General features: G+C 71.9%; 50 protein-coding genes. 20 read left to right on the forward strand and 30 right to left on the reverse strand.

Annotated elements, in window-relative coordinates; genetic code table 11:
- Nucleotides 1-134: 134 nt before the first annotated feature.
- Nucleotides 135-509 carry an NTP pyrophosphohydrolase gene (locus tag ACIBVL_RS39635; RefSeq protein WP_399105481.1) on the reverse strand — a complete coding sequence of 125 codons (375 nt, stop codon included), beginning with the start codon at nucleotides 507-509 and terminating at the stop codon, nucleotides 135-137.
- A 77-nt stretch (nucleotides 510-586) separates the two neighbouring features.
- Here ACIBVL_RS39635 and ACIBVL_RS39640 point away from each other — a divergent pair, with 77 nt between their 5' ends.
- The 3 genes from ACIBVL_RS39640 to ACIBVL_RS39650 all read left to right on the forward strand — a co-directional run bounded on the left by ACIBVL_RS39640 (nucleotide 587) and on the right by ACIBVL_RS39650 (nucleotide 3,925).
- On the forward strand, nucleotides 587-1,603 hold the full coding sequence (locus ACIBVL_RS39640) for a hypothetical protein (protein WP_399105483.1): 1,017 nt from the start codon (nucleotides 587-589) through the stop codon (nucleotides 1,601-1,603).
- A 190-nt stretch (nucleotides 1,604-1,793) separates the two neighbouring features.
- Complete coding sequence (locus tag ACIBVL_RS39645) at nucleotides 1,794-2,498, forward strand: peptidase inhibitor family I36 protein (RefSeq protein WP_399105485.1); 705 nt, start codon at nucleotides 1,794-1,796, stop codon at nucleotides 2,496-2,498.
- Nucleotides 2,492-3,925, forward strand: a complete 1,434-nt coding sequence (locus ACIBVL_RS39650) for a phosphodiester glycosidase family protein (RefSeq protein WP_399105487.1) — start codon at nucleotides 2,492-2,494, stop codon at nucleotides 3,923-3,925. Before ACIBVL_RS39645 ends, ACIBVL_RS39650 begins: the two co-directional genes overlap by 7 nt.
- Before the next feature lie 113 nt (nucleotides 3,926-4,038).
- Here the strand turns inward: ACIBVL_RS39650 and ACIBVL_RS39655 are convergent, their stop codons facing one another.
- From ACIBVL_RS39655 to ACIBVL_RS39670, 4 genes are all read right to left on the reverse strand, one after another.
- Nucleotides 4,039-6,168, reverse strand: a complete 2,130-nt coding sequence (locus ACIBVL_RS39655) for a 3-hydroxyacyl-CoA dehydrogenase NAD-binding domain-containing protein (protein ID WP_399105489.1) — start codon at nucleotides 6,166-6,168, stop codon at nucleotides 4,039-4,041.
- Complete coding sequence (locus ACIBVL_RS39660; RefSeq protein WP_399105491.1) at nucleotides 6,165-7,382, reverse strand: thiolase family protein; 1,218 nt, start codon at nucleotides 7,380-7,382, stop codon at nucleotides 6,165-6,167. Before ACIBVL_RS39660 ends, ACIBVL_RS39655 begins: the two co-directional genes overlap by 4 nt.
- Before the next feature lie 126 nt (nucleotides 7,383-7,508).
- Nucleotides 7,509-8,570, reverse strand: coding sequence for a LacI family DNA-binding transcriptional regulator (locus ACIBVL_RS39665; protein WP_399105493.1), 1,062 nt, complete (start codon nucleotides 8,568-8,570; stop codon nucleotides 7,509-7,511).
- The gene (locus ACIBVL_RS39670; protein WP_399105495.1) at nucleotides 8,567-10,939 is read right to left on the reverse strand and encodes a glycoside hydrolase family 2 protein; all 2,373 of its coding nucleotides are present in this window, start codon (nucleotides 10,937-10,939) and stop codon (nucleotides 8,567-8,569) included. Before ACIBVL_RS39670 ends, ACIBVL_RS39665 begins: the two co-directional genes overlap by 4 nt.
- Before the next feature lie 152 nt (nucleotides 10,940-11,091).
- Between ACIBVL_RS39670 and ACIBVL_RS39675 the strand changes: the two genes are divergently transcribed.
- From ACIBVL_RS39675 to ACIBVL_RS39685, 3 genes are read left to right on the forward strand one after another with little or no spacing between them, the layout of a single operon-like run.
- Nucleotides 11,092-12,405: an extracellular solute-binding protein gene (locus ACIBVL_RS39675; protein ID WP_399105497.1), complete on the forward strand. Its 1,314-nt coding sequence runs from the start codon at nucleotides 11,092-11,094 to the stop codon at nucleotides 12,403-12,405.
- On the forward strand, nucleotides 12,405-13,358 hold the full coding sequence (locus ACIBVL_RS39680; RefSeq protein WP_399105499.1) for a carbohydrate ABC transporter permease: 954 nt from the start codon (nucleotides 12,405-12,407) through the stop codon (nucleotides 13,356-13,358). The genes ACIBVL_RS39675 and ACIBVL_RS39680 overlap by 1 nt, the downstream gene beginning before the upstream one ends.
- Nucleotides 13,355-14,185, forward strand: coding sequence for a carbohydrate ABC transporter permease (locus ACIBVL_RS39685; protein WP_399105501.1), 831 nt, complete (start codon nucleotides 13,355-13,357; stop codon nucleotides 14,183-14,185). Before ACIBVL_RS39680 ends, ACIBVL_RS39685 begins: the two co-directional genes overlap by 4 nt.
- 8 nt (nucleotides 14,186-14,193) lie before the next feature.
- On the opposite strand, the gene ACIBVL_RS39690 is transcribed toward ACIBVL_RS39685, so the two are convergent.
- The 3 genes from ACIBVL_RS39690 to ACIBVL_RS39700 form a co-directional block, all read right to left on the reverse strand.
- Nucleotides 14,194-15,495, reverse strand: coding sequence for an HRDC domain-containing protein (locus ACIBVL_RS39690; RefSeq protein ID WP_399105503.1), 1,302 nt, complete (start codon nucleotides 15,493-15,495; stop codon nucleotides 14,194-14,196).
- 409 nt (nucleotides 15,496-15,904) lie between these two features.
- A complete protein-coding gene (locus ACIBVL_RS39695; RefSeq protein WP_332883095.1) occupies nucleotides 15,905-16,567 on the reverse strand; it encodes a response regulator transcription factor in 663 nt (220 codons plus the stop codon).
- 295 nt (nucleotides 16,568-16,862) lie between these two features.
- Entirely contained in the window at nucleotides 16,863-17,540 is a 678-nt protein-coding gene (locus tag ACIBVL_RS39700) for a DUF3000 domain-containing protein (protein WP_399105505.1), read from the reverse strand.
- Between the two features lie 175 nt (nucleotides 17,541-17,715).
- Here ACIBVL_RS39700 and hemE point away from each other — a divergent pair, with 175 nt between their 5' ends.
- Complete coding sequence (gene hemE / locus ACIBVL_RS39705; protein ID WP_399105507.1) at nucleotides 17,716-18,795, forward strand: uroporphyrinogen decarboxylase; 1,080 nt, start codon at nucleotides 17,716-17,718, stop codon at nucleotides 18,793-18,795.
- A 1-nt stretch (nucleotide 18,796) separates the two neighbouring features.
- Here the strand turns inward: hemE and ACIBVL_RS39710 are convergent, their stop codons facing one another.
- On the reverse strand, nucleotides 18,797-19,609 hold the full coding sequence (locus ACIBVL_RS39710; protein WP_399105509.1) for a rhomboid family intramembrane serine protease: 813 nt from the start codon (nucleotides 19,607-19,609) through the stop codon (nucleotides 18,797-18,799).
- Nucleotides 19,610-19,734: 125 nt separating this feature from the next.
- On the opposite strand from ACIBVL_RS39710, the gene ACIBVL_RS39715 reads away from it, so the two are divergent.
- On the forward strand, nucleotides 19,735-20,004 hold the full coding sequence (locus ACIBVL_RS39715; protein ID WP_399105511.1) for a hypothetical protein: 270 nt from the start codon (nucleotides 19,735-19,737) through the stop codon (nucleotides 20,002-20,004).
- A gap of 190 nt (nucleotides 20,005-20,194) precedes the next feature.
- Here ACIBVL_RS39715 and ACIBVL_RS39720 read toward each other — a convergent pair whose 3' ends face one another.
- Together ACIBVL_RS39720 and ACIBVL_RS39725 are read right to left on the reverse strand one after the other, a co-directional pair.
- Nucleotides 20,195-21,568: an FAD-dependent oxidoreductase gene (locus ACIBVL_RS39720; protein ID WP_399105513.1), complete on the reverse strand. Its 1,374-nt coding sequence runs from the start codon at nucleotides 21,566-21,568 to the stop codon at nucleotides 20,195-20,197.
- 47 nt (nucleotides 21,569-21,615) lie between these two features.
- Entirely contained in the window at nucleotides 21,616-22,536 is a 921-nt protein-coding gene (locus ACIBVL_RS39725; protein WP_399105576.1) for a DUF4349 domain-containing protein, read from the reverse strand.
- Nucleotides 22,537-22,698: 162 nt separating this feature from the next.
- Between ACIBVL_RS39725 and hemG the strand changes: the two genes are divergently transcribed.
- Together hemG and hemQ are read left to right on the forward strand one after the other, a co-directional pair.
- The gene (hemG, locus tag ACIBVL_RS39730) at nucleotides 22,699-24,156 is read left to right on the forward strand and encodes a protoporphyrinogen oxidase (protein WP_399105515.1); all 1,458 of its coding nucleotides are present in this window, start codon (nucleotides 22,699-22,701) and stop codon (nucleotides 24,154-24,156) included.
- Nucleotides 24,157-24,161: 5 nt separating this feature from the next.
- Entirely contained in the window at nucleotides 24,162-24,893 is a 732-nt protein-coding gene (gene hemQ, locus ACIBVL_RS39735; protein ID WP_399105517.1) for a hydrogen peroxide-dependent heme synthase, read from the forward strand.
- An 80-nt stretch (nucleotides 24,894-24,973) separates the two neighbouring features.
- Here hemQ and ACIBVL_RS39740 read toward each other — a convergent pair whose 3' ends face one another.
- The 12 genes from ACIBVL_RS39740 to zapE all read right to left on the reverse strand — a co-directional run bounded on the left by ACIBVL_RS39740 (nucleotide 24,974) and on the right by zapE (nucleotide 38,338).
- On the reverse strand, nucleotides 24,974-26,569 hold the full coding sequence (locus ACIBVL_RS39740) for an alpha/beta hydrolase (protein ID WP_399105519.1): 1,596 nt from the start codon (nucleotides 26,567-26,569) through the stop codon (nucleotides 24,974-24,976).
- A 135-nt stretch (nucleotides 26,570-26,704) separates the two neighbouring features.
- The gene (locus tag ACIBVL_RS39745) at nucleotides 26,705-27,499 is read right to left on the reverse strand and encodes a TIGR04222 domain-containing membrane protein (RefSeq protein ID WP_399105521.1); all 795 of its coding nucleotides are present in this window, start codon (nucleotides 27,497-27,499) and stop codon (nucleotides 26,705-26,707) included.
- 90 nt (nucleotides 27,500-27,589) lie between these two features.
- Nucleotides 27,590-28,342: a DUF4142 domain-containing protein gene (locus tag ACIBVL_RS39750; RefSeq protein WP_399105523.1), complete on the reverse strand. Its 753-nt coding sequence runs from the start codon at nucleotides 28,340-28,342 to the stop codon at nucleotides 27,590-27,592.
- Nucleotides 28,343-28,589: 247 nt separating this feature from the next.
- Nucleotides 28,590-30,011: a DUF692 domain-containing protein gene (locus ACIBVL_RS39755; RefSeq protein WP_399105525.1), complete on the reverse strand. Its 1,422-nt coding sequence runs from the start codon at nucleotides 30,009-30,011 to the stop codon at nucleotides 28,590-28,592.
- Between the two features lie 100 nt (nucleotides 30,012-30,111).
- Nucleotides 30,112-30,837: a peptidyl-tRNA hydrolase gene (locus ACIBVL_RS39760; protein ID WP_399105526.1), complete on the reverse strand. Its 726-nt coding sequence runs from the start codon at nucleotides 30,835-30,837 to the stop codon at nucleotides 30,112-30,114.
- A gap of 218 nt (nucleotides 30,838-31,055) precedes the next feature.
- The gene (locus ACIBVL_RS39765) at nucleotides 31,056-31,919 is read right to left on the reverse strand and encodes a polysaccharide deacetylase family protein (protein ID WP_399105528.1); all 864 of its coding nucleotides are present in this window, start codon (nucleotides 31,917-31,919) and stop codon (nucleotides 31,056-31,058) included.
- A gap of 78 nt (nucleotides 31,920-31,997) precedes the next feature.
- The gene (locus ACIBVL_RS39770; protein ID WP_399105530.1) at nucleotides 31,998-33,365 is read right to left on the reverse strand and encodes an alkaline phosphatase PhoX; all 1,368 of its coding nucleotides are present in this window, start codon (nucleotides 33,363-33,365) and stop codon (nucleotides 31,998-32,000) included.
- Between the two features lie 90 nt (nucleotides 33,366-33,455).
- Nucleotides 33,456-34,292 (reverse strand): slipin family protein, encoded by an 837-nt coding sequence (locus ACIBVL_RS39775; RefSeq protein ID WP_399105532.1) that lies wholly within the window; start codon nucleotides 34,290-34,292, stop codon nucleotides 33,456-33,458.
- A gap of 120 nt (nucleotides 34,293-34,412) precedes the next feature.
- A complete protein-coding gene (locus tag ACIBVL_RS39780) occupies nucleotides 34,413-35,915 on the reverse strand; it encodes a SulP family inorganic anion transporter (protein ID WP_399105534.1) in 1,503 nt (500 codons plus the stop codon).
- Nucleotides 35,916-35,923: 8 nt separating this feature from the next.
- Nucleotides 35,924-36,505, reverse strand: coding sequence for a carbonic anhydrase (locus ACIBVL_RS39785; protein WP_399105536.1), 582 nt, complete (start codon nucleotides 36,503-36,505; stop codon nucleotides 35,924-35,926).
- Between the two features lie 92 nt (nucleotides 36,506-36,597).
- Nucleotides 36,598-37,002 (reverse strand): hypothetical protein, encoded by a 405-nt coding sequence (locus ACIBVL_RS39790; protein ID WP_399105538.1) that lies wholly within the window; start codon nucleotides 37,000-37,002, stop codon nucleotides 36,598-36,600.
- 184 nt (nucleotides 37,003-37,186) lie between these two features.
- Complete coding sequence (gene zapE, locus ACIBVL_RS39795) at nucleotides 37,187-38,338, reverse strand: cell division protein ZapE (protein WP_399105540.1); 1,152 nt, start codon at nucleotides 38,336-38,338, stop codon at nucleotides 37,187-37,189.
- Here zapE and ACIBVL_RS39800 point away from each other — a divergent pair.
- From ACIBVL_RS39800 to msrB, 4 genes are all read left to right on the forward strand, one after another.
- Nucleotides 38,337-39,119, forward strand: a complete 783-nt coding sequence (locus ACIBVL_RS39800) for a pyrimidine reductase family protein (protein ID WP_399105542.1) — start codon at nucleotides 38,337-38,339, stop codon at nucleotides 39,117-39,119. The two genes, zapE and ACIBVL_RS39800, sit on opposite strands and share 2 nt — an antisense overlap.
- Nucleotides 39,120-39,251: 132 nt before the next feature.
- Nucleotides 39,252-39,725, forward strand: coding sequence for an indole-3-glycerol phosphate synthase (locus ACIBVL_RS39805; protein ID WP_399105544.1), 474 nt, complete (start codon nucleotides 39,252-39,254; stop codon nucleotides 39,723-39,725).
- A 150-nt stretch (nucleotides 39,726-39,875) separates the two neighbouring features.
- Complete coding sequence (gene murC, locus ACIBVL_RS39810; RefSeq protein WP_399105546.1) at nucleotides 39,876-41,261, forward strand: UDP-N-acetylmuramate--L-alanine ligase; 1,386 nt, start codon at nucleotides 39,876-39,878, stop codon at nucleotides 41,259-41,261.
- Nucleotides 41,262-41,274: 13 nt separating this feature from the next.
- Complete coding sequence (gene msrB / locus ACIBVL_RS39815; RefSeq protein WP_399105548.1) at nucleotides 41,275-41,682, forward strand: peptide-methionine (R)-S-oxide reductase MsrB; 408 nt, start codon at nucleotides 41,275-41,277, stop codon at nucleotides 41,680-41,682.
- A gap of 6 nt (nucleotides 41,683-41,688) precedes the next feature.
- Here the strand turns inward: msrB and ACIBVL_RS39820 are convergent, their stop codons facing one another.
- The 3 genes from ACIBVL_RS39820 to ACIBVL_RS39830 all read right to left on the reverse strand — a co-directional run bounded on the left by ACIBVL_RS39820 (nucleotide 41,689) and on the right by ACIBVL_RS39830 (nucleotide 45,048).
- On the reverse strand, nucleotides 41,689-42,699 hold the full coding sequence (locus ACIBVL_RS39820; protein WP_399105550.1) for a YbhN family protein: 1,011 nt from the start codon (nucleotides 42,697-42,699) through the stop codon (nucleotides 41,689-41,691).
- Nucleotides 42,700-42,907: 208 nt separating this feature from the next.
- On the reverse strand, nucleotides 42,908-44,359 hold the full coding sequence (locus ACIBVL_RS39825; RefSeq protein ID WP_399105552.1) for a sensor histidine kinase: 1,452 nt from the start codon (nucleotides 44,357-44,359) through the stop codon (nucleotides 42,908-42,910).
- On the reverse strand, nucleotides 44,356-45,048 hold the full coding sequence (locus ACIBVL_RS39830) for a response regulator transcription factor (RefSeq protein ID WP_399105554.1): 693 nt from the start codon (nucleotides 45,046-45,048) through the stop codon (nucleotides 44,356-44,358). Before ACIBVL_RS39830 ends, ACIBVL_RS39825 begins: the two co-directional genes overlap by 4 nt.
- A gap of 152 nt (nucleotides 45,049-45,200) precedes the next feature.
- On the opposite strand from ACIBVL_RS39830, the gene ACIBVL_RS39835 reads away from it, so the two are divergent.
- Genes ACIBVL_RS39835 through ACIBVL_RS39845 form a run of 3 tightly spaced genes read left to right on the forward strand, consistent with a single transcriptional unit; the run spans nucleotide 45,201 to nucleotide 47,986 of the window.
- A complete protein-coding gene (locus tag ACIBVL_RS39835) occupies nucleotides 45,201-46,538 on the forward strand; it encodes a ferric reductase-like transmembrane domain-containing protein (RefSeq protein WP_399105556.1) in 1,338 nt (445 codons plus the stop codon).
- A gap of 10 nt (nucleotides 46,539-46,548) precedes the next feature.
- Nucleotides 46,549-47,247, forward strand: coding sequence for an FMN-binding protein (locus ACIBVL_RS39840; RefSeq protein WP_399105558.1), 699 nt, complete (start codon nucleotides 46,549-46,551; stop codon nucleotides 47,245-47,247).
- Nucleotide 47,248: 1 nt separating this feature from the next.
- Entirely contained in the window at nucleotides 47,249-47,986 is a 738-nt protein-coding gene (locus tag ACIBVL_RS39845) for an FAD:protein FMN transferase (protein ID WP_399105560.1), read from the forward strand.
- On the opposite strand, the gene ACIBVL_RS39850 is transcribed toward ACIBVL_RS39845, so the two are convergent.
- The 4 genes from ACIBVL_RS39850 to ACIBVL_RS39865 all read right to left on the reverse strand — a co-directional run bounded on the left by ACIBVL_RS39850 (nucleotide 47,983) and on the right by ACIBVL_RS39865 (nucleotide 51,738).
- A complete protein-coding gene (locus tag ACIBVL_RS39850) occupies nucleotides 47,983-48,675 on the reverse strand; it encodes a hypothetical protein (RefSeq protein ID WP_399105562.1) in 693 nt (230 codons plus the stop codon). The genes ACIBVL_RS39845 and ACIBVL_RS39850 overlap by 4 nt on opposite strands.
- A gap of 59 nt (nucleotides 48,676-48,734) precedes the next feature.
- Complete coding sequence (locus ACIBVL_RS39855) at nucleotides 48,735-48,911, reverse strand: hypothetical protein (RefSeq protein WP_399105580.1); 177 nt, start codon at nucleotides 48,909-48,911, stop codon at nucleotides 48,735-48,737.
- A 275-nt stretch (nucleotides 48,912-49,186) separates the two neighbouring features.
- Nucleotides 49,187-51,304 carry an ArnT family glycosyltransferase gene (locus tag ACIBVL_RS39860; protein ID WP_399105564.1) on the reverse strand — a complete coding sequence of 706 codons (2,118 nt, stop codon included), beginning with the start codon at nucleotides 51,302-51,304 and terminating at the stop codon, nucleotides 49,187-49,189.
- On the reverse strand, nucleotides 51,301-51,738 hold the full coding sequence (locus ACIBVL_RS39865) for a hypothetical protein (RefSeq protein ID WP_399105566.1): 438 nt from the start codon (nucleotides 51,736-51,738) through the stop codon (nucleotides 51,301-51,303). The genes ACIBVL_RS39860 and ACIBVL_RS39865 overlap by 4 nt, the downstream gene beginning before the upstream one ends.
- Nucleotides 51,739-51,964: 226 nt before the next feature.
- On the opposite strand from ACIBVL_RS39865, the gene ACIBVL_RS39870 reads away from it, so the two are divergent.
- From ACIBVL_RS39870 to ACIBVL_RS39880, 3 genes are read left to right on the forward strand one after another with little or no spacing between them, the layout of a single operon-like run.
- Complete coding sequence (locus ACIBVL_RS39870; protein ID WP_399105568.1) at nucleotides 51,965-53,092, forward strand: ABC transporter ATP-binding protein; 1,128 nt, start codon at nucleotides 51,965-51,967, stop codon at nucleotides 53,090-53,092.
- Nucleotides 53,089-53,769, forward strand: a complete 681-nt coding sequence (locus ACIBVL_RS39875; RefSeq protein ID WP_399105570.1) for an ABC transporter permease — start codon at nucleotides 53,089-53,091, stop codon at nucleotides 53,767-53,769. Before ACIBVL_RS39870 ends, ACIBVL_RS39875 begins: the two co-directional genes overlap by 4 nt.
- A complete protein-coding gene (locus ACIBVL_RS39880; protein ID WP_399105572.1) occupies nucleotides 53,766-54,434 on the forward strand; it encodes an ABC transporter permease in 669 nt (222 codons plus the stop codon). Before ACIBVL_RS39875 ends, ACIBVL_RS39880 begins: the two co-directional genes overlap by 4 nt.
- Nucleotides 54,435-54,522 lie beyond the last annotated feature (88 nt).

Here is a 54,522-nt window from a genome sequence, read left to right on the forward strand (position 1 = left end):
GGGCCGGGGGGGCCGGGCCCCCCCCGCGGGGGGGTTGGGGGGGGCCGCCCCGATACATCCCGTATCGGGGCGACCCCCCGCCTTGCGATCGCACGCACCAGGCACCGCCGGGCCCGCCCTCCGGGCGGACGACGTTACTTTCCTCGTACCGTCCGTGGCCCCGTCACCTCCGCGCCCAGCTCCGTGACCCGACGGCGCAGTTCGCGGTCGGCGGTGACGACCAGGCGGGGGCGGCCGTCGGCCCGGGCGACCAGGTCGACGATGCGGTCGTCCCCGCTGCCGGGCGCCGACTCCACCCGTACGCCCGGCACCGGCTCCACCCCACGCGCCGCGCCCTCGACGACCAGCACGATGTCCGCGCACCCGGCATGCCCCGGCAGACCGTCCGCGGCCAGCCGGTCCCGCAGCCGCTCGGCGGCGCCCCGCCGGTCCCGCCACCAGCCGTCGGGCACCGACCCGACCACGTTCGCGGCGTCCACGATCACGAGGAGTGCGGCGCTGTCGTCCATGGGGCCAGGGTCCCACGGACGCCACGGGAACCGGCCCGCCGGGAGTGCGCGGGAGGCCCTCGACATAAAGTGAACGGGTGAACGGCGACTGGCTCATACGCGGCCGCGACGGGCGGCTCAGTGTCTACCTGACGTCCCAGGACGCCGTCCTGTGCCGCGCGGAACGCGCACCGGGCGGCTCCTGGGACGGCCCGCGCAGGGTCGGCGGCGACCAGAAGGTGCACCCGGTGCTAGCCGTCGGCCGGGGCGCCGACGGCTACGCCCATCTGGTGTCCTGGCGGCCCACCGTGAAGGCGGAGGCGGGCCTGGTGCACTCCACCCACTTCCGGCCCCTGCTCGCGCCCCTGGACTGGGTTCCCGTCGGCCACCCGGACAAGAAGGGCGCGCGCACCGGACCGCCCGCCGTCGCGGTGGACGCCCAGGGGCGGGCCCATGTCTTCGTGCGCGACAAGGCCACCGGGCTGCGCATGGTCGCCCAGAAGGAGAAGGGCGGCTGGGAGCCCTGGCGGGACCTGAAGGGCAAGGGAGTCGAGGGGCCGCCCGTCGCGGTGACGGGGGAGTCGGGCCGTATCGAGGTGTACGCGGCCGTGTCCGGCGGTGTCCTGCACTGGCGGCAGGAGGAACCGGGCGGGCAGCCGGTGCTGCAGGAGGCCCTGGAGGCGCCGGTCCGCCCCGGCACGCTGCGGGCGCTGGCCACCTCCCCGGAGCACACCACGCTCTTCTACACGGACGACTCCGGGGACCTGTGGGCCTGGCGCCCCGGCACCAAGCCGGCTGCCGTGCTCACCGCCGCGGGAGCCGGTCCGGTCGCCGCGATCCGCTGCGAACTCGACGGCCACGACTGCACCCTGCTGGCCCAGCGCTCGGCGAGCGGCCGGGTCGCCTTCGCCGCCTACCCCACCGAGCAGGAGTCGGCGGGCGCCTGGTGGACGGAGTCCGGCCCGCCGCTGCCGGCCGACGCCGAGGTGGCGCTCGCGGTGGACCACGAGGACCGGGTGGTCGCGGCCACCGTGTCCCCGTCGACCGGCCGTCTGCTGCTCAGCCGCCGCAAGGACGAGCCGGTGCTGGCGCTGACGGCGTGGCAGGAGGTATGAGGCCAAAGCCGCGCGGTGCAGGGAGGCAAGCAACGGGCGGGCCGTACGACCGTGTTGGTCCCCCGTGCCAGGCAACTCCCCGGATGTGCGCAGGGGACTTGTCATGGCAATGCGAACGCATAGTATTCGCCAGGTTCACAATGATCACGGGCTGAGCAAGCAGCCGGCTCGATCACGGGGGGAGTCGCTCTTGCGACCAACAGCAAGACGGGCGGGCGTGTGTGTGGCGTTCCTGGCCCTGGTGTTCTCAGCGCTCGTAGGCGCCACGGCCGGCGCCGCCGACTGGCAGGACTGCGCGGCGGAACGGTTCTGCATCTACGCGGACGCGGACGGGCAGGGCGCAGTGGCCGGCTTCGGGCCCGCCAACCCGGTCCAGGTCTACTCGGCCGAATGGGACGAGCGGGTCAGCTCCGTCCACAACAACACCGCCTACTGGGCCTGCGTGTACGAGGACGCCTACTACGGCGGCACGGTCCAGGCGATCCGGCCCGGCTTCCGGGGCAACCTCGCGGAGACGTCGACCCAGCTGGACGACAAGGTCAGCTCGCACAAGCTCGCCAAGTCCAAGGCCGGTTGCTTCACCGGCTTCGAGCGCTGCCGCACCGGCTACCTCTGCCTCTTCACCGAGCCCGCCGGCCGCGGCGCGATGACCGCCACCCAGCTCGACATCGCGCGCTACAGCACCCTGTGGAACGACAAGGTCGCCTCCGTCGCCAACCACACCGACCGCCACGCTTGCTTCTACGAAGGCGCCGACTATTCCGGCTCGTGGCCGGAGGCGGGGAAGACATACACCAAGTACGTCGTCCTCGCGTCGGACGCCACCGTGATCCCGCCGCCGTACGCGGCGACCTTCACCTCCCACAAGCTGGTCACCGGGACGAGCCAGTGCTGACACCGACCCCCCGCCCCATGCGGCGGGCCGCCGCCGCTCTCGCCCTGACCGCCTCCCTGCTGGCGATCCCCGCCGCCTCCGACGCCTCCGCCGCCGAGACCGGGCTCACGCTCGCCAAGCTGCAGATGAGCGCCGCCAAGACCGTCGACACCACCGTCCCCGGCGTCACCCGGACCACCTACACCGGCGGCACCGGCGGCCCCTGGATCGTCAACGTCGTCGTCATCGACCCCGACGAGGCGCCCCTCACCCTCAAGGGCAGCACCGGTACCGGCCTGGCCGTGGCCGAGACCACCTCGTCGATGCTCCAGGGCGTCTCCGTCAACCCGCTGCGCCGCCCCCGCGTCGGCGTCAACGGCGCGTTCTTCGACGGCCATGTCACCTATCCCGACACGAGCGGCTACGACGGCGACATCGGCGGCATCGCCGTCCAGGGCGGAAGGCTGATCAGCGAGGCGGCCCGGGGCAAGGGGAGCAAGCCGGTCGGTTCCGCCGCCGTGCTCCAGCACGGCCGCCTCTACATCACCGAACTCGCCACCACCCTGACCATCGCCCCCGCGGACGGCTCAACCGCCCCCCGGCAGCTCGACGGCATCAACCGCTTCCCGGGCCGCAACGCCCACTGCGAGGGTGCGGAACCCGGCGAGACGCTCGACGCCGAGGGCATCTGCCACGACCCGTCCGAGATCGTCTCCTTCACTCCGGAGTACGGCGCCCGCACGCCCTCGACCGCCGCCCTCGCCCGCAACACCGACCCCGACAACCCCACCGGAGAGACCGCCGTCAGCACCGACGAGGGCATCGAACTGCTCCTCGACGCCGACGCGAAGGTCACCGCCTGCTACGAACCCGCACCACCGGCCGGCAGCAGCTGCCGGACCGGTACGCGCGGCGGACGCACCGTTCCCTCCGGAGGCCGCGTCCTGCAGGGCATCGGCGAGGGCGCCGACTGGCTGCGCGCCCACGCCCCCGTGGGCACCGTCCTCGACCTGGCCGAGACCGTCACCGACACCCGCTTCGGCGACACCGTCACCCTCGACCCGTCGATGGACGTCACGGCCGGCGGCGACCTCCTCCTGCGCAACGGGGCCATCCAGTACGTCCAGCCGGCCACGTACACGAACGGCACTCCGTTCGTCCCCGACGCCGCGCCCCGCACCGCCCTCGCCACGGACGGCTTCGGCCGGACCCTGCTGGTGACCGTGGACGGCTACCACCCAGAGGTCAGCCTGGGCGCCACCCGCCTGGAACTCGCGACCCTGCTGCGCGACCTCGGCGCGGTGGACGCCCTCAACCTGGACGGCGGCGGCTCCACCACCCTGGTCTGGCAGAACACGGTGGTCAACCACCCCTCGGACGGCAACGAGCGGGAACGTCTCGTGGCCGACACGGTGTACGCGGGAGCGGGCGGCTATCCCCTGCCCTGAGAAAGCGGAGAACGACCGGACTCCTGGCCCGGCTCGCGACCGCCGAGAGGACCGAGTCATGACAGAGGGCCTCCGCCACATCGGCGGAGGCCCTCATCACAGCCGTACGACGGTTACGCCGGAACCGACGCCACGCCCGGAGCCAGGAACCGCTTCCCGTTCACGCGCTCGGAGACACCCTCGCGGTCCAGGTACGGCGTGATGCCGCCCAGGTGGAAGGGCCAGCCCGCGCCCGTGATCAGGCAGAGGTCGATGTCCTGGGCCTCGGCGACGACGCCCTCGTCGAGCATGAGCCCGATCTCCTGCGCCACCGCGTCCAGGACGCGTGCCCGCACCTGCTCCTCGGTGAGGACGGAGTCGCCCTGCTTGAGGAGCGCGGCGACCTCGGGGTCCAGCTCGGGCTTGCCGCTGTCGTAGACGTAGAAGCCGCGCTTGCCGGCCTCGACGACCGCCTTGAGGTTCGGGGAGACCGTGAAGCGGTCCGGGAAGGCCCGGTTGAGGGTCTCCGACACGTGCAGACCGATCGCGGGACCGACCAGCTCGAGGAGGACCAGCGGCGACATCGGCAGGCCCAGCGGCTCGACCGCCTTCTCCGCGACCTCGACCGGGGTGCCCTCGTCGATGACGTTCTGCACCTCGCCCATGAAGCGGGTCAGGACGCGGTTCACGACGAACGCCGGGGCGTCCTTCACCAGAACCGCCGTCTTCTTCAGCTTCTTGGCGACGGCGAACGCGGTGGCCAGCGACGCGTCGTCGGTCTTCTCGCCGCGGACGATCTCGAGCAGCGGCAGGATCGCGACCGGGTTGAAGAAGTGGAAGCCCACGACCCGCTCGGGGTGCTGGAGCTTCGAGGCCATCTCCGACACGGAGAGGGAGGAGGTGTTGGTGGCGAGGATCGCGTGCGCCGGGGCGACCGCCTCGACCTCCGCGAACACCTGCTGCTTGACGCCGATCTCCTCGAACACGGCTTCGATGATGAAGTCCGCGTCCGCGAAGCCCTCGGCCTTGTCCAGGACACCGCTCACCAGGGCCTTGAGGCGGTTGGCCTTGTCCTGGTTGATACGGCCCTTGCCGAGCAGCTTCTCGATCTCCGCGTGGACGTAGCCCACACCCTTGTCGACGCGCTCCTGGTCGATGTCGGTCAGCACGACCGGCACCTCCAGGCGGCGCAGGAACAGCAGCGCGAGCTGCGAGGCCATCAGGCCCGCGCCCACGACGCCGACCTTGGTGACCGGGCGGGCCAGGTTCTTGTCCGGGGCGCCGGCCGGGCGCTTGCCACGCTTCTGCACCAGGTTGAAGGCGTAGATGCCGGCGCGCAGTTCGCCACCCATGATCAGGTCGGCGAGCGCGACGTCCTCGGCGTCGTAGCCCTGCTGGAGGTCGCCGTTCTTCGCGGCGGCGATGATGTCCAGCGCGCGGTAGGCGGCCGGGGCCGCGCCGTGCACCTTGGAGTCGGCGACGAACCGGCCGCGCGCGACAGCCTGGTCCCAGGCCTCGCCGCGGTCGATGACCGGGCGGTCGACGACGATCTCGCCCTTGAGGACGGAGGCCGTCCAGATCAGCGACTGCTCCAGGAAGTCCGCGCCCTCGAACAGGGCGTCGGCGATGCCCAGCTCGTAGACCTGCGCGCCCTTGAGCTGCTTGTTCTGGTTGAGACTGTTCTCGATGATCACCGAGACGGCCTTGTCCGCGCCGATCAGGTTCGGCAGCAGGGTGCAGCCTCCCCAGCCGGGTACGAGACCGAGGAAGACCTCGGGCAGCGAGAAGGCGGGCAGGGCCGCGGACACCGTGCGGTAGGCGCAGTGCAGACCGACCTCGACACCGCCGCCCATCGCCGCGCCGTTGTAGTACGCGAAGGTGGGGACCGCGAGGCCCGACAGGCGCTTGAAGACCTCGTGGCCGCCCTTGCCGATGGCGAGCGCGTGGTCGTACTCCTTGAGGAGCTCGACGCCCTTGAGGTCCGCGCCGACGGCGAAGATGAACGGCTTGCCGGTGACGCCGACGCCGACGATCTCGCCTGCGGCGGCTTCCTTCTCGACCTGGTCGATCGCGGTGTTGAGGTTCGCGAGCGAGGCGGGGCCGAAGGTGGTCGGCTTGGTGTGGTCCAGACCGTTGTCGAGGGTGATCAGGGCGAAGCGCCCCGCACCGGACGGCAGGTCCAGGTGGCGTACGTGCGCCTGGGTGACGACCTCGTCCGGGAACAGCTCGGCCGCACCCTTCAGCAGCTCAGCGGTGGTGCTCACTTGTCCCCCTCGAAGTGCGGGTTCTCCCAGATGACCGTCGCGCCCATGCCGAAGCCGACGCACATGGTGGTCAGGCCGTAGCGGACGTGTCGCTGCTCCTCGAACTGGCGGGCCAGCTGCGTCATCAGCCGGACGCCGGAGGAGGCCAGCGGGTGGCCGAAGGCGATGGCGCCGCCGTACTGGTTGACGCGCTCGTCGTCGTCGGCGATGCCGTAGTGGTCGAGGAAGGCCAGCACCTGGACGGCGAAGGCCTCGTTGATCTCGAACAGACCGATGTCGGAGATCGACAGACCCGCCTGCGCGAGGGCCTTCTCCGTGGCCGGGATCGGGCCGTAGCCCATGACCTCCGGCTCGACGCCCACGAAGGCGTACGAGACGAGGCGCATCTTCACCGGCAGGTCGTTCTCGCGGGCGAAGTCCTCGGAGGCGATGAGGGAGGCGGTGGCGCCGTCGTTCAGACCGGCCGCGTTACCCGCGGTGACCCGGCCGTGCACGCGGAACGGCGTCTTCAGACCGGAGAGGTTCTCCAGGGTCGTGCCCGGGCGCATCGGCTCGTCGGCGGTGACCAGGCCCCAGCCCGTCTCGCCGGCCTCCGGGTTGGTGCGGCGCACCGAGATCGGCACCAGGTCGGCCTGGATCTTGCCGTTGGCGTACGCCTTGGCGGCCTTCTCCTGGGAGCGCACCGCGTACTCGTCCGCGCGCAGCTTGGTGATCTGCGGGTAGCGGTCGTGCAGGTTCTCCGCGGTCATGCCCATGAACAGGGCGGACTCGTCGACCAGCTTCTCGCTGACGAACCGCGGGTTCGGGTCCACGCCCTCACCCATCGGGTGACGGCCCATGTGCTCGACACCGCCGGCGATGGCGACGTCGTAGGCGCCGAAGGCGACCGAACCGGCGACCGTGGTGACGGCGGTCAGGGCGCCGGCGCACATGCGGTCGATGGAGTAGCCGGGCACGGAGGTCGGCAGACCGGCCAGGATGCCGGCGGTGCGGCCGATGGTCAGGCCCTGGTCACCGATCTGCGTGGTCGCGGCGATGGCGACCTCGTCGACCTTCTTGGGGTCGAGACCGGGGTTGCGGCGCAGCAGCTCCCGGATCGCCTTCACGACGAGGTCGTCGGCGCGGGTCTCGTGGTAGATGCCCTTCGGGCCCGCCTTGCCGAACGGGGTACGGACGCCGTCGACGAAGACGACGTCCCTGACGGTACGAGGCACGATGGCTCTCCTCCAGAGGGTGCGGGATGGCACTGCTGCGACACGCAAGCGCTGAGCGCGCGCTCAGGACCCATGCTACTTATCGGTAACGTAGCTGCCCAGTCCCGCAGGTCCAAGCGGCGAAGGTCACACCTTCGGCGGAGCGGTCGACCCGCGCGGAGTCAGCACCGGCGTGGGCACCGGATGCGAGCCCGGCCCCTGGCGGGTGATCACCCCGAACAGCGTCCGGGCCGCCTCCGCGCCGAATCCGTGCACGTCATGGCTCATCGCGGACAGCGTGGGATGGGTCAGCCGGCACAGCTGGGAGTCGTCCCAGGCGAGCAGGGAGACGTCCCGCGGCACGCTCAGGCCCATCTCGGCCGCCACCGCGAGCCCGGCCACCGCCATGATGTCGTTGTCGTAGACGATGGCCGTCGGCCGGTCCGGCGGGGCGGCGGTCAGCATGGACCGGGTCGCCCGCGCCCCCGCCTCCCCGGAGTAGTCCGTGGCCACCTGCCACGCCCCGGCCAGCCCCAGGCTCCGCGCGGCCGCGTCGAACGCCGCCGTCCGCATCACCGTGTGCCCGAGCGCGGCCGCGCCCCCGACCCGGGCGACACGACGGTGACCGAGCGCCGCGAGATACCGCACCGCCTCCGTCACCGCCGTCGCGTCGTCGGTCCACACCGACGTCAGGGACCCGGTCAGCGTCGGATGCCCCACCGCCACCACCGGCATCCCCAGCCGCTCGGCCGCCGCGACCCGGGGATCGTCGGCCCGGAAGTCCACCAGGATCGCCCCGCCGATCTGCCGCCCCCGCCACCACGACTCGAGCAGCCCGGCCTCCTCGTCCACGGTCCTCACCAGCCGCAGCAGCAGCGAGCACGCGTGCTCGGTCAGGACGCTCTCCACCCCGGAGACGAACTCCATGTAGAACGGTTCGAGCCCCAGCATCCGCGCCGGCCGGCAGATCGCGAGGCCCACCACGTCCACCCGCGAGCTCGACAGCGACCGCGCGGTCGGGTTCGGTTCCCAGCCCAGCTCCCGTGCCGCCGCGAAGATCCGCTCCCGGGTCGACTCCGACAACCCCGGCTTGCGGTTGAAGGCGAGCGACACGGCCCCCTTGGACACGCCGGCGCGCGCGGCGACGTCCTTGATGGTGACGCGCGGAGAGGGGGGCGGGAAGGGAGGCGGCGACGCGGAGGCTGTCATCGAGCGGGCTCCAGGCAGTACAGGACGGCACGGGCGGCGTCGGCATCGGGAGTGTCCCAGCCCGTGACCCCGATCGTCACACGTTCCCCCGGAAGCAGCGTCACGAGCCCCCGGTCGGCCCGCACGTCCGGTCCCAGCCGGTCGGCCTGCAGCAACAGATCCCGTACGAGGGTTCGGGCCTCGACGGTGACGCTCCCCGGCGCCACCGTCACCTCGAACTCCGGCCGGGGATAAGGAACGTCACGATCGGCCGCCGGGAAGTGCACGGCCCGCAGCCCGTCCGCGTCCGCCACCAGGAACTCCTTCGCCCCGGCGGGCTCCAGTTCCGCCGGCACCGGCACCTCGCCCACCGCCCGTGCTCCTGCGGCGAGTCGGACTCTCGCCACCCCGACGACCTCCCCCTCGACCGACATCCGCCGCAACTTCAGCACCCCCGTCCACCGCTCGGCCGACTGGTTGACCGCCGCCAACACCAGTCGATCGTCCCTGACCTGCAGTGTCAGCAACCGGTCCGCGTACAGCCGCCGCAGCTCGTGGTACAGCGGCTTCTCCCGCCCGTCCCCGTCGACCGCGGCCCAGGACGTCACCGGCCAGCAATCGTTGAGCTGCCACACGACCGTCCCCGCGCACACCGGCCAGTGCGACCGCCAGTGCTCGATCCCGGCCGCCACCGCCCGCGCCTGGTTGACCTGGGTCAGGTAGTGCCAGCGGTCGAAGTCCCCCTCCGGCGGGGCGAAGTGCCGGGCGAGTCCCCGCTCCAGCTTCCCGTGGCCGTCCTCCGCCTTCTGGCGGTGCAGCATGCCGGGGGAGTCCGCCGCGAGCTCCTCACCCGGCAGCGCCCGCCGCAGCGTGGCGTACGCGGGCGGCGCCTGCCACCCGAACTCGGCCACGAACCGCGGCACTTCACTCCGGTAGTCGGCGTAGTCCCGTCGGTTCCACACCTCCCAGGAGTGGTGCGTGCCGTGCGCCGGGTCGTTCGGATGGTGCGCCCACGACCCCGACCAGGGGCTGCCCGGCGTGTACGGCCGCGTCGGATCCAACTCGGCGACCACCCGCGGCAGTACGCCCAGGTAGTACCCCTCCCCCCAGGAGTCCCCGGCGAGCCGCCCCTCCCATCCCCAGTCCCGGAACCCCCACAGGTTCTCGTTGTTGCCGTTCCACAGCACCAGCGAGGGGTGCGGCATCAGCCGTACGACGTTCTCCCGGGCCTCCGCCTCCACCTCGCCCCGCAGCGGCTGCTCCTCGGGGTAGGCCGCGCAGGCGAAGGGGAAGTCCTGCCACACCAGCAGGCCCAGCTCGTCGCAGGCGTCGTAGAAGTCCTCGCTCTCGTAGATCCCGCCGCCCCACACCCGGACCAGGTCCACCCCGGCGTCGGCCGCCTGCCGCAACCGTTTCCGGTAACGCTCCCGGGTCACCCGGGAGGGGAAGACGTCGTCCGGGATCCAGTTCACGCCGCGTGCGAAGAGCCGCTCCCCGTTGACCACGAGGGTGAAGCCGGTGCCCCGGGCGTCGGCGGAGGTGTCCAGGCCGACACTGCGGAAACCGACGCGCCGCCGCCACACGTCGAGCGGCGCGTTGCCCTGATGCAACACCAACTCGACCTCGTAGAGCGGCTGTTCGCCGTATCCGCGCGGCCACCACAGGTCGGCGTCCGGCACCTCCACCCGTACGACGCCCGCCGTGCCCGCCACTTCGCCCCGCCCCCGCACGTCCCCCACCCGGGCCTCCAGGGTGAGCGCGGCCTCCACCCGGGTGCGCTCCACGTCGACGTGCAACTCGACGACCCCGACGCGCCCCTGGACGGTCACGACCGGCCGTACCCGGGCGAGCCGTGCCGTCGACCAGCGCTCAAGGCGTACCGGCCGCCAGATCCCGGCCGTCACCAGGGTCGGCCCCCAGTCCCAGCCGAAGGAACACGCCATCTTGCGGAGGTACTGGTAGGGCTCCGCGTAGGCGGCCGGACGCTCGCCGGCCCTCCCGCGCACGGCCTCCGCCTCGGCGTAGGCGGAGGAGAAACGGACCGACAGCGGGCCGCTGGCTCCCGTCACGTCGAACCGGTAGGAGCGGTGCATGTTCCGTACCCGGCCCAGGAGCCGGCCGTCCAGGCGGATCTCGGCGGCCGTGTCGAGGCCGTCGAAGACCAGGTCCGTCTGCTCGTGCCCGGACGGCACGGCCGGCAGTTCTCTCTCGTACGTCCACTCCCGCCGCCCGACCCACGCGACCTCGGTCTCGTTCCGCCCCAGGAAGGGGTCCGGGATCACCCCCGCCGCCAGCAGATCGGTGTGCACGCAACCCGGTACCACGGCCGGGAGCTCCTCGCCCTCGTGCCGCACGATCCATCCGTCGCCGAGCGGTGTGGCCTCCAGCATGCGCACTCCCTAAACCGGTCGAGCCGAATATCGGGTGTCGTCTCTTCAGCCTTGGCGGGAATGGGACTTTACCGGTTGAGGAAAGCGCTGTCAGAGTGCCGAATCAGCCAACCCGCACGTGCTCTTCCGTCCCTCGAACGGAGCTGATGCACATGAACCGCCGTACTGTCCTCGCCATGGTCGCGGGAGCGGCCCTGCTCATCCCCGGCTGTACCGGTACCGGAGCCGCGTCCAAGGGCGCGGACGCCAAGGCGCCCGACGACCCCTCGAAGGTCACCGGGACCATCAAGGTCCTCACCGTGCGGACCGACCTCGTGCAGGACGGCACGATGAAGAGGTACGCCGCCGAATTCAACAAGACCTATCCCAAGGTCAAGGTCGAGTTCGAGGCCCTCACGAATTACGAGTCCGAAGTCAAGATCCGTATGAACACGGAGAACTACGGTGATGTGCTGCTGATCCCGGCGGTCATCAAGAAGAGCGACTACCCGAAGTTCTTCGCCTCGCTGGGCACCCGGGAGGAGCGCGCCGAGAAGTACCGCTTCACCGACTTCACCACCGTCGACGGCAAGGTCTACGGACAGAGCCCCGTCGGGGTGAGCCCCGGATTCGTCTACAACAAGCGGGTGTGGAAGGAGGCCGGCGTCACCGACTGGCCCACCACACCGGCCGAGTTCCTCGCCGGTCTCAAGGCGATCAAGGCGAAGACCGACGCGGTCCCGTACTACACCAACTTCGCGGCCGGCTGGACGCTGACCTCGTGGACGTACGTCAACGGCTCGGTCCACTGCGACCCGAAGGCCACCGACAAGCTGGCCGAGGGCGATCCCTGGGCCGAGGGCGCCGACCTGCGGGTCGGGGACACCCTCTTGTACGACATGGTGAAGCAAGGGCTCGTCGAGAAGGACCCGACGACCAGCAACTGGGAGGAGTCCAAGCCCCGGCTCGCCAAGGGTGAGATCGCCACCCAGTGGCTCGGCACCTGGGCCATCGTCCAGTTCCAGGACGCCGCGAAGAAGGCCGGGGTGAACCCCGACGACATCGGTTTCATGCCGTTCCCGGCCCAGACGGACGGCAGGTTCTGCGCGGTGGTCAGCCCCGACTACAACCAGGGCGTCAACATCCACTCCCGGCACAAGGCGGCGGCCCGCGCCTGGATCGACTGGTTCACCGACAAGTCCGGCTACGTCGAGGACAACCTGGCCATCTCACCGCTCAAGGACGCGCCGCTGCCCCAGGTGCTGAAGCCGTACGAGGACGCGGGCGTGGAGTTCATCGAGGTGGACGACGGCAAGGGCGCCGAGGTCAAGTCGATCGACAACCAGTCGGAAACGGGTATCTACGCCCCCGAGTACCGCCAGAACCTGGTCGACCTTGCCCGCGGTGCCCGCAAGGGCAGCCTGGAGGACTTCTTCGCCGATCTCAGCAAGCGGTGGAGCGAGGCCCGGAAGACCGCGGGGTCCTGATGACGGACACCACCGAGAAGGCGGCCGTGAAGACGGCCGAGGGGGCGGCCCCGGCCGTCCCCGTCCCGGCCCCCGCCCCGCGCGGGACCCGGCTGTGGCGCGGTGTCACCCCCTGGCTGTTCCTGATCGCCCCGCTCGCCCTGCTGATCACCTTCACCTACGCGCCGATCGCCAACATGGTCGCGTACAGCTTCACCGACTGGGACGGTGTGAGCCCCGAGCTGCACTACACGGGGGTCGGGAACTACACGGAGATCTTCACCCGGGAAGACCTCTTCCGCGTCTTCTTCGTCAGCGGTTACTACCTCGCGGCCTCCGTGGTCCAGATCGTCGTCGCGCTCTACTTCGCGACCGTCCTGAGCTTCGACGTCCGTTTCCGCAACTTCTTCAAGGGCGTGCTCTTCTTCCCGTATCTGATCAACGGGGTCGCGATCGGCTTCGTCTTCCTCTACTTCTTCCAGGACGGCGGCACCCTCGACTCGGTGCTGAGTCTGTTCGGGTACCACTCCGACCACGCCTGGCTCGGCAGCCCGGTCTCCGCGAACGTCTCGCTCGCCGGGGTGTCGGTCTGGCGCTACACGGGCCTGAACTTCGTGCTGTTCCTGGGCGCGATCCAGTCCATCCCCGGGGAGCTGTACGAGGCGGCCGAACTGGACGGGGCGAACCGCCTGCAGCAGTTCCGCCACATCATCGCGCCCGGCATCAAGCCGGTGCTCACCCTGACGGTGATCCTCTCCGTCTCGGGTTCCCTCTCGGCCTTCGAGATCCCGTACATCATGACCGGCGGGGCGACCGGCACCGAGACCTTCGTGATCCAGACGCTGAACCTGGCCTTCCGGTTCAACAAGACGGGGCTCGCCTCCGCGGCCGCGGTCGTGCTGCTGCTGATCGTCCTGGCGGTGACCTGGGTGCAGCGACGCCTCGTCCCCGACGACAAGGTGGACCTCGTATGACGCGCCGTGCCGTGGCCCGGACACTCGTGTACCTGTCGTTGACCGCCGCGAGCGCGGTGGTCCTGCTGCCGCTCGGGGTGGTCCTGCTGACCTCCCTCAAGTCCGAGAAGGAGATGGCGGCCGCCGGCGGCGCGCTCGCCCTCCCCGACGACCCGCTCGACCTCCACAACTACGCGGCGGCGTTCCAGGACGGCCGGATGCTCTCGGCCTTCGGCAACACGGCCGTCATCCTGCTGTTCTCCGTCGGCGGCACGGTCGTCATCGGCTCCATGACCGCCTACGCCATCGACCGCTTCACCTTCCGCTTCAGGAAGCTCGTGGTGGCGCTGTTCCTGGTCGCGGCGCTGGTGCCGGGAGTCACCACCCAGGTGGCGACCTTCCAGATCGTCAACAGCTTCGGGATGTTCGACTCGCTGTGGGCGCCCGTCGTGCTCTACATGGGCACGGACATCGTCTCGATCTACATCTTCCTGCAGTTCGTACGGTCGATCCCGATCTCCCTCGACGAGGCCGCCCGCCTCGACGGGGCCAACGCCTTCACCGTCTACCGGAAGATCGTCTTTCCGCTGCTGAAGCCCGCGATCGCCACGGTCGTGATCGTGAAGGGGATCACCGTCTACAACGACTTCTACATCCCCTTCCTGTACATGCCCTCCCAACATCTTGGCGTGATCTCGACGTCCCTGTTCCGCTTCAAGGGCCCGTACGCGGCGCACTGGGAGACGATCTCGGCAGGAGCGGTCCTGGTGATCCTGCCGACACTGATCGTGTTCCTGGCGCTGCAGAAGTACATCTACAACGGCTTCATGCGGGGAGCGACGAGGTGAAGGTGGGCTCAGGAGGACAGCGCCGCCACCAGCACGGGCGTCACCTGTTCCACCTGCCACGGCCGGGCCCCGAGTCCCGTGAGCATGCCCCCGATCGACTCGGCGTCCACGGGCTGGGGCGGCTCCCAGCAGACCCTGCGCACCGAGTCCGGGGAGATCAGGTTCTCCTGGGGCATGGTGAGTTCCTCGGCGAGCGCGGACACGGCGGCCCGCGCCGCGGACAGCCGTGCGGCGGCCGCCGGGTCCTTGTCGGCCCACGCCCGAGGCGGCGGAGGCCCGGCCACCGTCTGCCCCGGCTGAGGCAGCTGGGCCTCGCTGAGCGCCTTCGCCCGGTCGACGGCCGCCTGCCACTGCTCCAGCTGCCGCCGTCCCATCCGGTGCCCGAATCCGTTCAGCGCGGCCAGCGCGTGCACGGTGGCGGGAAGGGCGAGCGCGGCCTCCACGATGGCCGCGTCCGACAGCACCTTGCCCGGCGAGACGTCCCGCCGCTGGGCGATCCGGTCCCGCGTCTGCCACAGCTCCCGTACGACACCCAGCTGGCGTCGGCGGCGCACCTTGTGCATGCCGGACGTACGGCGCCAGGGGTCCTTACGGGGCTCCGGCGGCGGGGCGGACGCGATCGCGTCGAACTCCTGGCGGGCCCACTCCAGCTTGCCCTGCCGCTCCAGCTCCTTCTCCAGCGCGTCGCGCAGGTCGACGAGGAGTTCGACGTCCAGCGCGGCGTACCGCAGCCAGGGCTCGGGCAGCGGGCGGGTCGACCAGTCGACCGCGGAGTGCCCCTTCTCCAGGACGAAGCCCAGCACGCTCTCCACCATCGCGCCCAGGCCGACCCGCGGGAACCCGGCGAGCCGCCCGGCCAGCTCGGTGTCGAACAGGCGCGTCGGCACCATGCCTATCTCGCGCAGGCAGGGCAGGTCCTGAGTGGCGGCGTGCAGCACCCACTCGACGTCGGAGAGGGCCTCGCCCAGCCCCGAGAGATCCGGGCAGGCCACGGGATCGATCAGCGCGCTGCCGGCGCCCTCGCGGCGCAGCTGGACCAGATAGGCGCGCTGTCCGTAGCGGTAGCCGGAGGCGCGCTCGGCGTCCACGGCGACGGGGCCGGTGCCGGCGGCGAACGCGGCGATCGTCCCGGCGAGGGAGTCCGCGTCGGCGATCACCGCGGGGATGCCCTCGCGCGGTTCCAGCAGAGGTGTCGGCTCAGGTGTCGGCGCCCCGGAAACAGGAGTAGCAGTAGATCCGCCGTCGTCCGGAGGGGCGCCTCCGGTGGTTCGCAGTGAGCTGGCTGCTGCGGTTTCTTGGGCGTCGGTCACCTGTCAAGGGTATCCGTACGGGCGAACGCCTGACCCTCCGTTACCCGCGAGTGCAAGTCTGACCAGCGAAAACAAGCCTCGGCGATACTTGTCGGAGAGGCTCGGGCGGGCGAGTCGGGGGCGTGTCGCACGAGCGGGGTCCTACAGACACCCGTCCCATTTTCCTTCACTTGCTGGACCCCTACTCGTTTCGGGAATGGTTGAGGTGATGGTGGAAGGGGGAATGGGGCGAGTGGGGCGGGAGTGCTTGGTCGGGCGGGTGATGAACCCGAGGAGACCCCGACAAGCAGCCCGGCCTCGCCCGAAGGGTGTGAAGGGGCGAGACCGGGTCGATGGTGCGGCGTGGTTCGTGTGGCATTTCTCGGGAGGGTTTCGGCGTGCGGAGATCGCGCGCCGGCCGGGCGGTTTCTCAGTGGATGATGCCGGTCCGCAGGGCCACCGCGACCATTCCGGCGCGGTCGCCCGTGCCGAGCTTGCGGGCGATGCGGGCGAGGTGGCTCTTGACGGTCAGCGCGGACAGGCCCATGGAGACGCCGATCGCCTTGTTCGACTGACCTTCGGCGACCAGTCGGAGCACCTCGACCTCACGGCCGGAGAGCTCGCGGTAGCCGCCCGGGTGGCTCGGGGCACCCGGGGGGCGGCGGTGCAGACGGGCGGCGGCAGCGCCGATGGGGGCGGCACCGGGCCGGGTGGGGAGCCCGAGGTTGGTGCGGGTACCGGTGACGACGTACCCCTTGACGCCGCCGGCGAGGGCATTGCGGACGGCGCCGATGTCGTCGGCGGCGGAGAGGGCCAGCCCGTTGGGCCAGCCCGCGGCGCGGGTCTCCGACAGCAGGGTGAGGCCCGAGCCGTCGGGCAGGTGGACGTCGGCGACACAGATGTCGCGGGGGTTGCCGATGCGGGGACGAGCCTCCGCGATGGACGAGGCCTCGATGACATCGCGCACACCGAGCGCCCACAGATGACGGGTGACGGTGGAACGCACGCGCGGGTCGGCCACGACCACCATGGCGGTGGGCTTGTTCGGGCGGTAGGCGACCAGGCTTGCGGGCTGCTCGAGGAGAACGGACACCAGGCCTCCTGGGTGGGGGACGGAGCCGGTTCGGGGCTTGTGGGGAGGGAGCCGGGACGAACCGTGCTTTCAAGGTCACAGTCGTCTTCGGCAGCGAACCCGGGGGCCTTTAGAAAATGATCACGATCTAGTGAGTAACAATACGTGCAATTCGGACACGCGATCGATCATCCGAAGATCGAATCGGTTTGAGTGGAGGTCGTCCGAGATCGAAAGTGGCCGTATCGACAAAGAGATGGTCAATGAGGGCGGCCAAACGGGTCGATCGCCGTTTCGCCGGCACCCGGTCACCCGGTCAGCGTGCCTGCGGCCCCCGCCGCTGCGGCAGCGTCACCACCGACGCGTCCCCCGGACCGGCCGGCGGCAGCCCCGCCACCTGCGCCAGCAGATCGCACCAGGACGCCAGGTGCGCCCCCGTGTCCGGCGCCCCGCCCCGCCCCTCGCGAGGCGTCCAGGAGGCCCGAATCTCGATCTGCGAGTTGGCCGGGCGCTCCGCGAGACCGCCGAAGTAGTGCGAACTCGCCCGCGTGACCGTCCCGCTCGGTTCCCCGTACGCCAGTCCGCGCGCCTGCAGCGCACCGGTCAGCCAGGACCAGCACACCTCCGGCAGCAGTGGATCGGCCGCCATCTCCGGCTCCAGCTCGGCCCGGATCAGGGTCACCAGCCGGAAGGTGCCGCGCCAGGCGTCGTGCCCCGCCGGGTCGTGCAGCAGCACCAGCCGGCCGTCGGCCAGGTCCTGCTCGCCGTCCACGACCGTCGCCTCCAGCGCGTACGCGAACGGGGCGAGCTTCTTCGGAGCCGGGGCCGGCTCGACCTCGACCTGCGGCCGCAGCCGCGCGGCCCTCAACGCGTCGACGGCGGCCCGGAACGGCGGCGGTACCGGCGGTGCCGTTCCGCTCCCATCGCGGTCCCCCTCGTTCGCCTCGTCCATCCCGCCAGCGCCGTCCGACAGTCGTCCCTGAGCCGCAGCCATGCGGGGAAGATTAAGGGGAACGGGGGCCTCGTGCAGGGCATGACACCCGCGCGGGGGCCGCGGGCGGCTGCGCGCTGGGCGAACACGCGCCCGCGCCGCAAGGGCCGAACGGGTGGGGCCGGCACACATCGGGGGGCGGCTCCGCCGTCCGCACCGCCGTGCGAGACTTGCCGACGTGAGCGTGAACGAGAGCCCCGCGGGCCGGCAGCCGACAGCGACGTCCGACGCAGTCAGAGACTCAGCCTTCCTGAAGGCGTGCAGGCGCGAGCCCGTGCCGCACACCCCCGTGTGGTTCATGCGGCAGGCCGGGCGCTCGCTGCCGGAGTACCGCAAGGTCCGCGAGGGCATCCCGATGCTCGAGTCCTGCATGCGGCCCGAGCTGGTCACGGAGATCACCCTCCAGCCGGTCCGCCGGCACGGCGTGGACGCGGCGATCTACTTCAGCGACATCGTCGTCCCGCTCAAGGCGATCGGTGTCGACCTCGACATCAGGCCCGGGGTCGGCCCGGTCGTCGAGCACCCGATCCGCACCCGCGCCGACCTCGCGCAACTGCGCGACCTCGCCCCCGAGGACGTCTCCTACGTCACCGAGGCCATCGGCCTGCTGACCGCCGAGCTGGGCGCCACCCCCCTCATCGGCTTCGCCGGCGCGCCCTTCACCCTCGCGAGCTATCTCGTCGAGGGCGGCCCGTCCCGCACGTACGAGAACGCCAAGGCGATGATGTACGGCGACCCGGAGCTCTGGGCCGACCTGCTCGACCGCCTCTCCGAGATCACGGCCGCGTTCCTGAAGGTCCAGATCGAGGCGGGCGCGAGCGCCGTCCAGCTGTTCGACTCCTGGGCGGGCGCCCTCGCCCCCGCCGACTACCGCCGCTCGGTGCTGCCCGCCTCCGCGAAGGTCTTCCGCGCGGTCGAGTCCTACGGCGTCCCGCGCATCCACTTCGGTGTCGGCACCGGTGAACTGCTGAAGCTCATGGGCGAGGCCGGCGCGGACGTCGTCGGCGTCGACTGGCGCGTCCCGCTGGACGAGGCCGCCCGCCGGGTCGGCCCCGGCAAGGCGCTGCAGGGCAACCTCGACCCGACCGTCCTGTTCGCCGGCACCGAGGCCGTCGAGGCCAAGACCCGCGAGGTCCTCGACACGGCCGCCGGCCTGGAGGGCCACGTCTTCAACCTCGGTCACGGAGTGATGCCGTCCACCGACCCGGACGCGCTGACCCGGCTCGTGGAGTACGTCCACACGCGGACGGCGCGCTGAGTCACCAGGAGTGCCGGGGCCGCGCCCGCCTGCCGAACAACAGGCCGCGCGGTTCCGGGGGCGGGGGAGTGCCCGGCTTGAGGGGCCAGGCGAGGAGCATGCCGGCGAGGAAGCCGACCACATGGGCGGCGTACGCCACGGTGCCGCCCCCCGAGACCCCTTCCCCGGAGGAGTACACCGCCTGGAGCCCGAACCAGAAGCCCAGCACCAGCCAGGCCGGCAGCCGCAGCGGCAGGAACACCAGGAACGGCACGAGCACCCACACCCTGGCCTTCGGATACAGCACCAGGTAGGCGCCCAGCACCCCCGCGATCGCCCCCGAGGCGCCGATCAGCGGGTCCGTCGAGTCGGCGTTCAGCAGCGCGAAGCCGTAGGACGCCGCGTAGCCGCAGGCGGCGTAGAACAGCGCGAAGCGGACGTGGCCCATGCGGTCCTCGATGTTGTTCCCGAAGATCAGCAGGAAGAGCATGTTGCCCAGCAGGTGCAGCCAGCCGCCGTGCAGGAACATCGCCGTGAAGACGCTCAGCACCGGGTTCTTGTCGTAGTCCGGCGGGCCCAGCGCACAGCCCCCCGCCCGGACCTCTCCCGTGGCGACGAGCTGGGGAAGCTGATGGTGGATCAACTCGCGCGGTACGGCCGCGTAGTGCTCCAGGAAGGCGTGCAGATGGCACGTCTGGGCCAGGCCGCTGTCACCGGCCACGGAGCCGGACAGACCGGGCATGAAGAGGAACACGAGGACGTTCACGGCGATCAGCGCGTACGTCACCACCGGCGTGCGGCGGACGGGGTTCACGTCATGGACGGGGATGACCACAAGGAAGTACTGCCCCCGATCCGTTCGGCGAATCGGTGAACGGGGCCTCGCGGCCGTGCGTATGAAGCGGCAACTGCTCGTGGTCCGGGGAAGGCGGGTCGCGGGGACGACGTGAGGAACAGGCGATGAACGACCGAGTTACTCCCCCCATGCACGCCACGCCCGACGGCGAGGCGGAGATCGCTCTTGTCATCCGGCTGCCCTGGGAGGACGTGGCACGGCTCGGCCAGGAGGCCGGGCGGCTCGCTTCCCAGATGCAGCGGGCGGTGACGCTGGACGAGGCCGTTTCGCACCGGCTGCGGTCACGGCCCGCGACGGCCGCGCACGCGAAGCCGGCGGAGCAGCCTGCCGCGTCGCCGGTCTCCGCTCTGCCGCGGCTCACCGGGACGGCCTGAGGAGCGGTGTCGGCGGGTGCGCGGGGGCCGGTCGCGCCCACGCGGCGGGACCGCACATCGACACGGCCCCGCCCCTTGCCCGGCTGCCCGCGCGCCCTAGGCCTGTAGGCGGATCATGCCGCAGACGCGGGGCTCACCTGCGCCGATGAGTCGGCGTCGGGTTCCTGCGACTTGATCCGCCGGACAGGCCCTAGGAGTCCCGTACCTTCGCCGCGGCCTTGCGGGCCGCTACCAGCACCGGGTCCCACACCGGGCTGAACGGTGGCGCGTAGCCCAGGTCCAGGGCCGTCATCCGGTCCACCGTCATTCCTGCCGTCAGGGCCACCGCCGCGATGTCGACCCTCTTGGCCGCGCCCTCCCTGCCCACGATCTGGACGCCCAGTAGGCGGCCTGTTCGGCGTTCGGCGAGCATCTTGACCGTCATGGGGGAGGCGCCGGGGTAGTAGCCGGCGCGGCTGGTGGACTCGATGGTGACCGTCTCGTACTGGAGGCCCACCCTGCGCGCGTCCTTCTCGCGCAGGCCCGTGCGGGCGATCTCCAGGTCGCAGACCTTGCTGACGGCGGTGCCGACGACGCCGGGGAAGGTGGCGTACCCGCCGCCGACGTTGGTGCCGATGACCTGCCCGTGCTTGTTGGCGTGGGTACCGAGCGCGATGTGGCGTTCCTGGCCGGAGACCAGGTCGAGGACCTCCACGCAGTCGCCGCCCGCCCAGATGCCCTCGTGGCCGCGCACCCGCATCGCGAGGTCGGTGAGCAGGCCGCCGTGCGCGCCCAGGGGCAGGCCGGCGGCCTGGGCCAGCGCGGTCTCCGGGCGGACGCCGATGCCGAGGACGACCACGTCCGCCGGGTACTCGCCGTCCTTCGTGACCACCGCGCGCACCCAGCCGTCCTCGCCGGTGGCCAGTTCGGTGACCTCGGCGTCGTTCACCATGGTGATGCCCAGGCCCTCCATGGCCCGGTGGACGAGGCGGCCCATGTCCGGATCCAGGGTCGACATCGGTTCGCTGCCGCGGTTGACGACGGTCACGTCGTAGCCGCGGTTGATGAGCGCCTCGGCCATCTCCACGCCGATGTAGCCCGCGCCGACGACGACGGCCCGCTTCCCACGCGCGCGTGCCAGCGTGTCGAGGAGTGCCTGGCCGTCGTCCAGCGTCTGCACCCCGTGCACCCCCCGCGCGTCCATGCCCGGCAGGTCGGGCCGGACCGGGCGGGCGCCGGTCGCGAGGACGAGCTTGTCGTACGACGTCCAGGACTCCGCTCCGGAATCGACCTCACGCGCGTGTACCCGCCGCCCGGCCACGTCGATCTCCGTGACCTCGGTGCGCAGCCGCAGGTCGATCCCCCGCGCACGGTGCTCGTCGGGGCCCCGCGCGATCAGGTCGTCCCGGTCGGTGACATCGCCGCCCACCCAGTACGGGATGCCGCACGCCGAGAACGACGTGAAGTGGCCGCGCTCGAAGGCGACGATCTCCAGTTCCCCGGGGCTCCTGAGGCGGCGGGCCTGGGACGCCGCGGACATGCCCGCCGCGTCCCCGCCGATCACGACCAGTCGTTGCATGCTCATGCGAACACGCTACGGGGGAGGCGCATTTCAGTTCCGCCCGGACTCGGTCAGTCCCGCTCGGGCTCGGTCGCCTGGGTCGCCGGGGCCGTCCGGTGGCGGCGCGGGCGCAGCAGCCGGAGCCACGCCAGCACGAGCAGCGCGGCCAGGGCGAGGAACGGCAGCAGCGCGCCGAAGGCGACGGCGATCCAGCGCAGCATCGTCACGAAGGCGTCCCAGCCGCCCGCCAGAGCGTCCACGAACCCGGGGTCCTCGTCCTCGACGGCCTTCTCCACCGGCTTCTCGGACAGGCTCAGCGTGATGGTCGCCAGGCTGGTGCGGTCCTTCAGGGACGCCTGCTGGGCGAGCAGCGCCTCCAGGTCGGCCTCCCGGCGGCTCAGCTCGCCCTCCAGGGTGACCACGTCGCTCAGCTTGGCGGCCCGGTCCATCAGTTCACGGACCCGGGCGACGCTGGCGCGCTGCGACTTGATCCGGCTGTCGACGTCGACGACCTGGCCGGTGACGTCCTGGGCCTTCGCGGTGCGCTCCAGCAGCTTGCCCGCGCCCTGGAGATCGGCGAGGACGTCGTCGTACCGCTCGACGGGCACCCGCAGCACGACCCGGGTGTGCTCGGTGCCGTCCTCGTTCCGGGTGGTGCTCTCGTTCCCGATGTAGCCGCCCGCGTTCTCGGTGGTGGATCGGGCCTCGTCGAGTGCCTTCGGGACGTCCTTGACCTGCACGGTCAGGGAGGCGGTGCGGATGATGCGGTTGGCGGTGGGGAGCGGCGCCGAGGGGGCTTTCGCGCCGCTCGCCCCGGCGCCCTCCCTGGCGCCCGCCTGCGCTTCGGACCCGCCGACGGCGGCCTTGTCGTCGGCGCTGGTGGCGCCGGAGTCCGAGGAGTCCGCGCCGCTGCATCCGGTGAGCGCGAGGGCGGTGGCGAGCAGGATCCCGGCCAGGGTGTGGACCGGCCGTACGGAACGTCGTGTGCGCATGTGGGCGTGCCCCCCGAGGGTCGTGGCGACGACTGACGTTCCTTGGACGCCGGGGCGGGCCGGGACGTTGGCGGTGGACGGTTCCGAAGCGGTCACGGTCGGGACTCGACAGGGCCACATGGCCCTGGCCGGAGCGTCGGTGGGGTCTGAGAGAGTGGGGACATGAGCGCAACGGGTACGGGTGCGGGGCAGCACGTCGTCGTCGTCGGAGCCGGCATCGCGGGGCTGGCCGCGGCCCACCGGCTGCTGGAGCGCGGGGCGCGGGTGACCGTGCTGGAGGCGTCGGAGCGGGTGGGCGGCAAGCTGCTGCCGGGCGAGATCGCGGGCGTGCGCGTGGACTTGGGCGCCGAGTCGATGCTGGCCCGCCGCCCCGAGGCGGTCGCCCTCGCGCGCGAGGTGGGTCTCGCCGGTCGCCTCCGGGCGCCGGCCACCGCGACGGCCTCGATCTGGACCCGCGGCGCCCTGCGCCCCATGCCCAAGGGCCATGTCATGGGCGTCCCCGGCACGGCGACCGCCCTGTCCGGCGTGCTGTCCGACGAGGGCCTCGCCCGTATCGAGCGCGACGCCGACCTGCCGCGCACGGAGGTCGGCGAGGACGTGGCGGTCGGCGAGTACGTGGCGGCCCGCCTTGGCCGCGAGGTCGTCGACCGTCTGATCGAGCCGCTGCTCGGCGGGGTGTACGCCGGTGACGCCTACCGCATCTCGATGCGCTCGGCCGTACCGCAGCTCTTCCAGGCGGCGAGGACCCACACCTCGTTGACGGAGGCCGTCCGCGAGATCCAGGCGAAGGCGGCCGCCAGCCAGCAGACCGGGCCCGTGTTCATGGGCGTCGAGGGCGGTGTGGGCGCGCTGCCCCTCGCGGTCGCGGAGTCCGTCGAGGCGCGCGGCGGGGAGATCCACACGCGTGTGCCGGTGACCGGGCTGCGCCGGGAGCCGGCCGGCGGGTGGCAGGTGACCGCCGGAGACCGGGTCCTGAGCGCCGACGCCGTGGTCGTGGCCGTGCCCGCGCCCGTCGCCGCCGGGCTGCTGGCCGCCGAGTCCCCGGCGGCCGCCGCCGAGCTGCGCACCGTCGAGTACGCCTCGATGGCCCTGGTCACCCTCGCCTACCGCCGCTCCGACACCGTCCTCCCCGAGGGCAGCGGCTTCCTGGTGCCGCCCGTCGACGGCCGCACCATCAAGGCGTCGACGTTCGCCTCCCAGAAGTGGGGCTGGATCGCCGACGAGGACCCGGACGTGATCGTGCTGCGCACCTCCGTCGGACGGTACGGCGAGACGGAGATCCTGCGACGGGACGACGCGGACCTCGTCGATGTCTCCCGGCACGACCTGCGGGAGGCCACCGGCCTGGACGCCACCCCGCTGGAGACCCGTGTCACCCGCTGGACGGACGGCCTGCCCCAGTACCCGGTCGGCCACCACGCGCGCGTGGCCCGCATCCGCGAGCACCTCGCCAAGCTCCCCGGCCTCGCCGTCTGCGGCGCGCAGTACGACGGCGTCGGCATCCCGGCCTGCGTCGCGAGCGCCCACGCGGCGGTGGACCAGCTCGGCGGCGACCTGAGCGCCGTGGAGGAGCTCACCGCCCACCCGGTGCAAAGCATGCACGGCGGAGCAGGAGAATAAGAACCATGAGTGACGACGCCCCCACCACCGAGTCCGGCAGGATCCCGAACAAGGGCAAGCTGGCCAAGGACCTCAACGAGGTCATCCGCTACACGCTGTGGTCGGTCTTCAAGCTGAAGGACGTGCTGCCCGAGGACCGCGCGGGCTACGCCGACGAGGTCCAGGAGCTGTTCGACCAGCTCGCCGCCAAGGACGTGACGATCCGCGGCACGTACGACGTGTCCGGTCTGCGCGCCGACGCCGACCTCATGATCTGGTGGCACGCCGAGACCAGCGACCAGCTCCAGGAGGCGTACAACCTCTTCCGCCGCACCAGGCTGGGCCGCGCCCTGGAGCCGGTCTGGTCGAACATGGCGCTGCACCGCCCCGCCGAGTTCAACCGCTCGCACATCCCGGCGTTCCTCGCCGACGAGACGCCCCGTGACTACGTGAGCGTCTACCCCTTCGTGCGCTCCTACGACTGGTACCTGCTGCCCGACGAGGACCGCCGCCGCATGCTCGCCGACCACGGCAAGATGGCCCGCGGCTATCCCGACGTCCGCGCCAACACCGTGGCCTCGTTCTCGCTGGGCGACTACGAGTGGATCCTCGCCTTCGAGGCCGACGAGCTGTACCGCATCGTCGACCTCATGCGTCACCTGCGCGCCTCGGAGGCCCGCATGCACGTCCGTGAGGAGATCCCGTTCTTCACGGGCCGCCGCAAGTCGGTGGCCGAACTGGTCGCCGGTCTGGCCTGACGCCCCGAGGGGCGCGGGGCCGGATCGATGTGCGGCTCCTCCGCGCGGGCGCACCAGCCACGACCGACCCGCAGCCGGCGTCAGTGATCAGCCGTCGGCTGCGGTTGCGCGTGGCCCCCGCAGGCGGCGCGCCGCGCCGGCAGCCGGTCCTGCAGCAGATACGCGTCGAGATGCCCGTTGACGCACTGGTTGGGCCCGCCCGCGATGCCGTGGGTGCCGGCGTCGCGCTCCGTCACCAGCACCGAGCCCGACAGGCGGCGGTGCAGTTCGAGAGCCCCGTCGTACGGCGCGGCGGCGTCCCGCTCGGCGGCGAGGATCAGCGTCGGCGGCAGCTCACCGGGTCCGGTCCGCACATCGACAGGCCGCTGACGCGGCGCGGGCCAGTACGCGCACGGCAGGTTCGCCCACACGTTGTCCCAGGTCTCGAACGGCGCCACGCGCGCGAGCCGCGTGTTGTCGCGGTCCCACACCTTCCAGTCCGTCGGCCAGGGCGCGTCGTTGCACTCCACGGCCGTGTAGACGGCGGAGGAGTTCTCCGCCTCCGCGGCGGCCTCGGTCACCGGCCCGGCCTGTGCGATCAGCTCCTCCGGGTCGCCCTTCAGGTAGTCCGACAGCGCCCGCGCCCGGTGCGGCCAGTAGTCGTCGTAGTAGCCGGCCTGCAGGAACGCGCTCTGCAGCTGCCCCGGCCCGACCTTGCCGCCGGCCGGCTCCGCCGCCAGCCGGGCCCGGGCCCGCTCGTAGCTGCGCAGCACCTTCCGGGCCGTGTCGCCGAGCCCGTACACCTTGTCGTGCCGGGCGATCCACTCCCGGAAGTCGGCCCAGCGGCTCTCGAACGCCACCGACTGGTCGAGGTTGTTGCGGTACCAGATGTGCGCCGGATCCGGGTTCACCGCCGCGTCGAACACCATGCGCCGTACGTGCGAGGGGAACAGCGTGGCGTACACCGCCCCGAAGTAGGTGCCGTAGGACGCCCCCATGAAGTTCAGCCGTTCCTCGCCCAGCGCGGCCCGCACCACGTCCAGGTCGCGCGCGTTGTTCAGCGAGTTGTAGTGCTGGAGGGAGCCGCCGGCCCGCTCGGCGCAGCCGCGCGCGTACGCCTTCGCCTCGGCGATGCGCTCCCGCTTGTACGACTCGGAGGGGTGAGTCGGCGCGGGGGAGGGGCCCTTGAAGAAGTGCTGGGGGTCCTGGCAGGACAGGGGAGCGGAGCGGCCGACACCGCGCGGGTCGTAGCCGACAAGGTCGTAGGCCGCCCCGATGCGCTTCCACTCCGGGAGCAGGCCGATCAGCGGGAAGTACAGGCCGGAGCCGCCCGGACCGCCGGGGTTGAAGACCAGGGCGCCCTTGCGGGGCACCCGGTGCTTGCTGTTGTGCGGGTCGCGGTGGGTGGCCTCGACCCGGCTGACGGTCAGCTTGATCTGCTTGCCGTCCGGCCGCGCGTAGTCGAGCGGGACGCCGACCGTGCCGCACCGCATGCTGCCGGGCAGGTCCTGTGCGTCGGAGCACGTCCCGAAGTCGATGCCCTGCGCGGCGGCCCGCGCGGCGGCGAGCGCGACACCGGCGGAAGGACCCGCGGCGCCCGGTGATCCCGGGGATCCCGGTGTGCCGCCCGCCGGGGCGGCGGAGAGGGTGGTCAGGAGCAGGGCTCCTGTGGCCGAGTAGAGGGCGGCGGCTCTCATTCGCGAGTCCCTTCGGTGCGCGGCGGCGACAAAAGGGATGTTTCGTACGGTTGCGGGGGAAGGCAAGCACCACCCCCCGGTGTCGGCGTCAATGCTCCAAGTGCGCCCCCGGGGAGGCGAACGCGCCCGTCGGGTCTACTGCTCCCGGTGCGCGAAGGCCGCCCGAAGATCCGGCTCGCCGACCGCGCGGATCCCGAGGACGGCGACGGAGGTCAGATACGACCGGTCGTCAGCGGTGCCGCCCGCACCGCCGGTGCCGTCGGCCCGCCGGGCCAGGGCACCCAGCAGCCGCTGTCCGGCCGGGGAGGCCCAGCGCGCGTACGGGTGCACCTCGACCCGCGCTATGGCCAGACAGCTCATCGTGAGCGCCAGCGGCAGCGCGAACCACAGAGCGACCAGCCCGCGCGGCATATCGGTGCCGCCCGTCGGCATCAGCAGCGCCACCGCGCCCACCGCCAGCACGAACACCGCCGCCAGCCGTACCTGCCGCACCCCGGCCGCGACCGTCGTACGGGCCCCGTCGGGCACCGCCAGGCCGGCGCTGACCAGTCGGTCGGCGAGGCCGCGCACCGCGTCCGCGGCAGCCGCCGCGGCCCGCGCCGGCGCGATGCGGGACTGCCCCCCGGGCCCGATGGCCCCGATGACCGACCGCTCCATCTCGTCGCGCCCGCGCGGGTCCACGACGGTCGCCCAGCCGGTGTGCGCGAGCAGCAGCCGCCGCTGCCGTGCCATCGACACCATGGTCAGGTCGGCGACCCGGCCCGGTCCGCCGGACAGGAACGCCGCCTCGTAGAGCGTCAGGTCATGCCCCCGACCCGCGATGGCGTCCCCGGTGTCCACGGCCGCCGCACGTACGGCGGCCAGGCGCAGCCGGGTGCACGCCGCGCCCGCGACGCCCCAGGACAGGAGCAGGAGAAGGACCCAGAACATGCCACGTTTCTATGCCGTATACACGGGAAAACGCCATGCCTTGTTCATCATCCGGACCGAGCGTTGTGGGTATGTGACGTTCCGCTTGGCTCAGGAGGCGGCGGGCAGCGGGCTGGAGGCCGCCGGCGGCAGGGTGTGGCTCGGATACGGCGACGGCGTCACCGGCACGACGGTCCCCGGGCCGGCCGCGGGCGTGGGGGTGCCGGTCGCCGTCAGATCCCGGGCCAGCGCGTCGAAGTCGACGTACCCGGTGGCCTCCAGGATCCTGATGTGGTCCAGGACGGTCGTGTTGGCGTCGTCGGCCAGTGCGCGCACCAGCGAGTTCTGGGTGCCGGCCCGCACCTGTGCGACGAGGGAGAACACCCGGCCGTGCGCGAGCCGCAGGATGTTGGCGAACTTCCGGTCGAAGTCCACGCCCTGTGCCGCGTTCAGCTCCGCCAGCCAGCCCTTCTGCTGGTCGTTGGGCTCGTTCGGCAGGCTCAGCCCCAACTTGGCGGCCACGTCGCGCACCCGCTGGTCCAGAAGGGTGTGCCCCTCGACGAGATGCTGCCCGGCGGTCCGTACGGCCTCGGTCGTGCCCTTCTGCTGGGCCTGCTGCCCGGCGGGCAGTTCCCACAGCCCGGCCAGCCGGACCTTCGTGATGAACTCCTGGTCGAGCGCGGACAGCGGCCCGTACTGCGTCGCCACGGTCTGCGCGTTCAGCACGTCCGCTCCCGCCGACGGCTGGTCGGTGTAGGTCCAGACCGGGTAGATCAGCGCCACGAGGGTCGCGGCCAGCCCCGTGATGATGATCCCGGTGCCACTGAAGATGCCTCTCCCCTGGACGGGTGGGCGCGGTCGCATGGTGCCTCCTGCTTGCGGCACCGCACACTTGTGCGTTTCGAGTGCGGGAAAGGCAATATTACTGTGTCCGCGACGCCAAGTTCCGTTCAGAGGTGAAGGGTTCATCACGGGCATTGTGGGCGAATGGGGGCGCTTTCCCGATCGGCATAAGCGTCAGAAGCGATATGAACCATGACACTTGAATGGCTGTAGCGGGCACGGGTGTTAGCCCGGGCACACCGGAGGGCGCACGGCCGCGGACCCGCACCTAACGCCGGATCAGCGACCGGCCCATCCGCTCCAGCGCCAGCCGCGACCGTGACCGCGGCGCCGGCCCCGACCGGTCCAGCCACCAGGTACGCAACTCCCGCCGCGCCCGCCCCTCCTCCAGCCGCCCGCCCAACAGCACCTGCTCCGCGAAGTCCAGGGCGTCCTGCCGGTAGCCTCCGCGCATCGGATGGCCGTGGGCGTACGCGAGGAACGCCGGACGGTACCCCTCACCGAGGATGACCGGCAGCTCCGGTGCCACCTTGGCCACGACCCCGGCGCGCTTGGCCGCCAGCGCCCGCGCCTGCACGCCGAGCCGCACCCGGTCGAAGCCCTCCGGCACCGGTGTCCCCGCGACCAGCGCGGACAGCAGCGCGGCCTGGGCGAGCCCGAGACGCTGCCGGGTGGCCTCACCGGCGGCGGGCACCGCCGCCTCCACACCCCCGACGGGCCGACCCGGCACCGCCGCCTCCACACCCCCGACGGGCCGACCCGGCACCGCCGCCTCCACACCCCCGACGGGCCGACCCGGCTCCGCCGCCGCCCCTGCCCTCGCGTCCCGGCCGAGCCGTATCAGCTCCTGCTTCACCGCACGCCGCTCCCCGTCCCGTACCGCCTCCCGGATCGCGCTCAACTCCCCTTCCATCTCAGCGGGTTCGGGGAAGTTCTCGTCGCGCTCCAGCAGCACCCCGGGCGGCGACACCCGGGACGCCAGGTCGGTCAGGATGTCGAGGACCGGGCGCGGGACGGGGTGGGCGTGGCTGTCGTGCCAGACGCCGTCCCGTTCGAAGCCGCCCGCGACATGGACGTACGCGATGGCCTCGACGGGGAGCTCGGCGAGCGCCTTGGCGGGGTCCTCGCCGCGGTTGACGTGGTTGGTGTACAGGTTCGCCACGTCGATGAGCAGCCGTACGCCGGTCCGCTCGGCCAGCTCGTACAGGAACTGTCCCTCGGTCATCTCCTCGCCCGGCCACGCGACGAGCGCGGCGATGTTCTCGACGGCGAGCGGCACGGGCAGCGCCTCCTGCGCGATGCGTACGTTCTCGCAGAGCACGTCGAGGGCGTCCCGGGTGCGCGGCACCGGCAGCAGGTGGCCGGCCTCCAGTCGCGGGGTGGCGGTCAGCGGGCCGCCCGCGCGGACGAACGCGATGTGCTCGGTGACCAGGGGGGAACCCAGCGCCTCGGCCCGCTCGGCGAGCGCCGTGAGCCGCCCCTCGTCCGGCCGCTCGGCCCCGCCCAGCCCCAGCGACACCCCGTGCGGCACCACGGTGACCCCCCGCTCACGCAGCCGCACCAGCGACTGCGGAAGGTGCCCGGGGCAGGTGTTCTCCGCCACGACCTCGACCCAGTCGATGCCCGGCATCCGCTCCACGGTGTCCGCGATCTCCGGCCGCCAGCCGATCCCCGTCCCCAGTCGCGCCATGGTCCCCGCCTCCTTCGGTCCCCCCGGTGGTGACGGGGGTATGACCCCACCACCGTCCGCCGAACCGCCCGGGCGCCAGGTTCAGAGCAACATTTGAGGTTCAGCGCAGCGAGGGGTGATCCGCGACCACGGTGCAACTCCCCGGCGCTATCTCGGTGAAGCCCGCGTCCCGCACCAGCGGCAGCCCGCTCGCCGTCAGCTCCCGCCACCGCTGTGCCCCGGCGGTCCGCACGGCGAGCGGAAACCCGGCCTCGCGCCAGGCGTCCCGCTCCTGCTCCGACAGCTCCCACCAGGCCAGCTGCGCACCGTGCCCGGCCTGGGCCATCGCCTTGCCCGCCGACATTTCGAGGTCGGGATTCAGCCAGATCACCGGCGCGGACGGGTCGGCCTCGACCGGCGGCTCCGGATCGTCCAGATCGGTCCCGGAGACCTGCAGCTTCGCCAGCTCCTTCGGCCACCCGTCCAACGGTACGGGCGGAAACACCCGCACCTCGGCCGCCTTCCCGGTGACCGTGATCCCGGGCAGCGCCTCGGCCCGCCGCCACTCGCCACCACGAGCCCGCCGCACGACCTTCCGAATCCGGGCGTCCTGCCAGTCCCGCACGGCCTGCGCCCACTCGCCCTCGCCGACGGAGCGCTCGTCACTCAGCATGACGAGGACGGCGCGAGCGGCCGTCTCCAGGGCATCGGTACGGGCGGGCGGCGCGGTCCTCTCCATCCGCACGACCAGGGGCAGCACGAACTGGGGCGCCGAGTCGCGCGCGCTCGGCTCGGACCGGAAGGGACTGTCGCCGGGCGACTGATGATCAGGGCTCACACCGGCCAACCTACGACAAGATGCTCCTCATGGAACGCGATCTACGCCTGACGTAGGCCGCCGCTACGGCATACGCGGCCCAGGGTCCTCCGCAACGCGCCCCCGGAACCGGCGCCGGCCAGTCCACCCTAAGTCCACCCTCCCGCGCCTCCTGCCTCCCCGGTACGGCGCCCGGCCGCGTCGATCAAGCCGTAGGCGTCCTCACTCGTACCTGCGGCGTACGAGCCTCACCGCCGCCCGCTCGAAGCCCCGATCAGCTCCGACACCTTCACGAACCGGTACCCCCGCCGACGCAGCTCGGGCACGATCTCGCGCACCGCGCGCTCGGTCGCCGGGGCGGCGCTGCGGGTGCAGTGCATGACGACCACGGATCCCGGCCGCACCCCGTCCAGCACCTCCCGGGCCACCGCGTCCGCGTCCGTCGCGAACGCGTCCCCGCTCACCACGTCCCACTGCACCGCCGTCACACCGGCGCCGCTCACCGCCCGCAGCGCCCGCCGGTCGTAACAGCCGCCGGGGAAGCGGAAGTACGGCATCGCGTCCGGCACGCCCGCCTCGCGGAACGCCGCGTACGCCCGCTCCACATCCGTCCGCATCCGGTCCTCGGAGACGGTCGGCAGGCCGTAGCAGTCGTCGGTGAAGGCGTAGTGGCTGTAGGAGTGGTTGGCGACTTCGAACTGCGGGTCCCGCCCGAGGGAACGGGCCTGGTCCGGGTACTCCTCGGCCCACCGCCCCGTCATGAACACGGTGGCCGGCACTTTCAGCGCCCGCAGCGCCGCGATCAGCCCGGGGTTGTCGAAGTGCTCCCCGGCCGCCGCCCGCGGCCCCTGATCGGCGGTCATGTCGGCGTCGAAGGTGAGGGCGACGGTCCTGCCGAGCGTGCGGGGGCCGTTGGTGAAGACGGGGGCGAGACCGGCCGGTCCCGGCGCCAGGGTCGGCGGCCGGGAGGGCGCGGCGGAGGGGGACGGCGAGGCCGAGGTGGGGGCGGGTGCCGCCGGGCGGGCCGCCGGGGGTGCCGGGGAGGTGCCGCAAGCGGTGAGGGCGGCACCGAGGGCACAGGCCGCGGTCAGACGACGTACGGGAGTGATCACCGTATGACCGTACGAGAAGTCAATCCGTAGGTATGACCATACGATCGATCCTCTCCGGTGGCGTCACCCGCCCGGCCGCTACCTCCGCCAGGGCCCCGTCACCGCGAACGTCGTCCCCGGCGTGTAGCAGTTGACGTACATCGTCCCGCCGTCGGGCGAGAAGGTGACGCCCGCGAACTCGCCCCACTCGGGCTCGTCCGCCGTACCGATGTTCTGGCGGCCCCGGGCCATGGCGTAGACCTCGCCGCCCCGTGTCACACCGAAGACGTGCTGGGCGCCGTTGCCGTCCTCGCAGACCATCAGGCCGCCGCTGGGGGCGAGGCAGATGTTGTCCGGGGACTCGCCGGGGAGCTGGACGTCCGTGTCGGGGCCGAAGACGATCACCAGGGTCAGACGCCGGCGTGCGGGGTCGTAGCGCCAGATCTGGCCGAAGTGGTCGGCCGCCGACCCGTCCGCGCCGCGGGCGAAGGAGGAGACGAAGTACACGCACCGGCCGCCCCAGTAGCAGCCCTCCAGCTTCTGCGCGTGGGTGATGCCCTTCGGGCCGAAGTCCTGGAGGCGGACGGGGGTTTCGGCGGCCAGCGGGTCCGGTACGTCGACCCACTCGATGCCGTCGAAGGTGGCGCCCGTCTCCTGGATCGAGGACAGGTCGGGAACGCCGGGGACACGCATCGCCTGGAGGCGGCCGCCCGCGCGGAGCGAGCCGGTCCCGCCCAGCGGTTTCTCGGGGAGGAAGCGGTAGAAGAGGCCGAACGGCTTGAGGAACGCGTCCTCCGTCTCGTAGACGATTCCGAGGTGCGGGTCGACGGCGATCGCCTCGTGCTGGAAGCGGCCCATCGCGGTCAGCGGGACGGCTCCGGTGCGGCGCGGGTCGGACGGGTCGACCTCGAAGATGAAGCCGTGGTCCTTGGTGTAGCCGTTCGTGCCGGCCTTGTCCTCGGTCTCCTCGCAGGTCAGCCAGGTGTGCCAGGGGGTGGGCCCGCCGGCGCAGTTGACGGCCGTACCGGCGATCGCGACCCGCTCCGAGAGCACCCTGTTGTGGGAGTCCAGCGTCAGGGCCGTACAGCCGCCCTTGCCGGCCGGGTCGTACGTCAGGCCGTCGACCGTCGGGACCGGGTACTTCGCCGTGGGGCGGTTCTCGTGGTTGCGGACCAGATGGACGCGTCCGCCCCGGGCGGGGAGGGCCGTCATGCCGTCGTGGTTGGAGGGGACCGGGCCCTCGCCGGAGCGCAGCGGGTCGCCCTCGCGGGAGAGGACCCGGTGGCGGAAGCCCTTGGGGAGGTCGAGGAGGCCGTCCGGGTCGGGGACGAGGGGGCCGTAGCCGGTGTGGCCGAGGTTCTGCGCGGCCGCGGTGCCCGCGAAGAGGTCGGAGAGGGCGCCGGTGAACGCGATGCCCGCTCCCAGGGCACCGGTGCGGGCGAGGATCTGACGTCGTGTGGCAGACATGCGGAAACCTTCCTGCTGGCGGACAGGAACTGTGATCCCGCTGTGTCTATCACCCCACACGCGTCCCCGGAACCACGCGCGTAGCACGTGTCACCCGTCGGTCTCCCCAGCCGTCTCCGGGGTCTCCGCAGCTTCCGGGGAGGCCTCCAAGGACGCCGTAGGCGGCTGCTGGCCCCCCTTCTCCAGGAAGCGCAGCAGCTCCACCGGGATGGGCAGCACCAGCGTGGAGTTCTTCTCGGCCGCCACGGCCATCACCGTCTGCAGCAGCCGCAGCTGGAGGGCGGAGGGCGTGTCGGCCATCTGCTGCGCCGCCTCGGCCAGCTTCTTCGACGCCTGGAGCTCGGCGTCCGCGTTGATGATCCGGGCCCGGCGCTCCCGGTCGGCCTCGGCCTGACGGGCCATGGAACGCTTCATGGTGTCCGGCAGGGACACGTCCTTGATCTCCACCCGGTCGATCTGCACGCCCCAGCCGACGGCCGGGCTGTCGATCATCAGCTCCAGGCCCTCGTTGAGCTTCTCGCGGTTGGACAGCAGGTCGTCCAGCTCGCTCTTGCCGATGATGGACCGCAGAGAGGTCTGCGCCATCTGTGAGACGGCGAAACGGTAGTCCTCGACGTTGATGATCGCGGCCGCCGCGTCCACCACCCGGAAGTACACCACCGCGTCGACCCGCACGGTCACGTTGTCGCGGGTGATGCCCTCCTGCGCGGGAATGGGCATGGTCACGATCTGCATGTTGACCTTGCGCAGCCGGTCCACGCCCGGGATCACCGTCGTGAACCCCGGCGTCCGCACGTCACCGCGCAGCCGGCCGAGCCGCAGGACCACCCCGCGCTCGTACTGCTTGACGACCCGCGCGGCCGCGCCGAGATATACCACGCCCGCGGCGCCGACCGCCGCGGCCACACCCAGCAGCTCCGGGAGCATGGCGCCCTCCTTTGCAGAGAGGCGACAAGAGGGCCGTTCCGTTTCCTCTGCTTCTGTAACGATATGCCCGCCGTCCGGCCCGGAGCCACGCTCCGGGCCGGACGGCGGGCCCTGCGGTGGTCAGGCCGCCGTGGCGTTCACCGGCTCGGTGACCGGCTCCGTGACCCTCACCGGCTCCGTGCCGGCCGCGCTGTGCTGCTGGGCCCAGGTCTCCAGGGCCGTGCGGCAGGCGTGGTCGAGATGGTGCAGGCCGGAGAGGTTCAGCTCGACCGGGCGGTCCTGCGGGAGGGACTCCAGACTGTCGAGGATCTTCGGCAGCTTCAGGAAGGTCGCGTTGCCCGACAGGTGAGCCTGGAGCGGACCGGCGCCCTTGTCGACGATCTCCAGCTTGAGGTGCGAGGCCTCCCAGGCCGTCTTGACCACGGCGAGCGCGAGACCGATGAGGACGCCCTCGAACATGCTGACCGCGACGATCGACACGGCCGTGACGACCAGGATCAGCGCCTCGCCGCGGTGCTCGCGCCACAGGGCGGCGATCGCCCGGACGGGCACCAGCTTGGCGCCGGCATGGACGAGGACGCCGGCCAGGGCCGGGATGGGGATGTAGGCCAGTACCTGCGGGAGCAGGGCCGCGAACAGCAGCAGCCAGACGCCGTGCAGCACCCGGGACGCCTTCGTGCGGGCGCCCGCCTGGACGTTGGCCGCGCTGCGCACGATCACCGCGGTCATCGGCAGCGCGCCGAGGACCCCGCAGATCGCGTTGCCCGCGCCCTGGGCGACGAGCTCCTTGTCGTACTCGGTGCGCGGACCGTTGTGCAGCCGGTCCACGGCCGCCGCGCTGAACAGTGACTCGGCGGACGCGATCAGGGTGAACGCGACGATCGTGCCGAGCAGTCCGACGTCGGCCAGCTCGCCGAAGGCGGACAGCGACGGCGGCTGGATCGAGCCGAGCAGGCCCCGCACCTCGACGGTGGCCACCGGCAGGTCGATCAGCAGGGCGGCGAGGGTGGCCAGGCCGACCGCGGCGAGCGGGCCGGGCACGGTGCGCACCTTCGCCGGCATCCGCTTCCACAGCACGAGGACGGCGACGGTGCCGGCGCCCAGGGCGAGCGAGGCCGACGCGGTGGGGTCGCCGGCCGCGTCCACGAGCGCCCCGGGCAGCCCGGCGATCTTCCCCAGGCCGGAGTCCGGGGCCTTGGCGCCGACCACCGAATACAGCTGGCCGGCGATCAGCACCAGGCCGATTCCGGCCAGCATGCCCTCGACCACGGAGACCGAGATGGCCCGGAAGTAGCGGCCGAGCCGCAGGGCCCCCATGGCGATCTGCAGGGCGCCCGTGGCGAGGACGATCACTCCGAGGGCGGGCAGGCCGAACTCCTGCACCGCCTCGAAGACCAGCACGGTCAGCCCGGCCGCGGGACCGGACACCTGCAGGGAGCTGCCCCGCATGAGACCCGTGACGATGCCGCCGACGATGCCGGTGACGAGCCCGAGCTCGGCCGGCACGCCGGAGGCCACGGCCACGCCCACGCACAGCGGGAGCGCGACCAGGAAGACGACGAGTGAAGCGGCGAAGTCCTGCTTGAGGTGCGGGAACCTGGATATTCGGTCGCGGTTGCTCATCGGGGCGCTCACAGGGCCTCGAAGCCGTCGGTTTCGACGCGGTGTTCGAGCACCGCGCCGGTGTGCACCTCGTAGTACCAGCCGCGCACCCGCAGCCGGCCGTCCGCGAGCCGCTTCTCCACACAGGGGTAGGAGCGCAGCCGCAGCAGCTGGGCGAGGACGTGGTTCTGGACGGCCAGGGCGACCGTCGGGTCGCTCGGGTCGGCGACGCCCGGCTCGTCCGCGGCGTGCGCGAGCCAGTCGCGTACGGCGGGGACGGCGTCGAGGTCGTCGCCGCGCACCAGCGCACCGACGGCACCGCAGTGCGAGTGGCCGCAGACGACGACGTCCTGGACGCCGAGGACCTCCACCGCGTACTCGATGGTGGCGGCCTCGCCGGTGGGACGCTCGGAGCCGTACGGCGGCACGATGTTGCCCGCCGTGCGCAGCTCGAAGAGCTCGCCGGGACGGGCGCCCGTGATCAGGGCGGGCACGACCCGCGAGTCGGAGCAGGTGATGAACAGGACCTGCGGGGACTGGCCTTCGGCGAGCTTGGCGAACTCCTCAGGGCGCTGTCCGAAGGTACGGGCGTTGTCGATGAGGGGCTGCATGATGGTGACTCCTCCTGGCGCGCTGTGGGGGCGCGTCCGGACGTGCAGGAAAACAGGACAGGTGTGGGGAACTGCTGTTCTGCTCTGCTCTCTCAGCAGCGGAAGACCTGAAGTGCCGCCGGGGAGTGGGCCGTCGAGGATCTCGACGAGCGGTGATGGGGATCGGGCGGCCGGACCGGTTCGTGGTCGGCGGCGGGATCCAGCGCCAGCAGCGCGCGCTCGGGCTCGTGGGGAGCCGGGGCGCTGGTGGTGGCGCGGTGGCGGTCGCGGGAGCGCAGGGGATCCGAGGGGCCACCGGAGTGACCGCAGTCGCGGACCGTGACGAACTCCTCGCGCAAGGACGTGCCGGAGAGCTTGATTCCGGTCGTGACCTTGGCCTCGACCTGACGCACCGTGTGCGCGTGTGCGAAGGAGGACGTAGGTGCGAAGAACGGGAGGGCGAGCAGGACGGCGGCGAGGAGCGCGAGCGCGGTCCGGGCCGTCGTACCTCGCAACATGTGCCCCCCTCCCGGCGGTTCCCACCTCTAGTCCAGACCAACGGTTGGTCAATGGCTGGTCAAGAAACACGTTAACCCTGCAAAGTAGTTTGCAGGGTTAACTCGGCGTTTCGAGAAGAAGTGCGCCTCAAAAGCGAGGGGTATGTGGCGCGAACCGACTCTTGACCGGAGCGGGGGAGATCCTTTACCGGGGCTCGACGAGCCGTCCCGCGTCCCGGGCCAGCGCGGTGAGCCGGGAGATCGCCCGGAAGTACTTCTTGCGGTAGCCGCCGTTCAGCATCTCCTCGCTGAACAACTGGTCGAAGGGGAGCCCGGAGGCCAGCACCGGGACCTCGCGGTCGTAGAGCCGGTCGGCCAGGACGACGAGCCTCAGGGCCGTCGACTGGTCGGGAATCGGCCGTACGTCCGTGAGGCAGACCGCCTTCAGGCCGTCGGCGAGCGCTCCGTAACGGCTGGGGTGGACCTTGGCGAGGTGCTCCAGCAGCCGGGGGAAGTCGTCGAGCGAGGCACCCGGGGTGGCGTACGCCGCCTTGGTCACCTGCTCGTCGGAGTACGGCGCCGGCGCCTCGGGCAGGCCGCGGTGGCGGTAGTCCTCGCCGTCGATGCGCAGCGTGCGGAAGTGCGCGGACAGGCCCTGGATCTCGCGCAGGAAGTCGGCGGCCGCGAACCGGCCCTCACCGAGCTTGCCGGGCAGGGTGTTGGAGGTGGCGGCGAGCGCCACACCCGCGTCGACCAGCTTGCCGAGCAGGGTCGAGACGAGGACGGTGTCGCCCGGATCGTCCAGCTCGAACTCGTCGATGCACAGCAGCCGGTGGCCGGAGAGCGTCTGGACGGTCTTCTGGAAGCCGAGGGCGCCGACCAGGTTGGTCAGCTCGACGAACGTGCCGAACGCCTTCAGCGCGGGCTCGGCCGGGGTGGCGTGCCACAGGGAGGCGAGCAGATGGGTCTTGCCGACGCCGTAGCCGCCGTCGAGATAGACCCCGCGCGGGCCGGCGGGAACCTTGGCCGCCTTCCCCTTCGCCTTCCCGAAGCCGAAGAACCCCCGCTTGCCGCCGCCGACGGCGTGCGCCCCGCCGAGCCCGCCCGCGAAACCCTCCAGGACGGCGACGGCCTCGGTCTGGCTGGGCTGGTTCGGGTCCGGGAGGTACGTGCTGAAGCGCACCGAGTCGAAGCGCGGCGGCGGCACCATCTCGGCGACCAGCCGGTCCGCGGGGACGAACGGCTCACGGGCGCACAAGGACAGCGGGGCCGCGTCGGCTATCTCGTCGACATGGGCGGCTGGGGTGGAGGACGACACGGTTCCCCATGCTAGTCGGCGTGCCAGACTGCGAGGCATGCGACGGCTGTTCCCTGTGACCGACCAGACATCCGCCATGACGTCCGGTGACCGCGAGTGGAGTCTCGACGAGCTCGCCGGCGCCTACGCCTACCCCGAGCCCGCGCCCGGGGAGCCGCGGCCCTGGCTGCGGGCCAACATGGTGTCCACGCTCGACGGCGCCGCCCAGCACGAGGGGCGCTCCCAGCCGATCTCCACCGCCACCGACATGCGGATCTTCGGCACCCTGCGGGGACTCGCGGACGTGGTGGTCGTGGGCGCGGAAACGGTACGGCAGGAGGGGTACCGGCCCGCACGCGCGCGTGCGGAGTTCGCCCCGCGGCGGGAGGCGGCCGGGCAGACGCCCGTACCCGCGATCGCGGTGATCACCGCCAGCCTCGACCTGGACTTCTCGCTCCCGCTGTTCACCTCGCCGCTCGTGCCCACCCTGGTCCTCACCGGCGCCGCGGCAGCCCCCGACAAGGTGGCCGCCGCCGAGAAGGCCGGTGCGCGGGTGGTGATCGCCGGTGACGGCATGGGCGTGGAGCCCGCGCGGGCCGTACGGGCCCTCGCCGAGCTGGGGCACACCCGGCTGCTGACCGAAGGCGGTCCCCGGATGCTGGGACAGTTCGTCGCCGCCGGGGTACTGGACGAGCTGTGTCTGACCGTCTCGCCGATGCTCACCGTCGGGGACGCGCAGCGGATCGCGGGCGGTCCCGCGGTCGCCGTGCCGCACCGTTTCGCACTGGTGTCCCTGCTGGAGGAGGAGGGTTTCCTGTACAGCCGCTATCAACGGTCCTGAGATCGTTCAGCGGTACCGCCGGTGTCGAAAACGCCGGAATCTGTCGTTCCGCTCAGCTTCGGCTGGGCACACTTGATCACGCAGTCCCCGTGAGACCGCGGGGCAGGATGGTTTCCGCAGAAGGGGCGCCCGGTGTTCACAAGCGTATTGATGATCGAGAAGGCCCTGACGTCGGCCGACGTGGAGTTCGTCACGACCTTGCACGGGGACGAGCAGGTCTCCTTCCATGTGCTGCTCCAACCGCGCGGCGACCAGGCCGACCGGTTGCTGCGGGCCATCGACGACGTGGCGCTCGGCGAGCTGGACGAGGCGGCTCGGGAGCGGGAGACGCCGGAGGGGGAGGAGGCGAAGGGGTTCGGGGTGAGAGCCCTCGAGGTGTCCCTGCAGGCGCTGCAGGCGTCCGGCAGCCCGGCGGTGGGGCGGCTGGTCGAGGACCATCCGCTGGACGCGCTGAAGTCCCTGGTGGACGAGGTGGGGGCGGACGAGGTGATCGTGCTCACCGATCCGCACTACGTGGAGGAGTTCTTCCACCGGGACTGGGCGTCGCGGGCTCGGAACAAGGTGGGTGTTCCCGTGCTGAAGCTGTTCTCGCACAGCAAGGCGTAGTCGGCCGGGTACGGGTCCGTCGTGGCCGGTCGCGCCCGCGCGGCGGGGCCGCACGTCGATACGGGCCCGCGCCCTGGGTCGGCCGTCCCTGCCCCTGCCCCATAGGGTGGGGGCGCATTCATCGTCGTAGCGCACCCTTGGAGAACACGCATGGCACCCGGCCTCCCTACCGCCATGGACCGACCGCACTTCATCGGCATCGGCGGCGCCGGGATGTCGGGGATCGCGAAGATTCTCGCGCAGCGCGGGGCGAAGGTGGCGGGCAGTGACGCCAAGGAGTCGGAGACCGCCGCCGCGCTGCGGGCGCTGGGCGTCACCGTGCACATCGGGCACGCGGCGGAGCATCTCGCCGACGACGCGAGCTGTGTCGTCGTGTCGTCGGCGATCCGCGAGGACAACCCGGAACTGGCCCGGGCGGCGGAGCTGGGGATCCCGGTGGTGCACCGGTCGGACGCCCTCGCCGCGCTGATGGAGGGGCTGCGGCCGATCGCGGTCGCCGGTACCCACGGCAAGACCACCACCACGTCCATGCTCGCGGTCTCGCTGTCCGAGCTGGGGCTGAAGCCGTCGTACGCGATCGGCGGCGACCTGGACGTCCCCGGCTCCAACGCGCTGCACGGCGACGGCGAGATCTTCGTCGCGGAGGCGGACGAATCGGACCGCAGCTTCCACAGATACGCCCCCGAGGTCGCGATCGTCCTCAACGTGGAACTGGACCACCACGCCAACTACGCCTCGATGGACGAGATCTACGAGTCCTTCGAGACCTTCGCGGGCCGGATCGTGCCCGGCGGCACGCTGGTGATCTCCGCCGACCACGAGGGCGCCCGCGAGCTGACCCGACGGGTCGAGGGCGTGCGGACGGTGACGTACGGAGAGGCCGAGGACGCGGATGTGCGGGTGCTGTCCGTCGTGCCCCAGGGGCTCAAGAGCCAGGTGACCGTGGTGCTGGACGGGCAGGAGATCGTCTTCACCGTCTCGGTGCCGGGCCGGCACTACGCGCTCAACGCCGTCGCCGCGCTCACCGCGGGTGCGGCCCTCGGCGTCCCGGCCGGCGAGCTCGCCCCCGCCCTCGCCGCGTACACCGGCGTCAAGCGCCGGCTCCAGCTCAAGGGCGAGGCGGCCGGCGTGCAGGTCGTCGACTCCTACGCGCACCACCCGACCGAGATGACCGCCGACCTGGAGGCGATGCGCGCGGCGGTCGGTGACGCCCGCATCCTCGTCGTCTTCCAGCCGCACCTGTTCTCCCGGACGCAGGAACTGGGCACGGAGATGGGCCAGTCGCTCACCCTGGCCGACGCGTCCGTCGTCCTCGACATCTACCCGGCCCGCGAGGATCCGGTCCCGGGTGTGACGAGCGCGCTGATCATCGACGCGGCCTGGGCGGCGGGCGCGGACGTGACCGCCGTGCACGACAAGGACCAGGTGCCCGAGGTCGTGGCGGGAATGGCGAGGGCCGGTGATCTCGTTCTCACCATGGGCGCGGGCGACGTGACCGACCTGGGCCCGCGCATTCTGGACCGTCTTTCGAGCTGAGGGGCTGAGGATCGTGTCGTACGACGTCGAAAAGCCGGACGAGCAGTGGCGGGCGGAGCTGACCCCCACCGAGTACGCCGTGCTGCGCCAGGCCGCGACGGAGCCCGCCTTCACCGGTGAGTACACCGACACGAAGACGAAGGGCGTCTACTCCTGCCGGGCCTGCGGCGCCGAACTGTTCACCTCCGAGACCAAGTTCGACTCGCACTGCGGCTGGCCGTCCTTCTTCGACCCGAAGGACACCGACGCGGTCGAGCTGATCGAGGACCGGTCGCACGGGATGGTGCGCACCGAGGTGCGGTGCGCCCGCTGCGGTTCGCACCTCGGGCACGTGTTCGAGGGTGAGGGTTATCCGACCCCGACCGACCAGCGGTACTGCATCAACAGCGTCTCGCTGCGGCTGGCGCCCGACGAGGGCTGACCCGGCTCACAACCGCTGCCGCTGCACCAGCGCCGACAGCACCAGCATTCCGGGCAGCAGGGGCAGCCAGACGGTCAGCGTGCGGTAGCCGATGACGGTGGCCGTGGCGAGGGGGAGCGGGGCGCCGTAGCCGGCCAGGGTGAGGACCAGGGCGGCGTCCACCGGGCCGATGCCGCCCGGCGCGGGCACGGCGCCGGCCGCGGTGCTCGCCGCGAGGAACGCGAAGAGCAGCTCGGGCCAGGTCAGGGGGAGACCGAGGGCCTTCCCCACCGAGGCGACCACACAGGCCTGGATCAGCGGCGCCGCGAACGCCCCACCCCACAGCGGCAGGACTCGGCCGGGCCGGGTGTGCAGACACCGGGCGTCGGTGAGGGCCGTACGGACGAAGTCCAGGGCGGGGCGGCGCAGGGGGCGCAGGAGGGCGACCACGACCGCGGCCGCCGTGGGGGCCAGGACGATGCCCGCAGCGGCCAGGAGCAGGGTGCGGCCGTCCGGGAGGAGCGCGGCGACGGGGGCCGTGAACAGGAAGGCGAGGACGAGGGGCGTCTTCGCCAGGGCCCTGACCAGCGAGTACAGGGCGATCGACGCCGTGGCGCGGGGGAGCGGGACGCCCTGGCGCCGAAGGAAGCGGACGGTGACCGCGTGCGCGCCGATGCTCGCCGGCAGCACATGGTTCGCGGCGCCGGCGGCGATCTGCGAGGCCACCAGCAGCCCCTTGGGCAGCCGGTCGGGGATCGCCCCCTGCCGGACACAGGCGGCGGCGACCGAACCGAGATAGGTGAAGGCCAGCCCGGCCAGCAGCCACCAGGGGTCCGCGCCGGCCAGGCGGGCGGTGCCGTCGCGCACGGCGTGCCAGTCGACCGCCGCCCACACCCCGAGGTACACCAGGGGGAGCAGGGTCACGGCGTGGCGGGCGGTGGCGGACCCCAGGGGGCGGCGGGGGAGCGCGCGCGGGGGCGGGGCGGCGGGGCACTCGGGCGGGGTGGCGGGGGTGGTGTCGAGCGGCAGCAGGGTCACGGCACACGTCGTCCTTCCGCGTCACGTCCGCGAGCGGGGCGGTGTGACGGATCAGGCCCTGGGCGGGGAGGAGGGGAACGCGAGAGAAACTTCCCCTCCGGTGTGACGGTGCGGTGTCCGGGAACCGACGACGCGCGGGCGGAGGGGCGACCGGGGCGCGGCACGGCTGTGGAGATGTCTGCCCCCGCGAGACCCCGCTCACCCCGCCTCAGTGGTTCTTCGGCGCTCCCAGCGGGAGAGTCAGCGTGAAGACCGTCGACCCCGGTTCCCCGCCCAGGTCCAGCGTGCCGCCGTGGGCCCGGACCAGGGAGCGGGCCACGGACAGGCCGAGGCCGCTGCCGCCGCGGTCGCGGCTGCGGGCCTTGTCGACGCGGTAGAAGCGGTCGAAGATCCGGTCCCGGTCGCCGGGCGGGATGCCGGGGCCCTTGTCGGCGACCCGGACGAGGGCGGTCTCCCCGGGGACGGAGACCTCGACGGAGACCGGGGTGCCGGCCGGGGTGTGCACGGCCGCGTTGGTGAGGAGGTTGTCCAGGACCTGGCGGATGCGGTGCGGGTCCATGCGCAGCGGTACGGCCGCCGGGGCCGGGGCGAGGGTCAGGGGATGGCCGGGGTGGCTGGCGCGGAACGCGTCGACCGCCTGCTCGACCAGCTCCACCAGGTCGGCGTCCTCCATCCGCAACGGCGTCTCCACCTCCGCCGCGTCCAGGCGGGCGAGCAGCAGCAGGTCGTCGAGGAGGACACCCATCCGGGCGGCCTCGGCGCGCAGCCGGGCCAGGTGCTTGTCGCGCTCCTCGGGGGCGTTGGCGGCCGCGTACTGGAAGAGGTCCGCGTAACCGCGCACCGACATCAGCGGGGTGCGCAGCTCGTGCGAGGCGTCCGCGACGAAGCGGCGCAGCCGCTGCTCGGCCTTGGCGCGGACGGCGAGCGAGTCGTCGATGTGCTCCAGCATCGTGTTGAACGCCGTCCGCAGCTCCTCCACCTCGGGGCCGCCGCCGGAGCGGTCCGCGCGCAGCGGGAGCCGGGACGCCGACTCGGTGAGGTCGTGCGAGGCGATGCCCTGCGCGGTGTGCGCCATGTCGCTGAGCGGTTTCAGACCGCGCCGCAGCATCGCCCGGCCGAACACCACCAGCGCCAGCAGCGCGAGGCCGAACGTGACGACCTGGATCGTGATCAGGTGCTGCACGGTGTTCTCGATGTCGTCCATGGGCGCGCCGCTGACCAGGACCACACCGGGTTCCACCTCGCAGGCGCGCAGCCGGTACTGGCCCTCCCCGCGGAGGTCCTCGGTGCGCAGGACCTCGGTGCCCGCGACGGTCTGCGCCTTGGCCAGGGCCGTGAGGTCGTCGACGTTCTCGGGCACGTCGCCGGGGTCCTCGGGCGTGCGCAGCACGGGTGTGCCGTCCCGCACGTCGTACACCGCGTAGTACCAGCGGTAGTACTTCTTGCCGGCCAGCGTGCCGTAGTCCGCGAGGCTCTTGGACTGGGCGCCCTGGGCGAGGGAGAGCTGCTGGTTGAGCTGGGCCGAGAGATAGTCCCGCATGTACGTCGTCAGGGCGGTGCCGACGACGGCGAACACCACCAGCGCCAGCGCGCCCAGCCCCAGCGCCAGCCGGGTGCCGAGCCGCGTCCCCCGGTACGTCCGCCACAGCCGGCGGATCACTCGGCCGCCTGCCGGAGCACGTACCCGAAGCCCCGGACCGTCTGGATCAGCGGGTCGTCGCCCGTCGCGTCCAGCTTGCGGCGCAGCCGGCTGACGACCAGCTCGACGACGTTGGAGCGGCCGCCGAAGCCGTACTCCCACACGTGGTCGAGGATCTGGGCCTTGGTCAGCACGGTCGGCGACTTGCGCATCAGATAGCGCAACACCTCGTACTCGGTCGGGGTGAGCGTCAGCAGCTTCCCGTCCCGCCGGACCTCGCGGGTGTCCTCGTCCATCGTCAGGTCGGCGACCCGCAGCACCGAACGCTGGAAGCCGGGACCCGCGCTGCGCCGCAGCACGGTCCGCAGCCGGGCCATCAGCTCCTCCACCGCGAACGGCTTCACCAGGTAGTCGTCGCCGCCCCGGGTCAGCCCCGCCACCCGGTCGGCGACCCCGTCGCGGGCCGTGAGGAACACCACCGGCACCATCGTCCCGGACTGCCGCAGCCGGTCCAGGACGCCGAAACCGTCGAGGTCGGGCAGCATCAGGTCGAGCACCACGATGTCTGGGTGGAAGTCGGCGGCGCGACGCAGCGCCTCCTCACCCGAGTTCGCGGTGACCGCGTCCCAGCCCTCGTAGCGGGCGACCGTCGCGACGAGATCGGCGATCGGCGGGTCGTCGTCCACGACGAGGAGTCGTACTTTGTCCACCCGCACATAGTGCGTCACGCGCCGCACGGCGAGGAGGCCGCCCGGCACGCGCGCGTGGATCGATAAGCTCTTGAAAGTTGTACGACAGGAAATCGACAGCACCGCACGGACAAGCTCTGTGTTCTGAGGACCCGATCTAGGAGATTCCGTCCGTGACGACCGTCCAATCGCCTCCCGTACCCCCCACGGCGATCCGTCCCAAAGTAGTGGCCCGCACCGGCCTGTACGCCGTGCTGGCCGCGAACGCGGCCGTCGTGACCCTCTTCGCCGTGCAGGCCGGCTTCGCCTCCAACGCGCTCGTCGTGATCGGCCGCTTCGCCGGTCTGTACGGCGCGCTGCTGATGGCGTTCCAGCTGCTGCTGGTGGCCAGGCTGCCCTGGCTGGACCGCCGTATCGGCATGGACCGGCTGACCAACTGGCACCGCTGGACCGGCTTCGGCCTGCTGTGGACGCTGGTCGGGCACGCCGTGTTCATCACCCTCGGCTACGCCGAGTCCTCCTCGATGGACCCGGTCGGCCAGCTGGTCGACCTCGCCGAGACCGTCGAGGGCGTACTGCGCGCCGCCGTCGCCATGGTGCTCATCCTGGTCATCGGCGGCGTCTCGGCACGCCTGGCCCGCCGTCGGCTCGCCTACGAGACCTGGCACTTCATCCACCTGTACACGTACGTCGCCGTCGTGCTGGCCTTCACCCACCAGGTCGCGGTCGGTACGACGTTCACCGCGTCCTCCGCCGCCACGGCCTACTGGTACGGGGTGTGGGGCGTCGCCCTCGGCTCGGTGGTCCTCGGCCGGGCGGTCCTGCCGCTGTGGCGGAACTGGCGCCACCAGCTGCGCGTCGAATCGGTCGTCCCCGAGTCCGACAACGTCGTGTCCGTCTACATCACCGGCCGTGACCTGGACCGGCTGCCCGCCCGGGCCGGCCAGTTCTTCCTGTGGCGGTTCCTGACGAAGGACCGCTGGTGGCAGGCCAACCCCTTCTCCCTCTCCGCCGCGCCCGACGGCACCCGCCTGCGCCTGACCGCGAAGGCGGCCGGCGACGGCTCCGCGGGCCTGCGCCATATCGAGCCCGGCACCCGGGTCTTCGCCGAGGGCCCCTACGGCGCCTTCACCGCGATGCACCGCACCCGCCCCGAGTCCCTCCTCATCGCCGGCGGCGTCGGCGTCACGCCCATCCGCGCGCTGCTGGAGGAGATCCACGGGCACGCGGTCGTCATCTACCGGGTCGCCGGCGAACGCGACGCCGTGCTCTACGACGAGCTGCGCGAGCTGGCCCTCGCCAAGGGTGCCGAACTGCACCTGGTCACCGGGCCGCCGGTGCCGGACCGGCTGGCGCCGCGCGAGCTCGCCGCGCTCGTGCCGGACATCGCGGAGCGGGACGTCTTCCTGTGCGGGCCGCCGCCGATGATGAACGCCGTGCTCGGCACCCTGCGCGAGCTGGACGTGCCCAAGACGCAGATCCACTTCGAGCGCTTCAGCCTGGCGGGATGAGAGAGACGACGTGAAGCGAGCAATCCCCGTTCTTGTCCTGTCCGTCGCCGGTCTGATCCCGGTCTGGCGCTACGAGCCGTCCACCGGGACGTCGTCCTCCGCGTCCGTGGCGGAGTCGGCGGCGACGCCCTCCACGCCCTCCTCGGGTACCACCTTCACCGGTACGACCGTGGCCACCGAGAAGGGCGACGTCCAGGTCCAGGTGACCTTCGAGGGCGACAGGATCACGGCTGTGAAGATGCTGAAGCAGCCGAACCATCCGCAGACGACGGCCGCGGTGCCGAAGCTGATCGCGCAGACGCTGCAGGCGCAGAGCGCGGACATCGACACCGTGTCCGGCGCGACGATCACCAGCGACGGCTACAAGGAGTCCCTGCAGGCCGCCATCGACGAGCAGGCGTCGTCCGCCTCGGCGTCCCCGTCGGCCTCGGAGCCGGCCTCCGCCGCCTCCCGGGCGGTCGCGGGATCCACGGTGGCCACCGAGAAGGGCGACGTCCAGGTCCAGGTGACCTTCGAGGGCGACAGGATCACGGCTGTGAAGATGCTGAAGCAGCCGAACCATCCGCAGACGACGGCCGCCGTGCCGAAGCTGATCGCGCAGACGCTGCAGGCGCAGAGCGCGGACATCGACACCGTGTCCGGCGCGACGATCACCAGCGACGGCTACAAGGAGTCCCTCCAGGCCGCCATCGACGCGAAGGGCGCCTGACATGCACCGGGTCGAGCACGTCATGGGCTTCCCCGTGTCACTGCGCATCGATGACGAGCGGGTGCCGGAGGGCATCGCGGACGACGTCTTCGCGTGGCTGCGGGAGGCCGACGAGCGGTTCAGCCCCTTCAAGGAGGGCAGCGAGGTGTCCCGGCTGGACCGGGGCGAGCTGTCCCCCGACGAGGTGAGCGCCGATCTCGCGGAGGTGCTCGGCCTGTGCGAGGAGTACCGGGTCGCCACCGGCGGCGCCTTCGACGTACGGCTGCCCGGCCGGGGCCTGGACCCCTGCGCGGTGGTCAAGGGCTGGTCGGTGCAGCGGGCGGCGGAGCTGCTGACCGGCGCCGGGCTCACCCGCTTCTGCCTCAACGCCGGTGGTGACGTGGTCGTCTCCGGCGGGCCCTGGCGGGTCGGCGTACGGCATCCGGAGTTCGCCGACAAGCTGTGCGCCGTCCTCGACCTCACGGACGCGGCGGTCGCCACCTCCGCGCGTTACGAGCGCGGCGACCACATCCTCGACGGCCGCACCGGCCTTCCCGTGACCGGTCTCGACAGCCTGACCGTCGTCGCCCCGACCCTCACCCTCGCGGACACCGTGGCCACGGCCGCGTTCGCCCTGGGCGCGGAGGGCGTGGAGTGGGCGGCCGGGCGGGAGGGCTGCGAGGTGTTCGCGGTGATCGACGGCGGGCGCGTCCTGCGCACCCCCGGATTCCCGACCGCGGGGGAGCGGGCCGCCGCCTAGCGGGTCCCCGGTGCGACGCGGGAAGCGCGGGCCTCCTTGACCGCCCCGCTCTGTCCCGCCAGCGCGGCCGCGGTTCCGGCGCCGAGGGGAATCAGGGGCCAGTACGGGTAGAAGTGCCCGCCGAGGGCAAGCAGGAGGAGCAGGATGACCGTCGCCCACGCGACGAGCATTCCGAAGCCCCAGTATCCGAGCCGGTCCTGCTCCTTCAGCCGCACCCGGCCGTTCACGTACGCGGTGGCGGCCATGGTCCAGGCGATCGCATAGCCCAGGGTCAGCGGATACGCCACGAGGATCACCAGGTCCTTGCCCTCCACGGACCACCCGGGCCATACGTAACGCCCGTCGATCTCCACGAGCCGTCCGTCCCACAGGCCCGCCTCCACGGGCTGCCCCTCCTTGAAGCCCGCCGCGGAACTCCTCCGGACGCCGTCCACCGCCTTCCGTTCGCCGCCGACGCGCAACGCGATGGTGTACGTGGTGCCGCATGTCGTGTACTGGGTCGCGCTGTCGCTGTCATGCCCGCACGTGGTGTGGGACGTCAGCTCGGCGATGGTGGCCTCGGCCGTGCGCAGGGTGCCGTTCGACCGCGCGAACGCGACGGCGGTTTCCTCGTAGGTGCGGAAGGCGAGCAGCAGGATCAGGGCGGCCGCCCCGAGGCGGAACACCGTGCGCGCAACACGGGCCGCCACCCTCCACTTCCGCCTCGCGGCCGGTTCCGTCCGCGACGTCGGGTTCCCGGTCGGGAGCGTCATCGTCGAGCCTCGTCCGAAGCGTTCTCGGTGAACAGCAGGGAGTCGCCGGGCAGGAAGAACCCGATGAGCGGGCCGGACTTCGCGAAGACGATGAGCAGCAGGCGCCGGACGCCGAACGCGTCGAGCAGGCGGTCGGGGTCCAGCCGGCTCGGTCCGAGGGCAAGAGTCGTCACGGTTGCGGGCTCCTGAGAGGGCTGGGTCTCGGAGGGGTTCGCCGCGCCCGCAGACCCGTGCACCGCATACCCCCATGGGCTGCTGACCTTGGCACGCGGCCTCTCGCGGTGACATCCGTGAAACCACGTAGTACCGCACGGCCGGAACGGACCCGCGGTCGTGCCGTCGGCCGGGAATCGTGGTGATGTCCGTGGTCGGGTCCCTGTGCCCCGACAAACGTCGGCGGGCGGGCCACCGGAAGGGAGTCCGGTGGCCCGCCCGTCCGCACAGGGGGTCAGCTGACGTCGGAGGTGTCCAGGCGGTACAGGCCGCTGTAGTCGGAGACCGCCGTGCCGTTCTTCGTGACCCAGGTCGAGATCTCGGAGTTCGAGGAGCCCTGGCCGCTGTCGCTGATGACGATGTAGTGCAGCTTGCCGGCCTTCACCAGGCTCTTGAGCTTGGCGAGCGTCATCGCGTCGTCGGAGCCGGACCAGCCGCCCATCGAGATGACCGGCTGACCGGACTCCAGGATGATCGAGGAGGCCGTCTGGTCGGTGGCCACGGCCACCAGCCAGGTGGCGCCGTCCTGGTGCTTCTTCAGGTACGTGATCATCGCGGAGGAGACCTGCGTCCCGCCGCCCATGCCGCCACCGTCCCCGGTGCTGCCCGACTCGGCGGTACCCGACTCCGCCGTACCGGACTCGGTGGTGCCGGACTCCGTACCGGACCCGCTGGTGGACGAGGAGCCGTCACCGGACGGGGCGCTGCCCGACGGGGTCTCGCCCGTCGACTGGCCGCCGGAGTCGCTGGAGCCCGCCGAGCCGCTGCCGCCCGGGCCGCCGTCGCCGCTCGGCCGCGCGCCGCCGCCCATGCCCCCGGTGTTCGGGCCGGCCGTCGGGTTGGTGCCGTTGGTGCTGGAGGTCGCCGCCGAGAACGAGTAGGCCGCCGGACCGGCGAGCAGGGCCACGATCGCGGCGAGGGCCGCGACGCCCATCAGACGGTGGCGCCCGGTGAAGCGGCCGGCCAGGAGGCCGAGGACGGAGAGGGCGCCCGCGACGCTCACCACGATCTCCGCGGCCGTGTACAGCGTCCCGGAACCGGAGACCCGCTGCAGCAGGACGACCGCCCAGACCCCGCTCGCCGCGATCGCGGCCGGGAGCACCCAGCTCCACTTCGCCGCCGAACCCTCACGGAAGGCCTGGTGGAGCATGACCCCGCCGGCGCCGGCCAGGGCCGCGATCCCGGGGGCCATGGCGGTGACGTAGTACGGGTGGAAGGTGCCCTCGGCGAGGGCGAAGGTCAGGTAGTGGAAGACGAACCAGCCGCCCCACAGGAGGAGGGCCGCACGCCTGGCGTCCGTGCGGGGGGCGCGGCCGCGCAGGACCAGCCCGCCGACGATGGCGATCACCGCGAAGGGGATCAGCCAGGAGATCTGGCCGCCCATGATCTCGTTGAACATGCGGTACAGGCCCGCCTCGCCGCCGAAACTCGCGCCGTTGCCGGCCGAGCCCACCGACGAGCTCGCCCCGAAGATCCGGCCGAAGCCGTTGTAGCCGATGACCAGGTCCCACACCGTGTTGTCGGTCGAGCCGCCGATGTAGGGGCGGGAGGAGGCCGGGATCAGATCGACGACCACCATCCACCAGGCGCTGGAGACGACCAGCGCGACCGTGCCGGCGGCCAGGTTGCGGATCCGGCGGCCGAGGCTGCCCTCGGCGGCCCACAGGTAGACCAGGAAGAACACGGGCAGGACGACGTACGCCTGCATCATCTTCGTGTTGAACGCGAAACCGATGGCGACCGCGGACCACACCAGCGGCATCGTCCGGCCGGTGCGGACGGCCTTCAGCAGGGCGGCCGCGCCCAGCAGCATCAGGAAGACGAGGATCGCGTCCGGGTTGGTGTCCCTGGTGATGGCGACCGTGATGGGGGTCAGGGTGAGGGCCAGGGCGGCGATCGTCGCCGCGACCGGGCCGAAGTCACGCTTGACCATGCGGTGCAGGAGGGCCACCGAGCCCACGCCGACCGCCACCATCGGAAGCGTCAACTGCCAGGTGCCGTAGCCGAAGACACGGGCGGACAGGCCCATCACCCACAGCGCGAAGGGGGGTTTGTCGACGGTGATGAAGCCGCCGGCGTCCAGGGCGCCGAAGAAGAACGCCTTCCAGCTCTTGGTGCCGGAGTAGACGGCCGCGTCGTAGAAGGTGTTGCCGGTGATGGAGGAGAGGTTCCAGGCGTACAGGGCGGTGGCCAGGACGAGGATCGCCCAGAAGGCGGGGCGGGCCCAGCGCGGGTCGTCCGGGGCGCCGGTGAACAGGCGCCGGACGAGTCCGCTTCTGTCGGGCGGGGCCGCCCGGTGGTGGCGGGCGCTGTCTTCCCCGGCGGAAGCCGGCGGCGGGGCGAGGATCGTCATGACGCGTACTCCAGGTGGGTGTTCGCCCCGGTGGGCGGAACGGCGGCGGGGGACGGGGTGCGCGCGGCCGGCACCTGGGGGATGCTGCTGCGGCGGGGGACTGCGGGAACGCGGGTGCGGCCGGTGAGGGTGGAGCGGAGCATCCGGCTCATGCCCCTGAGGTCGTCGACGCGCTGGGCGCGGCCCCGGCCCTTGAGCTCCAGGCGCTGGGCGTGGACGTGGGGCAGGCGCAGGGGCAGGCCGGTCGCCACGCTCCAGATGGCGTCCGTGACGGCGTTGTCCGCGATCGTGACGCGGAACGGGAACGGGAAGGAGTCTTCGAGGCGTGCGTGGAGACGGCCGATGCCGTCGGCGAGAACGTGCGCCGCGTTGGGGACCGGCACCACGATCTCGACCGACCGGCGGCGGACGCCTCCCGCGTTCGTTGCGTTCATGGCCATGACGATGGGGGCCGGATCTGGGGGATCCCTGAGCCGCTCCTGAGCGGAGAGTGAGAATCAGGGGACTCACAGGTCGCGCACAGTGGAGGGACTCCTCAGCCCCCGTCTCTCCCGTCAAAACGCCCGCAACACAAGAGGTCTAGACTCTCCCCGCAACAGTCCGGTCTCGCATGGTTCGAGAACGGGCGGGAACTGCCAGACCCGAAGGGCGTTCGGCGCTTTGATACGGATAGATTCAGTCACCAAGCGGTACCCGGACGGCACGGTGGCGGTCGACCGGCTCTCCCTCGAGATACCGGACCGCGCGATCACCGTCCTGGTCGGCCCCTCGGGATGCGGCAAGACCACCACACTGCGGATGATCAACCGGATGGTCGAGCCCAGCGAGGGCACGATCTCCCTCGACGGCAAGGACATCCAGTCGCAGCCGGTCAACACCCTGCGTCGGTCCATGGGTTACGTCATCCAGAACGCCGGGCTCTTCCAGCACCGCACGATCGTCGACAACATCGCCACCGTGCCCCGGCTGCTCGGCTGGAGCAAGGACAAGTCCCGTGCCCGGGCCCAGGAGTTGATGGAGCGCGTCGGGCTCGACGCCTCGCTGGCCAAGCGGTACCCCTACCAGCTCTCCGGCGGCCAGCAGCAGCGCGTCGGCGTGGCACGGGCACTGGCCGCCGATCCGCCGGTGCTGCTGATGGACGAGCCGTTCTCCGCCGTCGACCCCGTGGTCCGCAAGGGCCTCCAGGACGAACTGCTCCGTATCCAGGACGAGTTGGGCAAGACCATCGTCTTCGTCACGCACGACATCGACGAGGCCGTCAAGCTCGGCACCATGGTCGCCGTCCTGCGCACCGGCGGCCGGCTCGCCCAGTTCGCACCGCCCGCCGAGCTGCTGTCCGACCCGGCCGACGCGTTCGTCGAGGACTTCCTCGGGGCCGACCGCGGCATCCGGCGTCTGTCGTTCTTCTCCGCGGCGGGCCTCGAACTCCTCACCACCCCGATCGTCGCGATCGACGCCACCGCCGAGCAGATCGCCGCCCGCGGCGCCGACGCGCCCTACCTCCTCGTCACCGGCCTGGACGGCAGGCCCCTCGGCTGGGGCGAGCCGGGCGAGCTGACCGCCGGCCGGATCGACGCCGCGGACCTGCTGCCGTACGGGCGGCCGTTCGTGACCGGGCGGGATTCGCTGCGGGCCGCCCTCGACTGCGCCGTGCTGTCGCCCACCGGCTGGGCGGTCGCGGTGGACGGCGAGGGCCGGGCCACCGGTGTCGTCCCGCAGACGGTCATCGCGGAGGCGATCCGCGGCGCCCACAAGGAGAGCGCGAGCGACACCAAGGCGCTGCGATGAACCGCTTCTTCGACATCCCCAGCGACCTCCAGCACGACTGGGCCGGTCTCATCGGACTGCATCTGCGCGAGGCCCTGCTGCCGGTCCTGGGCGGACTGCTGCTCGCCCTCCCGATCGCCCAGCTCTGCGTCCGGCTGCGGTGGTTGTACCCGCCGGTGCTGTGGGTGACGACCGTGCTGTACGCCATCCCGTCGCTGGCGTTCTTCGTCGTCCTCATCGACTACACCGGCCAGACCGAACTGACGGTGATGATCCCCCTCACCGTCTACACCCTGGTCGTCCTCGTCCCCGCGATCGTCGACGGCGTGCGCTCGGTGCCGCAGGAGACCCTCGCCGCCGCGACCGCGATGGGCTTCGGACCCCTGCGCCGTTACCTCCAGGTCCAGTTGCCGATCGCGGTGCCCGCCATCATCGCCGGGCTGCGGGTGGCGACGGTGTCCAGCATCAGCCTCGTCAGCGTCGGCATGCTGATCGGCAACCAGGGCGCGCTCGGCAACCTGCTGCACGACGCACAGATCTACAACCGGCCCGAACTCGCCTGGAACTCCGTGCTCACCACGGCCGCCCTCGCGGTCCTCGTCGACGCCCTGCTGGTCGGCGTACGGGTCCTGCTGACCCCGTGGATGCCCAGCGGCTCGGGCACCACCCGGATCCGGAAGGAGGCCGCGGCCCAGTGAACGTGCTCAACTTCGTCAACGCCTTCTTCAGCAACGGCGACCACTGGCAGGGCTACGACGGCATCCCCACCCGGTTGCTGGAGCACCTCGGGTACTCCCTGGAGGCGCTCGCCCTCGCCGCCGTGATCGGGCTGCCCATCGGCCTGGTCACCGGCCACTACGGGCGGGGCGGCAACGTCCTCTCCCTGATCGCCACCGCGGGGCGGGCGCTGCCCACCTTCGGCCTGCTGGTGCTGATCGTCATCATCGCCGGGTTCGGCATGCTGCCCGTGATGATCCCGCTGGTGGTCCTCGCCGTCCCGCCGATCCTCGTCACCACCTACGAGGCGGTGCGCTCGGTCGACCCGTCCCCCGTGGACGCGGCGCGCGGCATCGGCATGGCGGAGCCGCGGATCCTCCTCCAGGTGGAACTCCCCGTCGCCCTCCCGCTGATCCTCGGCGGACTGCGCTCGGCGGCCATCCAGATCGTCTCCACGGCCACCATCGCCGCCTACGTCGGCCTCGGCGGCCTGGGCCGCTACATCGTCGACGGCCTCTACCAGCACGACTACGAGAAGGTCGTCGGCGGCGCCACCCTGGTCGCCGCGATGGCCCTGGCGACCCTCGGGCTCTTCTGGGCGGCGGCCCGGCTGACGGTGTCCCCGGGGGTACGGCGCGGCGCCTAGGGCGTGTTTCGAAAGTCCCGTCTGGCCCGCGACGCCTGGCACGGCGCCTCGCCGCGTTGTCGGGATCGCCCGCGTACGCCCAGTACGC

It is taken from the genome of Streptomyces sp. NPDC049687, from assembly GCF_044465285.1.
GTDB lineage: Bacteria > Actinomycetota > Actinomycetes > Streptomycetales > Streptomycetaceae > Streptomyces.

Excerpts from the sequence above, each read along its gene's own strand:
- murC (WP_399105546.1), top strand. The coding sequence starts at position 39,876 with ATGGCACCCGGCCTCCCTACCGCCATGGACCGACCGCACTTCATCGGC.
- ACIBVL_RS39800 (WP_399105542.1), top strand. The coding sequence starts at position 38,337 with ATGCGACGGCTGTTCCCTGTGACCGACCAGACATCCGCCATGACGTCC.
- ACIBVL_RS39785 (WP_399105536.1), bottom strand. The coding sequence starts at position 36,505 with ATGCAGCCCCTCATCGACAACGCCCGTACCTTCGGACAGCGCCCTGAG.
- ACIBVL_RS39780 (WP_399105534.1), bottom strand. The coding sequence starts at position 35,915 with ATGAGCAACCGCGACCGAATATCCAGGTTCCCGCACCTCAAGCAGGAC.
- ACIBVL_RS39715 (WP_399105511.1), top strand. The coding sequence starts at position 19,735 with ATGAACGACCGAGTTACTCCCCCCATGCACGCCACGCCCGACGGCGAG.
- ACIBVL_RS39845 (WP_399105560.1), top strand. The coding sequence starts at position 47,249 with ATGCACCGGGTCGAGCACGTCATGGGCTTCCCCGTGTCACTGCGCATC.
- ACIBVL_RS39790 (WP_399105538.1), bottom strand. The coding sequence starts at position 37,002 with ATGTTGCGAGGTACGACGGCCCGGACCGCGCTCGCGCTCCTCGCCGCC.
- ACIBVL_RS39720 (WP_399105513.1), bottom strand. The coding sequence starts at position 21,568 with ATGAGCATGCAACGACTGGTCGTGATCGGCGGGGACGCGGCGGGCATG.
- ACIBVL_RS39865 (WP_399105566.1), bottom strand. The coding sequence starts at position 51,738 with ATGAACGCAACGAACGCGGGAGGCGTCCGCCGCCGGTCGGTCGAGATC.
- ACIBVL_RS39680 (WP_399105499.1), top strand. The coding sequence starts at position 12,405 with ATGACGGACACCACCGAGAAGGCGGCCGTGAAGACGGCCGAGGGGGCG.
- ACIBVL_RS39755 (WP_399105525.1), bottom strand. The coding sequence starts at position 30,011 with ATGGCGCGACTGGGGACGGGGATCGGCTGGCGGCCGGAGATCGCGGAC.
- ACIBVL_RS39665 (WP_399105493.1), bottom strand. The coding sequence starts at position 8,570 with ATGACAGCCTCCGCGTCGCCGCCTCCCTTCCCGCCCCCCTCTCCGCGC.
- ACIBVL_RS39750 (WP_399105523.1), bottom strand. The coding sequence starts at position 28,342 with ATGCGACCGCGCCCACCCGTCCAGGGGAGAGGCATCTTCAGTGGCACC.
- ACIBVL_RS39740 (WP_399105519.1), bottom strand. The coding sequence starts at position 26,569 with ATGAGAGCCGCCGCCCTCTACTCGGCCACAGGAGCCCTGCTCCTGACC.
- ACIBVL_RS39875 (WP_399105570.1), top strand. The coding sequence starts at position 53,089 with ATGAACCGCTTCTTCGACATCCCCAGCGACCTCCAGCACGACTGGGCC.
- ACIBVL_RS39700 (WP_399105505.1), bottom strand. The coding sequence starts at position 17,540 with ATGGCTGCGGCTCAGGGACGACTGTCGGACGGCGCTGGCGGGATGGAC.
- ACIBVL_RS39685 (WP_399105501.1), top strand. The coding sequence starts at position 13,355 with ATGACGCGCCGTGCCGTGGCCCGGACACTCGTGTACCTGTCGTTGACC.
- zapE (WP_399105540.1), bottom strand. The coding sequence starts at position 38,338 with ATGCCTCGCAGTCTGGCACGCCGACTAGCATGGGGAACCGTGTCGTCC.
- ACIBVL_RS39670 (WP_399105495.1), bottom strand. The coding sequence starts at position 10,939 with ATGCTGGAGGCCACACCGCTCGGCGACGGATGGATCGTGCGGCACGAG.
- hemQ (WP_399105517.1), top strand. The coding sequence starts at position 24,162 with ATGAGTGACGACGCCCCCACCACCGAGTCCGGCAGGATCCCGAACAAG.
- ACIBVL_RS39635 (WP_399105481.1), bottom strand. The coding sequence starts at position 509 with ATGGACGACAGCGCCGCACTCCTCGTGATCGTGGACGCCGCGAACGTG.
- ACIBVL_RS39860 (WP_399105564.1), bottom strand. The coding sequence starts at position 51,304 with ATGACGATCCTCGCCCCGCCGCCGGCTTCCGCCGGGGAAGACAGCGCC.
- ACIBVL_RS39675 (WP_399105497.1), top strand. The coding sequence starts at position 11,092 with ATGAACCGCCGTACTGTCCTCGCCATGGTCGCGGGAGCGGCCCTGCTC.
- hemG (WP_399105515.1), top strand. The coding sequence starts at position 22,699 with ATGAGCGCAACGGGTACGGGTGCGGGGCAGCACGTCGTCGTCGTCGGA.
- ACIBVL_RS39775 (WP_399105532.1), bottom strand. The coding sequence starts at position 34,292 with ATGCTCCCGGAGCTGCTGGGTGTGGCCGCGGCGGTCGGCGCCGCGGGC.
- ACIBVL_RS39770 (WP_399105530.1), bottom strand. The coding sequence starts at position 33,365 with ATGTCTGCCACACGACGTCAGATCCTCGCCCGCACCGGTGCCCTGGGA.
- ACIBVL_RS39745 (WP_399105521.1), bottom strand. The coding sequence starts at position 27,499 with ATGTTCTGGGTCCTTCTCCTGCTCCTGTCCTGGGGCGTCGCGGGCGCG.
- ACIBVL_RS39725 (WP_399105576.1), bottom strand. The coding sequence starts at position 22,536 with ATGCGCACACGACGTTCCGTACGGCCGGTCCACACCCTGGCCGGGATC.